The sequence below is a fragment of the Halomonas sp. NO4 genome (assembly GCF_010994375.1).
Lineage (GTDB): Bacteria > Pseudomonadota > Gammaproteobacteria > Pseudomonadales > Halomonadaceae > Halomonas.
The window spans coordinates 1-55441 of sequence record NZ_WHMA01000015.1; the positions used below are offsets into that span (position 1 = coordinate 1).

Sequence of the window (55441 nt, forward strand, 5' to 3'; positions counted from 1 at the left end):
AATCGATCAGTCAGACAGGACTGCCGCCTGACTTCCATCCACCAGATTTGACTATAACTCTGGCTGGCCACACGCCCCTCGAGCAGTACCACCTCTTTGCTTCCGTACAGACGCTCAATCGTCAGCGCCCTTGGGAGTCGCTAGGAGCGAAGCACTTTCACTATGTCGTTATCGATGAGGCCCATCATGGTGCTGCTAGCAGTTACCGAGGTCTGCTAGACGAACTAAGCCCTAGACTGCTGCTGGGGCTGACTGCCACGCCGGAACGTCAGGATGGCAGCAGCATCCTGCCGGACTTTGACGGTGAGTTCGCCGCGCAGATCCGCCTTCCCGAGGCGCTGGAAGAGAAGCTGCTGTGTCCCTTTCACTATTTCGGCGTCAGCGACAGCGTCGATCTCAGTGACGATCGCCTTTGGCAGAATGGCCACTATGACAGCCGCCAGCTGGAAAACCTGCTGACCGGCGATGACTTCCGAGCCTGGCAGCGAGTGGATACCGTCCGGCAGGCGCTGGCGCGCTATCAGCCCGACTTGCAAGGCGTGCGCGCGGTGGGGTTCTGCGCCGGTGTGCGTCACGCCGAGTACATGGCCGAGTGCTTTAATCAACTGGGCGAGGAGTACCGCGCCGCTGTCCTGCTGGGGCATACGCCGCCTGAGCGACGTGACGAGCGTTTGCGCGCCTTTCGCGAGGGCCGGCTGCCGTTCCTGTTTACTGTCGATGTCCTCAGCGAGGGCGTGGATGTGCCCGACATCAACCTGGTGATGTTCCTGCGTCCCACCGAGAGTCTCACGGTCTTCCTGCAGCAATTGGGGCGTGGGCTGCGTCATGCGCCCGGCAAGGAGTGCCTAACCGTGCTCGACTTCGTCGGGCAGACCCACCGGCGATATCGGCTGGATACCAAGTTTACTGCGCTGCTTTCCGGACAGCGTCAGCGGCTGGATCGTGAAGTGGAGGCCGACTTCCCGAGCCTGCCGCCCGGCTGCAGTATCCAGCTCGAGAGGGTGGCTCGCGAGCGGGTGCTGGGAAAAATTCGCTCAGTGCTCAATGATTTAAATCATTTTATTCCGGAGACCCTGCGAACCTGGTCTCAAGAGGTGGGCAAACCGCTCACCTTTGGCCGTTTCCTGGAGGTGACCGGCCTCTCTCCGGTTCAGGTGCTAGCCCCGCGAAGCTGGTCGGCGTGGAAAGCTAAGGCCGAATGTAGGCCGCCACCCAACGACCCCGATCTTGACCAGGCGCGCAAGGCCTTAGCACGTATCGCCCTGCGTAGCGACCCGGCACTCCTCAAGGCCATCGAAGATCTCGGTAAAACCGATGACCAGGTAGATGAGCCGACGGGACGCTACGACGCTGCCAAGAAGACCGCGCTCCATTATCTGCTCTGGGGCAGAAAGGGCGCGGCGGTTGGCGTTGACGACCTCGACCAGTCGCTGCAGAAGTGGCGAGCAAACCCCAGCGTGGCGGCGGATGCAGCTGAGATCGCCGCTTGGCGGCGCGAGCATCAGCATGTGCCGATGCACAGGCTCGACGAGCTTCCTTTCGAGTGTGACCTTCTGTTGCATGGCGCCTACGGGACCCCCGAGATAAAGTCCCTGCTGGGCTTGGCCAGCCTGGAAAAGCCAGGAGCCACCGGTGTAGGTGTCATCCATGCCAAGCAAATCCGCGCCTATATTCACCTAGTCACGTTCCGAAAGGATGAGCGCGATTTTTCGCCGACCACGCGCTATCGCGACTATCCCATCAGCCCTACGCTTCTGCACTGGGAAAGCCAGTCGAATACGACCCAGGCAAGCGGCGCCGGGCAGAATTATCTCCACTTCAAAGAGCGTGGCTATACCATCCTGTTCTTTGCCCGCTTGACCAAGCGCATCGAAGGTGAGACGGCTCCCTTTATCTTCCTGGGGCCGGCAAAGGCGCTGAAGAGCTACCAGGGCGATCGCCCGATCGCAATGACCTGGGAGCTGAAGTACCCGATGCCTGCGGAACTTTTCGAAGAGGCGAGGCCGGCATAGTGCCCGAGAGGCGAGGTGAAAGTCTGTGAGCTTCGACCTTTGCAGGTATGTTGACGTTAACGTTAACTGCTATCGTGGTGCCGTTGACAACAACCACAAGGCCAGGAGCCACCATGTCCAACGCCATCAGCCGCTTCCCCGTGCCCGAGGATATCCAGGACCTGCCCGCGGATATCCGCGACGCCATCCTCGCCGTCCAGGAGAAGGCGGGCTTCGTGCCCAATGTCTTCCTGATGCTGGCCCATCGGCCCGACGAGTTCCGCGCCTTCTTCGCCTACCACGACGCCCTGATGGAGCGCGAGTCCGACACCCTCTCCAAGGCGGAGAAGGAGATGATCGTGGTGGCCACCAGCGCCCGCAACCGCTGCCTCTACTGCGTGGTCGCGCACGGCGCGCTGGTGCGCATCTACAGCAAGAATCCGCTGCTCGCCGATCAAGTGGCCGTCAATCACCGCACCGCGCCGATCAGCGAGCGCCATCGGGTGATGCTCGACTTCGCCCTGTACTGCGGCCTGGAGTTGGGGGAGCTCACGGATGAGTGGGAGTCGCGCCTGATCGAGGTCGGCTTCACCTGCAACGACATCTGGGATATCGGCGCCATCGCCGCCTTCTTCGCCCTCTCCAACCGCCTGGTGACCCTAACCGGCACGCCGCCCAACCCGGAGTTCTACCTGATGGGGCGGGTGCCGCGGGAGAAGTGAGGCGGTCGTGTGTGGAGGATGCCCATCGTTGGCGCTCAGTACTGAGGTGCGACCTGGCACTCCTCCAGCAGCTGCAGCACCGGCGCCAGCTGGCTGATGTGCAGTACCAGTAGGCTGTCGCCGCTGGTCCCTTGGGTCGGGGCCACCACCGCGAACTCGCCTTCCTCGACATGGAACTCGTGCACCTCGCGCGGGCCGTCGGGCGTTTCGCAGTAAATGGAGCGGTAGGTGTCGTCCTCGCCGTAGGTGAGGCGGTGGTAGACCTTGAAGAAGGTGTAGAGGTAGAGCCCCTGCTCGAAGGCGGGCCAGCGGGCGGGGATGGTGCGCGTTTCCTCATCGAGGTGCTGACCCCGGGCCTCGGCGAGGGCGATCGCCTCGGCCAGCGGCTCGGCGAGCAGGGAGGTGGCGTCGTCCTGGGGCAGCGGCTGCTGGTCCTCGAGGGCTTGTTGGTAGCGCTGCGTCACCGCTGTGAAGTCGTCCAGCGAGGCGATGCGATGGTCGCTGTGCTTCAGCTCGGCTGGCTCGAACCCGCCGTTTTCCCAGCCATGGATGATGCGCACCCGGAGCCGCTCTTGCTTCATGGGCCGCTGGATCAAGGTATCGATGGCCACGCGCAGGTGCAGCAGCCGTTCGATGACCTCGTTGTCGAAGGCGGTGTAGGGCTCGGCAAAGATGGCGTGAAGGCGGCCGGGGGCGTGTTCCTTGGCTTCGGTGTAGGGCATGGGCGGGTCTCGGTGTCGCTGGCGTCCGACGGGTGGTGGTCGCCAGTATGACCATTGGCGGCTGCTGATGGAAGCTTGACTCGACTTTACAGGGGCCTCGCCACGGCCGAAGATGATCGGCTGGCCTGTTTAGGCCACAATCCATTCACTGTCGCCAGGGGAGTCCCGGTTCGTTCCGCGAGACGGGGCTGAGAGAGCGCGAGGCGCTGACCCTGGAACCTGATCCGGTTCATACCGGCGGAGGAAGTGCGACATGCCCTACCTGACGTCAGCCGTGCTCGGCGCGGCGCTCCTGTGCTTTGCGGTCCTGGGGCTGCGCGCCCGTCGAGCCGATGGCCCCCTCGACGACTACGTGACCGCGCGCAACTCCCAGGGCGCCCAGACGCTCGGACTCTCCTTCCTGGCCTCGGGGATGGGGGCCTGGATTCTCTTTGCCCCGCCGGAGATCGGCGCCTTTGTCGGGCCCCTGGCGCTGGCCGGCTACGCCATCGGCTCGGCGCTGCCGTTCATCGTGCTGGGGTTCTACGGCCCGGCGATCCGCCGCCGCCTGCCCGAGGGGCGCAGCATCGGCGAGTTCGCCGAGGCCTGTTACGGTGCCGGCGTGCGCCGCTGGGTGTCGCTGGTATCAGTCCTCTACATGGCCTGCTTCCTGGCCGCCGAGCTCACTGCCATCGGCTCGATCACCGCGCTGCTCTCCGACGTGCCGCCGGCGCTGGTGGTGATGGGCGTGGCGGTGTCCACGCTGCTCTACACCGCAGTGGGCGGCCTGCGCGCGAGTCTTGCCACCGATCGCTGGCAGGGGTGGCTGTTGATCGCCCTGCTGGCCCTGGTGGGCGGGGTGGCGCTCACGCGACTGCCCGCCATGCCGGCCGATGCCAGCCTGCCAGCGATACCGGCCGGGAGTGCGCTCGGCGTGGCGCTGACGCTGATTATCGCCGTGACCGCGGCCAACCTCTTTCACCAGGGCTACTGGCAGCGAGTGTGGGCGGCGCGGGATGCGCGTGCCCTGGGCCGCGGCGCCTGGCTGGGGGGTGGTATCACCGTGGTCGTCGTGGCGGTGGTGGGTGGCCTGGGCATGCTGGCGGCCATGGCCGGGGTGGCGCTGGGCGAGCCGCCGATTCCCTTCTTCGCGCTGCTCAGCGAGGCGCCGGGCTGGCTGGCCCTGCCGGCGCTGGTGCTGGCGGTGACGCTGGTGGCCTCCAGCGTGGATACCTTGCAGAACGGTATCGCCTCGCTGGTGGTGGCGGGCGGCGGCCGGCAGGGGTTGTCGATTCGCGCGGCGCGGCTGGTCACCGTGGGACTGATGGTGCCGGTGGTGGTCGTGGCGCTGCAGGGGCTCTCGGTGCTGCGCCTCTTCCTGATCGCCGACCTGCTGTGTGCAGCGATCGTGGTGCCGGTGCTGCTGGGGCTGTGGCGGCGCATGAGCCCGCTGGCGGCCGTGGCCGGTGGGGTGGCCGGGCTCGCCGGCGCCGTGCTGCCGGGCTGGGTGGCCCAAGGGAGCCTTTCGGCCGGCCTGCTGGCGGCGAGCTTTCCCGGCGGGGTGCCGACCCTGCCGCCCTTCCTGGGGGCGCTGCTTGCCTCTAGCCTGATCAGCCTGCTGATCGCCTGGGCACGTCCGGCTCGGCGTGGCGGCACGCCCTGAGGCGTGCCGCGGCGCGACTGGCGAGAGGCCGTTACTGCGAGAGCGCGGAGCCCATCATCTCCTCGAAGCTCTGAGCATCCTCGGGGAGTTCGAAGCGCGAGGCGTCCGGGCTTTCGTCGCTGAGTGAGGTGAGGCGGAAGCGGTCGCCGAAGCGCAGCAGCCCCAGTTCGCGCTCGGCCAGGGCGACGGCGATGGCGTCCGGTTCGTCGGTCATGGACTGCTGGTAGGCATCGAAGCCGGCCGAGAGCTCACGCACCCGGGTGTCGTCGCTGAGCACCAGCTCGTCCTCGTGCCGGTTGCCGGCCTTGTCCGTCCATGTCAGCTGGTAGACCTCCCCTTCGATGCCGGCCACGGTCTCCGTCTCGCCGCTGGCCTCGAGGGTGTTGACTTCGCTGGCCTGCTGACCGGCAATCGCCGCGTCGTTGCCGCCCAGTCCCTCGGCCATGGCCTTGAGCTTGGCCATCTCCATGATCACGGTCTGCCCCTGCATCTCGCTGACCATGTAGCCCTTGCCCTCCTTGAGCAGCATGAAGCCGGCCTGGGGCTGGCCGGGGAAGTCCATTCGCAGGTTGTCTCCGGCCCAGCTCACTTCCATGGTGGCGTGGTTCTGGCCACTGCCGCTTTCCATGGTGGCCTGGCCGTCGGCGAGGGCGGGCAGGGCGGTGGCCATCAGCAGGCCGGCGATGAGAGCACGCATGGTGTCGCTCCTTGTGGGTTGGGGTGTCGTTGCCGGCGCGCGGCCGGGTCTGCCGACTGCCTAGGGTAGCAGGGTGACGGCGGGGAAGGGGAATCGGCGAATCGCGCCGTGCTCCGTCAGCGTGCTGCGCACGGTTGCCAGGCGGCGCCGAGGCGGCCACCCTCTGTAGATCACCCCTGACACAACCGAGGAGGCCGCCCATGAGCGATACGCCCGAGGATTCACGCCGCCGCCACTCCGCCCCGGTGGTGGACGGCGTCGGCAAGTCGGCCAGCCGTGCCATGCTGCGTGCGGTGGGCTTCACCGACAGCGACTTCACCAAGCCCCAGGTGGGCATCGCCTCCACCTGGAGCAACGTCACGCCCTGCAACAGCCATATCGGCGAACTGGCCGAACACGCCTGCACCGGGGCCGACGCGGCCGGCGGCAAGGGGGTGGTCTTCAACACCATCACCATCTCCGACGGCATTGCCAACGGCACCGAGGGCATGAAGTACTCGCTGGTCTCGCGCGAGGTGATCGCCGACTCCATCGAGACGGTGGCCGGCTGCGAGGGCTTCGACGGCTTGGTGGCGATCGGCGGCTGTGACAAAAACATGCCGGGCTGCCTGATGGGGCTGGCGCGGCTCGACCGGCCGAGCGTGTTCGTCTACGGCGGCACCATCCTGCCGGGCAAGGGGCATACCGACATCGTCTCGGTGTTCGAGGCCATGGGGGCCCATTCGCGCGGCGATCTCGACCTCATCGAGCTCAAGCAGATCGAGGAGACGGCGATTCCCGGGCCCGGCTCCTGCGGTGGCATGTACACCGCCAACACCATGGCCTCGGCCATCGAGGCGCTGGGCATGAGCCTGCCGGGCAGTTCGGCGCAGAATGCGGTCTCCAGCGAGAAGCGTGCCGACTGCGAGGCGGCCGGTGCCGCCGTGCTCGAGCTGCTCGAGCGCGATCTCAAGCCCTCGGACATCATGACCCGCCAGGCCTTCGAGAACGCCATCACCGTGGTGATCGCACTCGGCGGTTCCACCAACGCCGTGCTGCACCTGATCGCCATGGCGCGCACCCTTGGCGTCAAGGTATCGCTTGCCGACTTCACCGCGATCGGTAAGCGCGTGCCGGTGCTTGCCGACCTGCGACCCAGCGGCCACTACATGATGAGCGAGCTGGTCGAGATCGGCGGCATCCAGCCGCTGATGAAGACGCTGCTCGATGCGGGCATGCTCCACGGCGACTGCCTGACGGTGACGGGCCAGACGCTTGCCGAGAACCTCGCCGACGTCGAACCCTACCCCGAGGACCAGCAGATCATTGCGCCCCTGGACAGGCCCGTGAAGGCCGAGAGCCACCTGCGCATCCTCTACGGCAACCTGGCCCCGGAGGGGGCGGTGGCCAAGATTACCGGCAAGGAGGGCACCCGCTTCTCCGGCACGGCACGCGTGTTCGGCTCCGAGGAGGAGGCCCAGGCGCGCATCAACGACGGCACCGTGGTGGCCGGCGACGTGGTAGTGATCCGCTACGAAGGACCCAAGGGCGGGCCGGGCATGCGCGAGATGCTCACTCCCACTTCGGCGATCATGGGCCGGGGCCTGGGCAGCGAGGTGGCCCTGATCACCGACGGGCGCTTCTCCGGGGGCAGCCACGGTTTCGTGGTGGGGCATGTGACGCCCGAGGCCTTCGACGGGGGCCCGCTGGCGCTGGTGGCGGATGGTGACACCATCACCATCGATGCCGAGGCCGACACCATCGAGGTGGCCCTCAGCGACGAGGAACTGATGCGCCGTCGCTCCGCCTGGCGCCAACCCGCACCGCGATACACCCGCGGTGTGCTGGCCAAGTATGCGCGGCAGGTCAGCTCGGCCAGCACCGGGGCGGTGACCGATCAAGAGGAGTGACGCGGGCCGACCTACCGTCGAGGGAGGTCGGGCGGTCCCCTGGTCGCGACGGTTGGCAAGCCGCTGGCACCTTGGCTAGGTTGAGGAGAAGAGGCCCAGCCAGTGTCACAGACCGGGAGGGAGAATGCCCAAGGCGAGCAACAAGCAAGCACGCATCGAGCCCGTCTACGATGTCGACGGTATCCATCACAATGTCATCGGGTGGAACGTGGTCGACGAGACGGAACCCGAGAACGAGGTCATCGTCTCCCAGCACGACAGCAAGAAGGACGCTGTCCAGGCGGCCGAAGCTTACGAGCAGCGCGAGAACTGATCCGGTGCCCGCTGCTCGGGTAGGCGTTTGCCGCGCCCGCAGCTGCGAGTTCCTTGCCGGAAACCAACGAAGCCGGAAACCCACGAACGCCTCGTCGGAGTGACGAAGCGTTTCAGCGTGGGAGCAATCTCGAGACGGCTGGCTAGTGCGGGGCGCCCTCCGGGTCGATGGTGCGATAGACCAGGCGCAGTTCATCCACCGAGAGGTGTTCCAGGCGGCCGGCGAGCAGGTCGCTGATCTTCTGCACCGGCAGGCCAGCGCGGCGGGCGATTTCGCGGCTCCCGAGGTCGGAGACGGCGATCAGCCGGGTGACGATACGCATGAGGCGTGTACGTTTTTCCAGATCCCTGACGTCGAGGTCAGGGCAGCTAGGCGGAGGTTCACTGCGTTCCGCGCTGGTAATCGGACGTGCCGTACTCATGTTGCTCCATCAAGAAAATGACGACCTCCACATCATGGAAGGAAAGCGCACGTTTTGCCACCCCCGATTCGTCGTGAATTGACCGCCCCGCGGGAGGGGCGGTCGGGAAGCGCTGGTTCGGAAGTGTCAGATCAGAAGCGCCCGCGCAGGGTGGCCACCGCGCCGAAGCCCGGGGCGAGGAGCTCCCCGCCCTTCGGCTGGTCGGTGAGGTGCTCGCGGTAGCCGCGGTCGAAGAGGTTGTTGAAATCCAGCCCCACCTCCAGCGACGACAGCCCGGCGGCCTCGCCGAAGCGCCAGCCCAGGCCGAGATCGGCGGTGGCGTAGCCCGGCGTGGCCTGCTCGTTACCGCCGGAGAAGATGTCCGCGGTGCGATCCTGGTCGTCCACGGCACGCACCTGGGCGTGCCAGTGGAAGCCGGTGGGCGGCTGCTGGCCGATGCCCAGCGTCGCCTCGGATGCCGGCATCTGGTGGAGCGGCTCGTCGTCCTGCTCGTTGGTGCCGCGCAGCCAGGTCAGGCTGCCGTCGAGCTCCCAGTGGCCCCCGGCCAGCTGACCCTTGAGGGGCAGGGTGAAGCCCGCCTCCACGCCCTGGATCTCTACCTGGTCGAGGTTTTCGGTGCGCTTGATCGGCAGTCCATTCTTGGGATGGGTCTGAGGCGTTACCCGGCCGGCGATGTAGTCGTCGATACGGGTGTGGAAGGCGGCCAGGCGGTACTCGCCGTGTTCGCTGCGTCCCTTGAGGCCGATCTCCAGGCTGGTGGACTGCTCGGGATCGAGCTGCGGGTTGCCGATGTGGAAGTAGCCGTCGCCGCGGGCGGCGTCCTCGAAGCGCTCGCGCATGTCCGGTGCGCGGTAGGCGGAGCCCAGACTGACATAGGGATTGACCAGCGGTGAGACGTTATAGATCGCACCCAGCGACCAGGAGAGGGTGTCGCTGGTGTTCTCCAAGCCCTCGGTGGTGGCGCTCGGGCCGCTGCCCTTGATGGCGGCATCGCCGGTCACGCTGTCGTAGCGGGCCCCCGCCATCAGCGTCCAGTCGTCGAAGAGTACCTCGTCCTGGACGAAGAAGGCGCGGCTTTCGAGCGTACCCTTGCGGAAAGGTGAGGTGGGCACGGCGTTGTCAGAGAGCGGCGAATTGAACTGGAAGCGCTGCGGGTCCCCGCTCATCTCCCAGGCCTCGACGCCAGCCGTCAGCAGGTGGCGCTCGCCCAGCGGCAGGCGGTACTGGGTGCGGGCACCGTCGGTGGTGAAGGTAACGTCGTTCCATACCTGGTTGCGCGCCTGGCCGCTCGACCAGGCGCGGATCTCGCGATACATCTCCTGACGGTAGAGGCTCGCCTCCAGGGTGCCCGGGCCCACCTCGCCCGTGTAGCCCAGCTCATAGAGCTCGCGCTGCTGGCGCGGCGAGTGGATGGTCAGGGTGCCCAGCGCCGGATGCGGGCCGGGCTTGGCCGAACCGGGGTACCAGACGTCGCGATCCTCCTGGCCCTGCACGTTGAGCGTCAGGCGGTGGTCGTCGGCCAGGCGGAAGGCGTACTTGAGCAGGAAGGCGCCGGACTCGAAGCCGCTGTTCTCGACCCGCCCCTCGGGGGTGTCGTAGTCGCCGACGTCGCGGCCGCTGGCGCCCAGCACCAGGGCGTGGTCGCGATCGGCGAGCTGCAGCACGGCACCGCCGCCGAGGCTCTCGTCGACACTGCCGGTGCTGGTGGCAAAGCGTCCGCGCACCGAGGGCGCATCGGTGAACTCGGCGTCCGGCGTGCGCAGGTTGACCGCGCCGCCCAGGGCACCGCTGCCATGCAGCACCGAGCCGGGGCCTTTCACCACCTCGACGCTGTCGAGCAGGCCGAGGCTGGCGAACGACGCCAGGGCGCCCGCCGGTTGGGCGGAGTTGACGCGTACGCCATCCACCTGCAGCACGATGCTCTCCTTCTTCAAGCCGCGCAGCACCGGGTTCTGGCCCCAGCTCCCGTCGCTGTGCACGACGGTGCCCGGCTCGCCGCGGAACAGGCTGCCGACGGTCTCGGTCACCGGCTCTGATCGCGGGTCGAGACGCAGCGTGGCCTTGGGCGTGTCGAGCTCGTCGGCGGCATAGCCCTTGGCGGTGACGGTAAGGCTCGGCAGGGCGTAATCCGGGGTGGGTTCCGCGGCGCCGGCCGGCAGGCTCAGGGCGCCGGCAATGGCCAGGGCAAGTGGGGTGAGAGTGGTCGATGGTCGCATGGAGGCCTCCGGGTAAAAAGATGCATGTAGAATACATTTAATAAGGATTCTCATTTTGACTTGCGTCAGTGAAGGCGTCTCACGGCCATTTCGGCGCGGTCCCTTTCGGTTGACCGGCATCAACGCAGCGGCGGGGCAAGTGGAGCAAAATCCAATCATTCTTGTTTGCTTTCTGGAGAAGGGCATGAGGCATTCGCTAGCGACGCGAGGCATCGAGACGCTCCTCGGCTGGGGCGGCAGCCTCACCGGCGTGCTGCTGTTCGTGGCGCTGTGGGAGTGGGGCAGCCAGGCCTACGGCAGCTTCCTGCTGCCGGGACCGCGGGATGCCCTGGCCGCACTGGTCCGCCTGACCCGTGAAGGGGAGGCGGCCAGCGCCGTGCTGGCCACCACCGGGCGCGCCATGGCGGGGTTTGCCCTGGCGGCGCTGGCGGGCACGGCGCTGGGCATCCTGGCGGGGCTCTCGCGCACCCTGGGGCGGGCACTGCAGCCGCTCTCCACGGTGCTGCTGGGTATCCCGCCGATCGCCTGGATCGTGCTGGCCATCCTGTGGTTCGGCAGCGGCTCGATGGCCACGGTCTATACCGTGATGGCCACCACCCTGCCGGTGGCCTTCGCCGGGGCGCAGATGGGCGCACTGACGCGGGATCGTCGCCTCCAGGAGATGGCCGACACCTTCCGCCTGCCACCACTGATGCGCCTGTTCGATGTCTACCTGCCACACATCGTCTCCTACGTCTTCCCGGCACTGGTCACCGCCCTGGGCGTGGCCTGGAAGGTGGCGGTGATGGCCGAGCTGTTCGCCACCGAGAACGGCATCGGCGCCGGCCTCGCGGTGGCCCGCGTCAATCTCGACACCGCCGCGGCCATGGCCTGGATTCTGCTGGTGGTGGCGCTGCTGATCGTCGCCGAGCACGGCCTGCTGCGGCCCCTGCAGCGGCGCATGGAGCCCTGGCGCCAGACCGGGCGGGGGGTGGCGTGATGCTCAAGTTCGATGCCGTCGGTCATGTCTTCGGCATGAGCCGCGTTCTCGACAGGGTGAGCCTGACGCTCGCGCCGGGTGAGTCGGTATGCCTGGTGGGGCCCTCGGGCTGCGGCAAGACCACCCTGCTGCGTATCGCCGCGGGCCTGGTCACGCCTACCGAGGGGGGCGTGAAAGACAGCTTCCACCGCAGCGCGGTGGTCTTCCAGGAGGGGCGCCTGCTGCCGTGGCGGCGCCTGCTCGATAACATCGCCCTGGGACTCAAGGCGGCGGGCGTGCCGCGCCGCGAGCGCCGGGCCCGGGCCCGGACGCTCGCCGCCGAGCTGGGCCTGGCCGATCGTCACGACCACTTTCCCCACGAGCTCTCCGGCGGCATGCAGCAGCGCGTCGCCCTGGCTCGCGCCCTGGCGGTGGAGGCCGACTGCCTGCTGCTCGACGAACCGTTCAGCGCCCTGGACGTGGGCCTGCGCAGCGAGGCGCAGATGCTACTGCTCGACCTGCTGGCGCGCCGCGGCATCGCCTCGCTGATGGTCACCCACGACCTGACCGAGGCGCTGCGCCTGGGACATCGTGTGGTGGTGCTGTCGCCGGCGCCGGGGCGCATCGTTCACGAGACCCGCGTCGAGCGCCCCTTTGCCGAGCGTGATACCGCCTTTCTCTACGAGGCCGCCGGTGCCCTGCTGCGCCATCCTGCGGTGGCCGAGAGCTTCCTGTTTCGACCCGACGAGGTGAGTGCATGATCGATAGCCGACGCCGCCAGCTGCTGCAGTTCGCCGCCGCTACCGCCACCCTGGCCGCGCTGCCGGGCCTGAGCCTGGCCGCCCAGCCCGGCCTGCGCGCCGCCACGCCGCTGGGTCTGCCCCAGGTGATCCTGGCCCGGGCGCTTGCTGACGCGCGGCTGGACGAGCTGGTCGGCGGCAGCGAGTTGCGCGCCTGGCGCGACCCCGACCAGCTGCGCGCCTGGATCGCCGGCAGCGAGGTGCAGCTTACCGCCACGCCCACCAATGTCGCCGCCAACCTTTACAACCGCGGCGTGCCGGTGGTGCTGATGAACGTCAACGTCTGGGGCACCTTGGGCTTGCTCGCCCTCGAGGGCCCGCTAGCGGGCCTCGCCGACCTGGCCGGCAAGCGTGTTGGCGTGCCGTGGCGTGGCGACATGCCCGACCTGGTGCTGCGCTACCTGCTCGCCCGCGAGGGGCTGGAAGTGGGGCGAGACCTGACCATCGTCTATCAGGGCAGCCCCTTCGAGACGGTGCAGCTGTTCCTGGCTCAGCGGCTGGACGCTGCCGTTTTGCCCGAGCCGATGCGTACCGCCACCCGTCGCCAGGCCGGCTCGCTCGGCATCAAGCCGCGGGAGCTCGATCTTCAGCAGGAGTGGGCGCGGCTCACCGGCGGGTCAGCGGCGCTGCCCCAGGCCGGGGTGATCTGCCGGCGCGAGCTGCTCGAGGCGCATCCCGACTGGATTGCCGCCATGCAGGGCGCGGTGGGCGAGGCGGTGGCCTGGGTCAACGCCCATCCCGAAGCGGCCGCGACGCTCGGCGCCGAACACGCGCCGCTGCCGGCACCGGTCTTCGAGGGGGCCATCGCCCGCACGCGCCTGGAGATGCGTACGGCCCAGGAGGCGCGTCCGGCACTGGAGAGCTTCTTCTCGGCGCTGGCCGAGCTCTCCAGCGGCTTCATCGGCGGCGGCCTGCCCGATGATGCCTTCTACCTGGCCGATACCTGATCCGCCCACCGGAGAAGACCCCAATGCCTGTCTCGTCGACTGCGATTCCCGGCCAACGTATTGCGCTGCTGGCCTACGGCTTTCGCCCTTTCTTTCTGCTCGCCGCGCTCTATGCGCCGCTGGCCTTGGTGCCCTGGGTGGGCGGCCTGCTGCAGCAGTTGACCCTGGAGACCGGCATGCCGCCGCTGCTGTGGCACGCCCACGAGATGCTGTTCGGTTTCGTGGCCGCGGCGCTGGCCGGTTTTCTGCTCACTGCCATCCCCTCCTGGGCCAAGGTGGCGCCGCTCACCGGTGCCTCCCTGGCGGCCCTGGTGCTGCTGTGGCTGGCCGGACGGGCCACGATGTGGCTGGCCGGCTGGTTTCCCCCGGCGCTGGTGGCCGCGGTCAACCTGGCCTTTCCGCTGACGCTGGTGGCGTGGGCGCTGCCGGCGCTGCTCTCCCCCGAAGGGCGGCGCCATCTCAGCCTGGGCATCCTGCTCATGCTCTTCGCGGTCACTCAGCTCGGCTTCCACCTGGCCTGGGTCGGCGTGTTGCCGGGGCGTTTCGTACCGCTGGATTGGCTGCACCTGGCGGCCAACCTGCTGCTGGTGATGATCGCCGTGACCGCCTCGCGCATCGTGCGCGTGGTGGCCATGGCGGCCGTGGCCGCCAGCGGCACCCCGAGCCCGGTGCGCTTCACCCCGGCACGCGAGCACCTGGCGGTGACGGCGCTGCTGCTCTTCGTGGTGGCCGACTTCGTGGCGCGCGGCCATCCGGTGGCCGGCTGGATCGCCCTGGCGGCAGCCGCCGCCCAGGCCGACCGCCTCGCCGAATGGCCCTGGGGGCGCGCCATGGGCCGGCTCTACTTGCTGCTGCTCACCCTGGCCTACGTCTGGTTGACCGTTGGGCTGGCGCTGGTGGGTCTAGCCGCGCTGCTGAATGGCTGGCCCGACTACGCCGGGCGCCATGCGCTCTTCCTGGGGGCTATCGGCACGGCGGTGCTGGCCGTGTTCTGCATCGCCGGCCTGCGCCATACCGGTCGCCCGCTCGAGCTGCCGCGGCCGATCTGGGCGGCGCTGGTCTGCCTGCTCGCCGCTACGGTGCTGCGCACCGGCGCGCCGCTGGCCTGGCCGCAGCATTACCTGGTACTCGGCGTGCTGGGGGCAAGCCTGCTGTGGCTGCTCGCCTACGCGCTCTATGCCCTGAGCTACGCTCGCCTGCTGTGCCAGGCAAGACCCGACGGCCTGCCGGGGTGAAGCCCGGTCGGCCTGGGTATTATTGCTGATACCTGGCTGAAACGTATGCAATCGTTGGAAACGTAGAAAGTGCGCGTTGGCCGTTTCCGAGCCGGGCGTGCTAGCTTTCTGATGTGCCTGACACGCTCGGGCAAGGTTCACAATCACAATACCAATCCGGTTTCAGGATGGAGGCATTCCATGCGAGCTCTCAAATACGTCGCGGCAGCGTCCCTGCTGGCGGTTGCCCCTTTGGCAGCGGCCCAGCAGCTGTCCATCGCCACCGGCGGTACCGGCGGGACCTACTACCCCTTGGGGGGTGGCATGGCCGAGATGATCGGCAAGCACATCGAAGGCTACGAGGCGGTGGCCGAGGTCACCGGGGCTTCGGTGGAGAACATGGGCCTGGTATGGCGCGGTGACTCCGACATGGCGTTGGCCCTGGCCGATACGGTCCACCAGGCCTACAACGGCACCGGTGACTTCGAGGGGCGCCAGCTCGAGAACATCCGCGCCCTGGCCTCCGTCTACCCTAACGCGGTGCAGATCGTCACCCTGGCCGACTCCGGCATCGAGTCGCTCTCCGACCTCGAGGGCAAGGTGATCTCCGTGGGCGCGCCGGGCAGCGGTACCGAGCTCAACGCCCGCGCCGTGCTGGAGTCCAACGGCATTACCTACGACGACATCGACCCGCGCCGCCTCAACTTCAACGAGACGGCCGATGCCATTCGCGACGGCGACATCGCCGCCGGCTTCTGGAGCGTGGGTCCGCCCACCAGTTCGATCATGAACCTGGCCACCACCCGCGACATCCGCCTGGTCGGCCTCACCGACGAGGAAGTGGCCAACGCCCGCGAGGAGTCGCCGGTGTTTGCCCGCTATACCCTGCGCGAGGGGCTCTACGAGGGCATGGACGAGGCCGTGCAGACCATCGGCATCCCCAACGTGCTGGCGGTGAGCAGCGAGATGGACGAGGAGCTCGCCTACCAGATCACCCAGATGCTCTTCGAGCGCACCGACGAGCTGATCGAGGTGCACCCGGCTGCCAACGACACCACCGTGGAGTTCAGCATCGAATCCACGCCGATCGCCTTTCACCCCGGCGCACTGCGCTACTACGAGGAGGTGGGCGCCGAGATCGCCGACCATCAGCGTCCCTGACCGGTGTCGGCGATGCGCGACCGACGCCTGACAGCAGGGCGGGCCCTGTTGCCCGCCCTGCTGTCGTGTCTGCCGCTGGTGGCCCTGGCCGACGCGCCGCCCGCCCGCCTGGAGGTCGTCGATGCCGTCGGCGAGTCCCTGCTGGTGGTGCCGATGCCGGAGGGGCAGGGGTGGTGCCTGGAGTGGAACCATTCCGTCGAGGGCTTTCCGGTCCTCGACTGCTATCGCCACCGCGACGGGCGCATGGTGCTCGAGCGCAGCCATCTGCCCGATTTCGCCGCCGGCCTCGACCACATTCCCGGCCGGGGCCGCCAGGTCTCCGATGGCGAGGGCGGCTACTGGATCGAGGCCATCGACGAACCGGTCCCGGGCAACGCCTATCGGCTGCGGGTCGGGTCGCTGCGCGTCGACCACCGGCTGGTCATCGACGACACGCGCATCAGCCTGAGCGCCCTGGCTGCCGGGGAGCGGGTCACCCTGCGCCTGGTCGGGGCGGCCGATGCCCGTGAGTGACCGACCATTCGAGCACGCACTCGAGCACGCACTTGAGCACGCACTTGAGAGAGAACCGAGATGAGCGAATCGGGATCCTCCCCCGTAATTCCCGGCAGCCAGGCGCCCCACTCCCGCCCGGTGCTATGGCTGATCACCTTGGTGGCGGTGGGGCTGTCGCTGTTCCAGCTTTACTCCGCCGGCATCCAGCCGCTGGGGCTTTTCTACCAGCGCAGCATCCACCTGATGCTGATCATGATGCTGGCCTTCCTGATGTTCCCGCTGCTCGGCGCCTCGCACCGGCGCGGGCCGATCAGCAGCGTCATCGATACGCTGTTCTTCGCCGGGGCGCTGCTCACCGGCGGCTACCTGGTGCTCTTTCTCGACGAGATCATCAACCGCGCCGGTTTCTGGAGCCAGACCGACATCGTGGTCGGCTGCATCGCCACCATCACCGTGCTCGAGGCGGCCCGCCGCGCGGTGGGGCTCGGCATGACCGTGATCGGGGTGCTGGCCATCCTCTACGCCTTCGCCGGCCCGCGCGGCGAGCTTCCCTGGCTGGGGCAGTTCCTGCCCGGCATCCTCGAGCATCGCGGCTACAACCTGGATCGTCTGGTGGGCCAGCTCTATCTGGGCCAGGAGGGCATCTTCGGCCTGCCCATGGGGGTGGCGGCCACCTACATCTTCATCTTCGTGCTGTTCGGCGCCTTTCTGGAGGTGACCGGCGCCGGCAAGTTCTTCATCGACCTGGCCTATGCCGCCACCGGCCGCCAGCGCGGCGGGCCGGCCAAGGCGGCGGTCATCGCCTCGGCGGGCATGGGCTCGATATCGGGCAGCGCCATCGCCAACGTGGTGACCACCGGCGCCTTTACCATCCCGCTGATGAAGCGCCTGGGCTACAAGCCGCACCAGGCTGGTGGCATCGAGGCGGCGGCCTCCACCGGCGGGCAGATCATGCCGCCGCTGATGGGCGCCGGGGCCTTCCTGATCGCCGAGTACACCCGGATGCCCTACCTGGAGGTGGTCAAGGTGAGCATCCTGCCGGCGATCATGTACTTCTCGACCGTCTACCTCTTCGTGCACATCATCGCCTTGAAGCAGGGCATGCAGGGAATGAGTCGCTCGGAGTTACCCCAGATGCGGGACGTGATGCGCTACGGCTGGCACTTTCTGCTGCCGCTGGCGGTGCTCATCTGGCTGCTGGTGATGAACCTGTCGCCGACGCGGGTGGGCTACTTCGCCATTCTCACCATCCTCGCCGTGGCGGTGCTGCGCTTTGCCGTCTGGTTCTTCTTCGTGGCGCCCAGGCAGGGCCAGCCGGTGAGCGCGGACGCCCTGCGTGAGGCCGTGCGCAGCGGCCTGGGCAAGCTGGTGGGCGGCCTGGAACTGGGCGCGCGCAATGCCGTGGCCGTCTCCATGGCCTGCGCCGTGGCCGGGATCATCGTCGGCGTGGTGGGGCTGACCGGCCTGGGGCTGAAGTTCTCCTCCATGATGCTGGCCTTCTCCGGCGGCAACCTGCTGCTGGCGCTGGTGATGGTGCTGCTGGCCAGCCTGGTGCTGGGCATGGGCCTGCCGGTGACCGCCAGCTACATCGTGCTGATCGTGTTGGTGGGGCCAGCGCTCACCGCCGAGTTCGGCGTGCCGCTGCTGATCGCCCACCTGGTGGTGTTCTGGTACTCCCAGGACTCAAACGTCACCCCGCCCATCGCCCTGGCCGGCTTCGCCGGGGCGGCCATCGCCGGGGCCAAGCCCATGGACACCGGCTTCCAGGCGTGGAAGTTCGCCAAGGGCCTCTACCTCATCCCGGTGTTCATGGTCTTCAACCCCGAGATCATCGTCGGCGGGCCGGTGCCGGTGGTGGTGTGGAACGCGGCGATCGCCTTCCTGGCGCTGGGTGCCTTCGCCGCGGCCCTGGAGGGCTATCTCTTCACGCGCATGTCCTGGCTCCTGCGTGCGGTACTGCTGCCGGCCATCGTGGCGGTGTTCTACCCCAACCTGCTGGTGGAGGCGAGTGGGGCGGCAGTGATGCTGCTGGTGCTGGCCGGCAACTGGCTGGTCAGCCGCCGCGAGGGGCGCGCCGCGCCCGGCTGAGCCGCATGCGAGGGGCTGCCCGACTGGTCAAGATGACGGCGCCGAGAGGCGCCGTTAGAATGTCTGCCCTTCGTTTTCTGCCGACACACTCCGGGAGCCGCAGATGTCGACCTCCAATCAGGCGCCGCGCGTTGGCGTGATCATGGGTTCCAAGTCCGACTGGCCGGTCATGGAGCACGCCGTGGCGATGCTCGAGCGCCTCGGCGTGCCCTGCGAGACCCGGGTGGTCTCCGCCCATCGCACCCCCGACCTGCTGTTCGACTATGCGAAAGGCGCCGCCGGGCGCGGCATCCAGGTGATCATCGCCGGTGCCGGCGGCGCGGCCCACCTGCCCGGCATGGTGGCCTCGCAGACCCCGCTGCCGGTGCTCGGCGTGCCGGTGGAGTCCAAGGCGCTCAAGGGGCTCGATTCGCTGCTCTCCATCGCCCAGATGCCCGGCGGTATCGCCGTGGGCACCCTGGCCATCGGCAAGGCCGGGGCCACCAACGCCGGGCTGCTGGCCGCGCAGATCGTCGGCCTGCAGGACGCCGAGGTGCGCGCCGCTGTGGAGGCCTTCCGCGCCGAGCAGACCCAGGCGGTGCTCGACGATCCCGATCCGCGCCCCGCGACCGACTGAGCCCGCGAGAGGAGACAAGCGACATGAACATCGGCGTTCTGGGAGCCGGCCAGCTGGGCCGCATGCTGGCGCTCGCCGGCTATCCACTGGCCAACCGCTTCACCTTCCTCGACACCACCGGCCACCCCAGCGCGGGCATCGGTGATGTCATCGTGTACACGGATCGGCACCATCTTCTCGATGACTTCCTGGCCAGGGTCGACCTGGTCACCTACGAGTTCGAGCACCTGCCGGTGTCGCTGGTCCAGGCCATCGAGGAGCACAAGCCGGTCTACCCGTCGAGCGAGGCGATCCGCGTCTGCCAGAACCGCGCCGAGGAGAAGGCGCTGTTCGATCGGCTGGGCATTCCCACGCCGGCCTATCGCCTGGTGGAGCATGCCGACGAGCTGGAGGCGGCGGCCCGCGAGCTGGGCTGCCCGGTGGTCGCCAAGTCGGTCACCGAGGGCTACGACGGCAAGGGGCAGGCGGTGATCCGCGACCCCGCCGAGGCCGCCGAGGCGTGGCGCGTGATCGGCCACCCGCAACTGATCGTCGAGGCCTTCGTCGACTTCGTGCGCGAGGTGTCGATCATCGCCGTGCGCGGCCGTGACGGCCAGGTGGTCTTCTATCCCATGGCCGAGAATGTCCACGTCGACGGCATCCTGCGCTACTCGCTCGCGCCGATGCCAGACCTGGACGACGCCGTGCAGCAGACCGCCGATGAGTACATCCGTGCGCTGCTCGACGCGCTGGACTACGTCGGCGTGCTGACCCTCGAGCTTTTCCAGACCCGCGACGGCGGCCTGCTGGCCAACGAGATGGCCCCCCGGGTGCACAACTCCGGTCATTGGTCGATCGATGGCGCGGTGACCAGCCAGTTCGAGAACCACCTGCGCGCCATCCAAGGCCTGCCGCTAGGCGATACCGCGGCGCGGATGCCCAGCTGCATGGTCAACGTGATCGGCCAGGAGGGCGATTCCGCCGCCATTCTCGGCATCGCGGACGCCCATCTGCACCGCTACGACAAGAGCGAGCGTCCGAGACGCAAGCTCGCCCACGTCAACCTGCTGGCACCGAGTCACGCCGCATTGCTGGAAAAGGTCCGTGCCTGCGCGGCGCTGCTGCCCGACGCCCCGCCGCCGCGCTTCAGCTTCGAATAGCGGTGCCTGCCACCCCTCTGGTTCGCGAAGGCCCCGCCATGCGGGGCCTTCGTGTAACCTGAAGTGGCGGGCCAGTAACGAGGAGACGAAAGGATGAGGATGGGGCTGCTGCAGTGCGATGACGTGGCGCCGGAATTGCGCGAGCGCCACGGCAACTATCCCGAGATGTTCGCGCGGCTTTTCGTCGCCGTGGACCCGTCGCTGACCTGGCGCGTGTGGCGTTGCCACGATGGCGAGATTCCCGATGACATCGAGGCGGTGGACGCCTGGATGACCACCGGCGCGAAGTTCGGGGTCAACGACGACCGGCCCTGGATCGCCGATCTCGAGCGCTTCGTGCGCGCCCTGTGGGACGCCGGCAAGCCGCTGGCGGGGATCTGCTTCGGCCACCAACTGATCGCCCGTGCCTTGGGTGGCACGGTGATCAAGAGCCCCAAGGGGTGGGGCGTCGGCGTCTCCTTCAACCAGGTGGGCGAGCGCGCCGAATGGATGGTGCCCTGGCAGTCCGGCCTCGACCTGGTGGTGAGTCATCAGGATCAGGTGGTAGAGCCGCCGCCCGGCGCCCGGGTACTGGGCGGCAGCGACTTCTGCCCTGCCTACCTCATGCAGCTCGGCGAGCACTTTCTGGGCGTGCAGGGCCACCCCGAGTTCACCAAGGCCTACTCCCGCGACCTGATGGCGCTGCGCGCCGACAGCGTGGGGTATGCCCGGGTGCGCGAAGGGGAGACCTCGCTGGCTGCGGCGGTGGACGATGCGCTGATGGCCCGCTGGATCCTGGCCTTTCTGCGCCAGGCCATGAGGAAGCGGGAGCAGGCTCGCTGACATGCCCTGGAGCGCCATCGACAGCTCGCCCGCCACGCTGGCCCTGATCTTCCTCGGGATCATCCTGTCACTGAGCATCTTCGCTGACAGCCTGGCCGCGCGAACGCGGCTGCCGCGCATCTCGCTATTGGTGGTCGTGGGTGTCGGCGTGGCGCTGGTCCAGCAACTGGTGCTCGATTCGCCCGGCGCGCGGCCGCTGGCCGACCTCGGCGAACCCTTGATCCAGGTGGCCCTGGTGATGGTGGCCTTCCTGCTGGGCGGCGAGCTGACCTGGGCGCGGCTGCGGAGCACCGGGCCGCTGATCCTGATCGTCTCGCTGTCGGTGATCGCGGTGGGGGCGCTGGTGGTCGGCGCGGGGCTGTGGCTGCTCGGCTTTCCCCTGGCGGTGGCGGTGAGCCTGGCCGCCATCTCCGTGGCCACCGACCCGGCGGCGGTCAGCGAGACGGTGCACGAGAGCGGCGATACGCGCCTGCGCGCGCGGCTGCTGATGGGCATCGTGGCCATCGACGACGGCTGGGGCGTGCTCGCCTTCGGCCTGGCCATGGCGCTGCTCAGCTGGTGGCTCTCCGGCGACGGCAGCACGGCGCTGCTGCTCGCCGGCTGGGAGCTGGGCGGGGCGGTGCTGCTCGGTGCGGCCGTGGGGCTGCCGGCCGCCTGGCTCACCGGCCGGCTACGCCCGGGCGAACCCACCCAGGTCGAGGCCATCGCGCTGATCCTGCTCCTCGCCGGCCTGGCCGACTGGCTCGGCGTCTCGGCCCTGCTCGCCGCCATGGTGGCCGGCACCCTGGTGGCCAACCTGTCGCGCCATCACTCCCGCTCGTTCAACGAGATCGAGCACATCGAGTGGCCCTTCCTGGTGTTCTTCTTCGTGCTCTCCGGGGCGAGCGTCGACCTGGCCCGGCTCGACGACGCCCTGGGCATGACGCTGGCCTACCTGGTGCTGCGCCTGGTCGGGCGCTACCTGGGCGGGGTGCTCGGCGTGCGCCTGGCCCGCGAGCGCCAGGCCGAGCTGCCTCGCGACATCGGCCTGGCGCTCACGCCCCAGGCGGGGGTGGCGATGGGCATGGCGCTGCTCGCCGCCGAGCGCTTTCCGGCGCACGGGCCCGCGCTGATCGCCACCGTGGTCGCCTCCACGGTGCTCTTCGAGGCGGTGGGGCCGTTGCTGGTGCGTCGCGTGCTGCGCTGAGAGGGGGGTGACGGGTATTCGGATCAAGGGTATGGAGGGGGGCCTCCGGTCGTGCTCTGCCGAAGTCGCGCAGCCTGAATATTTCATGATTGCATGAATTATTGAGTTCAACTACTTTTGAAATGAGGTGCCGGGTAGCGTCGCTATTGCTCTCGGAAAGTTGTCCGCCCTCGCTCGCTGACTCCCAGGGCACATCGGGGCGCTGCCCGATGCCCACAAACGCCAGGCGCATCAGGCGCCAGCCTGACGATTCTTACGTGGCACGAACCATGAATCAGGACAACGACGATATCGTCGCCAGAAAGCTGACCGCCCTCGCGCATCCCATCCGCCTGGCAGCGATTCGCCAGCTGGCGGCAGCGGGGCCCACCGGCCTGGCGGCAGGCCGGCTCAGCGAGCGCCTGGACGTGGCTCCCAATGCGCTGACCTTCCACCTGCAGAAGCTCGCTGCCGCGGGCCTTGTCGAGTCGCGCCGAGAGGGTCAGTTCGTCTATTACCGCGCCGTGTTCGATGCCCTGCTGGCGTTGACGGACCACCTGGTCGGTGCCTGCTGCAGCGAGGTCGAGGAAAACTGCGGGCCAAACTGCCCCACGAGCCACCGCCGGTAACGCTTCGCCTCTCCTGCAGGGTGCAGCCGTACCGTTCATGGCAAGAGGAGCGCAAGATGATCCAGACAGATTCCGCCAAACCTTCCTGGCCCCGGGCAATAGGCATCGGCATTGCGGTGTCGGTGCTCACTGCCATCGTGATGGTCGCCTTGTTGAAGGCCGGTATCTCGCCCTTTCCGAAGCCACCCTCCCTGGCCTTTGCCGAGACCCTGCTGGCGCGGCCGCTACCGATGCCGGTCGGCCTGCTGTTCCACACCGTCTACGTGACCTTCTGGTCGGTGGTGTTCGTTCGCTATTTCCCGCGCAAGACCCTGCCGACCGCGCTGGGCCTGGCCGCCGTGCTGTGGGGGGTGATCCTGGTGGTGTTCTTTCCGGTGGTGGGCTGGGGGCTCGCCGGCCTGGCGATCGGTCCCCAGCTGATCCCGGCGTCGGCCGTGCCGCACCTGCTGTTCGGCCTCCTGCTGTGGGGGCTGGACCGCTACCTTGCCAAGCCGTCTCACCCCTGAGCGCAGCGGTGTGCCATGCCAACGACCGCCACCGCCCGCATCGCCCCACGGCTCCCTGATGTCATCCCTTCTTAGCGCTCGGTGGTCGGTGTCATGGCGCCGGCCGGCCCGCTAGAGGTGGTCAGGTCGCGCGCTCGTGGCGGCCCGATACCGAGCAGCCGCAGCCCGTTGGCCACCACGATGAGGCTCGCGCCCATGTCGGCGAACACCGCCATCCACAGGGTGGCATGGCCGCTGAAGGCGAGCGCCAGGAACACCGCCTTGATGCCCAGCGCCAGGGCGATGTTCTGCACCAGCACCCGGCGCGTGGCGCGGGAGAGGTCGAGGAAATCGACCAGCCGGCGAGGGTCGTCGTCCATCAGCGCCACGTCGGCGGTTTCGATGGCGGCGTCGCTGCCGGCGGCGCCCATGGCGAAGCCAAGGTCAGCGCGCGCCAGCGCCGGGGCATCGTTGATGCCGTCGCCGACCATGCCCACCGGCCCCTGGGCGGCGCGGGCGTCGATCATCGCCAGCTTCTCCTCCGGCAGCAGGGCGCCGTGCGCCTCGTCGATGCCGGCGGCCTCGGCGATGCGGGCGACGCTCGCCGGGTTGTCACCGCTGAGCATCAGCGTCTTCACGCCGCGCTGGTGCAGGGCGTCGACGGCCGAGCGGCTGGTCTCGCGCAGCGGGTCGCTGACCGCGAAGAGCGCCAGCGGCCGGTCGGCCTCGCCGAGCAGCACCACCGTCTCGCCGCGCGCCTCGCGCTCGGCCAGCCGTGCGGCCAGGGCGTCGTCCAGCGTGGCATGCGCCTCCAGCAGACGGCGGTTGCCGAGCCAGACGCGATGCCCCTCCCAGGAGGCGACGATGCCCTGGCCGGGTTGCTCGTGGACGTCGCTCACCTCGAGCGGGGCGATGCCGTCCTCCTTGGCGGCCGCGGCGATGGCGGCGGAGACAGGATGGCCGGAGCGGGTGGCCAGGCCCGCTGCCAGGGCACGCAGTCGCTCCCGTTCCGCTTCATTCAGGGCGTCGTCGAGCGCGTCCCAGTGGCTCTGCGCGGGTTCGCCGCGGGTCAGGGTGCCGGTCTTGTCGAAGGCGAGCCAGGCCAGGCGGTGACCCTGCTCGAGGAAAGTGCCACCCTTGATCAGAATGCCGCGCCGCGCCCCGGCGGCCAGGCCGCTGACGATGGTCACCGGCGTGGCGATCACCAGGGCGCAGGGGCAGGCGATCACCAGCAGCACCAGGCCGAGATACACCCCCTCCAGCCAGGCGACGCCGACCAGCCAGGGCCAGGTCACCGCGGCGAGCAGGGCGAGAACGAACACCGCTGGCGTATAGACGGCGGCGAAGCGGTCGATGAAGCGCTGGGTGGGGGCGCGGCTCGCCTGGGCCTGCTCCACGGCGTGGATGATGCGCGCCAGCGTCGTGTCGCTGGCGGCGCGGGTGGTGTGGTAGGTGAACTCGCCGTTGCGGTTCACGCTGCCGGCAAACACGGCGTCACCGGGCGTCTTGTCCACCGGCAGGCTCTCGCCGGTGATGGGCGACTCGTCCAGTGTGGGGTGGCCCGCTGCCACCTCGCCGTCCAGCGCCAGGCGCTCGCCGGCGCGCACCCGCACCCGGCTGCCCACGCTGACCGTCTCGGCAGGCTGGCGCTCGAAGCGGCCGTCGGGCTGTTCGACGTTGGCCGTCTCCGGGGCCAGGTCGAGTAGCTCGCGGATGGCGCGTCGCGCGCGGCCCAGCGAGCGCGCCTCGATGCGCTCGGCGAGGGTGAAGAGCACGATCACCATGGCCGCCTCGGCCCAGTGACCGATGAGCAGGGCGCCGGCGACCGCCACGCTCATCAGGGCGTTGATGTTGAGCGTGCGGTGGCGCAGGGCGATGAAGCCCTTCTTCCAGGTGGGCAGGCCGACCAGGGCGATGGCGGCCAGCGCCAGGAGGGTGGGCAACCAGGGGGTGGCCAGCTCGAGCCATTCGCCCACCTCGGCGGCAAGGGCGATCAGCGCCGCCACGCCCAGCTTGGCCCAGGGCTCGCGCTCGCTGGGCGGCTCGGGGCGGCGGGTGCCGTCCAGGGTGACCGCGGTCATGCCGGTGGCGGCGATGCGCCGGCGGATCGCCTCCTCGTCGGCATCGCGGTGGTGCACGGTGAGCACGCGTCCCATGAGGTCGAACTCCAGCGCTTCGACGCCGGGGGCATCCTCGAGCGCGCGGCGCAGCAGCCCCTCTTCGGTGGGGCAGCACATGTCGGCGATGTGCAGGCGCAGGGAGCGGGTGTCGGTGGGTGCTGCGTCATGGGACGGGGCGGCGTTGGGGCTCTCGCCGCCGCAGCAGCCGTTGCAGGACGATCGTGTGGTCATGTCGGGCTCCTTGCCAAGATTGTCCCTATGACACACCCTGTAGCCACTACAGGGTCAAGCGCCATCGGCGAGGAGAATTCATGAAGATCGGTGAACTGGCCGCGGCCACCAGCTGCGCAGTGGAGACCATCCGCTACTACGAGCGCGAGGGGCTGTTGCCCGAGCCGACGCGCAGCCGCGCCAACTACCGGCTATACGGTGACTCCCACGCCCAGCGGCTGCGCTTCATTCGCCACTGCCGGGCGCTGGACATGACGCTTGAGGAGATTCGCACCCTGCTCGACTACCACGACCATCCGCGCCAGCCCTGCGATGCGGTCAACGGCCTGATCGATGACCACCTGGCCCACGTGGAGGCGCGCATCGCCCAGCTCCAGGCGCTGCGCGAGGCGCTGGTCGCCCTGCGCTCGCGCTGCGCGGGGGCGGCCGACTCGGCCCACTGCGGCATCCTGCAGGAGCTGTCGCAGCCGCTGGACGGCGAAGCGCTGGCCGTGCCCGAGACGGACAGCCATGTGCCGGGGCCGCATCGCGGCGGTGGCACGGGCTGAAACGCAATCGCCCCCGGCCGTGGCCGAGGGCGATGTGGGAGTAGAGGCTCGACGAGCGCGCTGGCGATCAACCGCCGTGGCACTCATTCCTCGCCAAAGTACTTGGCGTGAATCTCGTCGTAGGTGCCATTCTCCTGCAGGGTGTCGAGCGCCTCGTTGAAGGCCTGGGCAAGCTCTTGGTCGCGCTGGCGGAAGGCGATGCCGAAGCCCTCGCCGAAGTACTCCTTGGGCTCGGTGATCATCTCGCCCACCACCTTGTAGTTGCCGGCTTCGCTGTCGAGTAGGGTGGACTTGCCGATGGGGAAGTCGAGGAAGACGGCATCGAGACGCCCGGCATCCATGTCCAGCACCATGTCGTCGGCGGTGGCATAGCGGTTGACGTCGGCCACGTCGCCGTACATGTCGGTGACGTAGTTGTCCTGCAGGGTGCCGCGCTGCACGCCGATGGTCATGCCTTCCAGGGTCTCTTCGCTGGGCGTGCCGATCTCGACGTCGGCGGGCGCGAACCAGGCGGAGGGCGGGGTGATGTAGGGATCGGAGAAGAGCACCTGCTCGCGGCGCTGCTCGTTGATGGTCATGGAGGACATGATGGCGTCGTACTTGCGCGCCATCAGGCCGGGGATGATGCCGTCCCAACCCTGCACGACCCACTCGCACTCGATGCCGATCTCGGCACACAGGGCGTTGCCCAGCTCGATGTCGAAACCGGTCAGCTCGCCCTCGGGCGTGCGGTACTCCATGGGCTCGTAGGGCACGTCGACGCCGATGCGGATGTCACGGACCTCGGCGCTGGCGCTGCCGGCGATCAGGGCGGTGCCGAGCACGCCGAGGCTTAGGATCTTGTGGAGCTTCATGGGCTGTCCCCTGTTGTTGGTGATGTCGCCGGGTAGGCGATGACCCGTCCAAGATAGCGGATGGTCCGGCGGGCCGAAAGGGGGAACCGGCGGGTTTCGAACGCCAGTTCCCAACGCTCGTTTTACGCTGCTCGGTGCCGGCTCAGCCGCTGGCCGGCTTGAGGTGGGCGAGCAGGCGCCGCTCGAGCCAGCGGAAGAAGTAGAGGATGGCGAAGGTCAGGCACAGGTAGATGGCCGCCACGAACAGGAAGGCCTCGAAGGGCGCGTAGTAGCGCGCGTAGACGAAGCGGGCCGCGCCGGTGAGGTCCATGATGGTCACCACGCTGGCGATGGCGCTGGCGTGGAGCATGAAGATCACCTCGTTGCCGTAGGCGGGCAGGGCGCGGCGAAAGGCGCTGGGCAGCACGATGCGGCGCAGCATGAGCCTGCGCGACATGCCGTAGGCGCGCGCCGCCTCGATCTCGCCGCGCGGCGTGGCCTGAATGGCGCCGTGGAAGATCTCGGTGGTGTAGGCGGCGGTGTTGAGCGTGAAAGCGATCAGCGCCGGCACGAAGGGCTTCTCGAGAATCACCCACAGCCAGGTCTCCTGGATGCCCTCGACGAACACCACCCCGTAGTAGATCAGGTAGAGTTGCACCAGCAGCGGCGTGCCGCGAAACACGTAGGTGTAGGCGAAGATCGGCCACTTGACCCAGGGGCGCTTCGAGCCGCGGCCGATGGCCAGCGGCACGGCGGCCACCAGTCCGATCACCAGCGACAGGAACACCAGCTGCACGGTGGTGGTAAGCCCCTCGCCGTAGTAGCCGAAGGTCTGCAGGGTAAAGATGCTGTTGTCGGCCAGTTGGGCCTCTAGCCAGGTCATCAGGGCGTCCATCAGTCCGCCTCCCGGTAGCCGACGTTGTAGCGTTTCTGCAGTCGCGCGAAGCCCCATTCCGAGACGCTGGCGATCAGCAGGTAGATAACGGCCACGATGAGCATGAAGGTGAAGGGCTCGCGGGTAGCCTTGGAGGCCTCCGAGGCGACGCGCACCATGTCGGAGAGGCCGATCACCGAGACCAGCGCCGTGGTCTTGAGCAGCACCATCCAGTTGTTGGAGAGCCCGGGGATGGCGTGGCGCATCATCTGCGGAAAGCGGATGCGTCGGAACACCAACCACTGGCTCATGCCGTAGGCGCGTCCCGCCTCGATCTGGCCGCTGTCCACGGCGAGGAAGGCGCCGCGGAAGGTCTCGCCCATGTAGGCGCCGAAGATCAGGCCGATGGTGATCACGCCGGCGACGAACTCGTTGACGTTGATGAAGATGTCGATATCGAACTGGTAGTAGAGCCAGTCGGTGAACATGTTGATGCCGATCTGGCCGCCGAAGAACATCAGCATCATCAGCACCAGGTCGGGTACGCCGCGGATGATGGTGGTGTAGAGGGTGCCGATGCGATGAGCCAGCCAGCTGCGCGACATCTTGGCGCTGGCGGTGATGAGGCCCAGCACGATGGCCAGCGCCAGCGACAGCACCGCCAGCTCGATGGTGACCAGGGCGCCTTCGGCGAGGCGCGGGCCGTAGCCATGCAGGTCGATCATGGGTCTATCCTCATGGGGCCCCGCTCAGTGCTTGGGCGCCAGGAACTGCTTGAGCCGCTCGGATCGCGGGTTGCCCAGCACGTCCGCCGGCGCGCCGGCTTCCTCGATCACGCCCTGGTGCAGATAGATCACCTGGCTCGAGACGTCGCGGGCAAAGGCCATCTCGTGGGTCACCACGATCATGGTGCGCCCCTCCTTGGCCAGGTCGCGCATGACCTTGAGCACGTCGCCGACGAGCTCGGGGTCGAGGGCCGAAGTGGGCTCGTCGAAGAGCATCACCTCCGGGTCCATGGCGAGCGCCCGGGCGATGGCGCCGCGCTGCTGCTGGCCGCCGGACATCTGCGCCGGATAGGCGTCGGCGCGCTCGCTGAGCCCCACCCGGTCGAGCAGGGCGCGGGCCTGTTCGATGGCTTCCTTCTTCGGCTTGCCGAGCACGTGGACCGGGGCCTCGATGACGTTCTCGAGCAGCGTCATGTGCGCCCAGAGGTTGAAGCTCTGGAACACCATGGAGAGCTTGGCGCGCATGCGCACGACCTGCTTCCAGTCCGCCGGCTCGCGGCCGTGCTTGGTTTGTTTGAAGCGAACCGTCTCGCCGTGGACGATCAGCTCGCCCTCGTCGGGCTGCTCGAGAAGGTTCATGCAGCGCAGGAAGGTGCTCTTGCCGGAACCGGAGGCTCCGATCAGGGTGATCACATCTCCCTTGTGGGCCGCGAGCGACAGCCCCTTGAGGACTTCGGTGTCGCCGAAGCGCTTCTTGATGTTGCGCACCTCGAGGGGAATCGGGGTATCGGCCATGGGGCGGCTCCAGGTCGGACGAACGGGCTGGCACGAAAGAGGGCGATTTTAACAGGCCAGGGCGGTTTGGGCAGCGGCTCCTGGCCGGTTCAGCGCTCCGGGGGTGCCTCGGGACGCACCAGCAGCGCGGCCCGCGCGCCCAGCTCGACCTGGGCATTGGGGAAGACCACCCACAACGGCGCCTCGCCCACGATGAAGGGACCGGCCTCGCCATCCTCGGTGAGCCGGGTACCGGGGGCGAACTGGGTGAAGTTGGGCGTGTCGTCGGCAAAGCACAGCCGGAAGTCCTGGCTCTCGCGCCTGAGCTCGTGGACGACCCGGAAGTAGGTCATGCCCGCCGGTTCGGCGCTTGGCGGTGTCTCGCCGGCGATCAGCGCCTCGAGCAGCCGTGCCATGGGGGCGAGGGCGGCCAGGTCGTTGTCGCCGAAGGAGCGCACCCGACCCAGCTCCAGGGTGAAGACTTGGGCTGAGTGGTAGTGCTTGGAATAGTGCGAGAAGGTCCAGCTGTGCTGGTGCTGATGCAGCACGGCCTGGATATCGGCGGCGGCCAGCCAGCGCCACTGCTCGGGGCTGACCGGCGTGGCGGCGAAGGGGCTGACCGCAAAGCGCGGGTAGTGGCTGTCGCGGATCGCCGTGTGCAGATCGTAATGCAGACGTTCCTTCCCCGGTTGGCGGGCGAAGAAGGCGTCCACCGCGGCCATCAGCTCGCGGGCGCGATCGGGCTCCGGGCCGTGCTCCGCCAGGTCGCGGTGAAACAGCCGGTTGAGGTTGGTGTCCAGGTAGCGCACGCCCGCACGGATCGCCTCGAGGTTGCCAAGGATCACCAGCAGCGGCGCGCCGAGGCGCAGCAGGCCGGCCTCGAGGCGAGCCAGCGCCGCGCCGAGCAGCTCGATGGGGGCGGTCTCGTTGCCATGAATGCCGGCTGAGAGAACACCGACGCGAGCAGCGGGGCCCGGGCGGTCGGGGGTCAGCTCGAGCAGTCCGGGGGCGTGAATCGTGAAGCGACCGCCGGGCACGCGGCCCTCGCGCGGTGTGGCGGTAGCGTGCTCTTCCAGACTGGCGTCGAGCCATTCGGCCAGCATGACAGTCTCCCTGGGCGTGTCGATGAGGCCGCGGCAAGCGGCGCTGCAGCGCTGACAGTCTACCCTCGCCCATGACCATGGCCCAATGGGCGGCTCTCGCCGCGTGGCGTAGGCTCGACATCCTGCCCTCTTTACCTGCCTTCCGGGAGTGTGCCATGTCCGCCGAACCCTACGACCTGGGCCGCCATCTCAACGACCACTATGCCGGACCGGCCGGCCAGGGCGAAGGCCTGCTGGCGCGGCTTCATGAGGCCTTCCGCGCGGCCGGGCGCGAGCCCGATCGGCTGAGCCTGGATGACATCGCCGGCATCGACCAGCTGCACCTAGGCGGGCGCACGGCCAGCCGTTCCCTGGCGACGCTGGGCACGGTGGCGCCGGGCGAGCGCGTGCTCGACGTGGGGTGCGGCACTGGCGGGGCCAGCCGCCTGCTGGCCGACGAGTACGGCGCCGAGGTCACCGGTGTGGACATCACCCGCGACTTCGTGGCGGTGGCGAGCTGGCTGAGCGCGGCCACGGGGCTCGCCGAGCGCACCCGCTTCCTGTGCGCCGACGCCGCGGCCGTGCCCCTGGCGGCGGGCAGCGTCGAGGTGGTGTGGTGTCAGCACGCCCTGATGAACATGCCCGCGGTGCCTCGCGTGCTGGCCGAGTGGCATCGGCTGCTGGTGCCGGGCGGTCGGGTGCTGCTGCACGAGGTGGTGGCCGGCGACAACCGCGAACCGTTGGCCCTGCCGGTGCCCTGGGCCCGCAGCGCGGCGACTAGCCATCTGCGCTCGCGGGAGGCGCTCGAGCGCTGCCTGGCCCTGGCCGGCTTCGTGCCCGAGACGGTGCGCGATGTCACCCAAGCCGCGCTGGCCTGGCGACAGACCCGCAGCGAGCACGAGAGCATTGCCGCCGTGTCGGCGGCTGGGCAATCCATGCCCGGTCCCGCCCTGATCTTCGGCGATGACTTCCCGCTCATGGGGCGCAACCTGCGCGACAACCTGGCTGCCGACAAGGTGCGCATCCTCGAGGGGGTGTGGCGGCGCGGCAATCGATGAAATCGAACCTAGGCGACGAAAACCTTCGCTTTTTTGCACGCGGCCAGCCCGTATGCTGTGATCGTTCATCAGCCAACAGAGGAGCGTTGTCATGACCCAGGTTCTCGTGCTTTATCACTCCATGTACGGTCATATCGACACCCTGGCCGGCGCCGTCGCCGAGGGCGCGCGCCAGGTGGCGGGCGTCGAGGTCACCGTCAAGCGGGTACCCGAAACCATGGACCCGGAGACCTTCGCCAAGGCCGGCGGTCAGCAGTTCGATACCCCTGAGGCGACGCCTCAGGAGCTCGTCGACTACGATGCGGTGATCTTCGGCAGCCCCACGCGCTTCGGCAACATGAGCGGCCAGATGCGCAACTTCCTCGACCAGACCGGCGGCCTGTGGGCCAAGGGGGCGCTGCGCGGCAAGGTGGCGAGCGTCTTCACCTCCACCGGCACCGGCGGCGGCCAGGAGACCACCATCACCTCCTTCTGGCACACTCTGGCCCACCAGGGCATGGTCATCGTGCCGCTCGGCTATGGCATCGGCGAGCAGTACATCTTCGATCAGGCCGGTGGCGGCAACCCCTATGGCGCCTCGACCATCGCCGGCAGCGACGGCTCGCGCCAGCCCGACGAGCGCGAACTCAAGATCGCCCGCTTCCAGGGCGAGCACGTGGCCAGCATCGCCGCCAAGCTCGCCGCCTAAGCGCCGTCACGGCGACGCCGTGTCAGACACAGGCCCCGCCCGGGTACTCTCGGCGGGGCCTTGTGGTGTCAGGAAGCCGCCTCAGCCGGCGATGCGCGCGGCGATGGCGCGACCCAGGCTCTGGGTGTTGCCTTTGCCGCCGACGTCCGGCGTCAGCACGGCCGGGTCACCCTCGGCGAGCACCGCCTCGAAGGCGCCGACGATGGCCTCGCTGGCCTCCTTGTGGCCCAGGTGCTCGAGCAGCATGGCGCCGGACCAGACCTGGCCGATGGGGTTGGCGATGCCGCGCCCGGCGATGTCCGGGGCGCTGCCGTGCACCGGCTCGAAGAGGCTCGGGAAGGTGCCGTCGGGGTTGATGTTGGCCGAGGGCGCCACGCCGATGGTGCCGGTGCAGGCCGGGCCCAGGTCGGAGAGGATGTCGCCGAAGAGGTTGCTGGCCACCACCACGTCGAACCAGTCGGGGTGCATCACGAAGTTGGCGGTGAGAATGTCGATGTGGAATTGGTCGACGCTCACGTCGGGATAGTTCGCCCCCATGGCCTTCACGCGCTCGTCCCACCACGGCATGGTGATGGCGATGCCGTTGGACTTGGTGGCCGAGGTGAGCTTCTTCCGCGGCCGCGACTGGGCCAGCTCATAGGCGAACTTGAGCACCCGGTCGACGCCGGTGCGGGTCATCACGGTCTCCTGGATCACCACCTCGCGGTCGGTGCCCTCGAACATCTTGCCGCCGACGCTGGAGTATTCGCCCTCGGTGTTCTCGCGCACCACGTAGAAGTCGATGTCGCCCGGCTCGCGGCCGGCCAGCGGGCTTTTCACGCCGGGCAGCAGCTTGCAGGGGCGCAGGTTGACGTACTGGTCGAAGCGGCGGCGGAACTGCAGCAGCGACCCCCACAGCGAGATGTGGTCGGGCACCGTCTCCGGCCAGCCCACGGCGCCGTAGAAGATGGCGTCGAAGTCCTTCAACCGTTCGAACCAGTCGTCGGGCAGCATCTGGCCGTGCTCGGCGTAGTAGTCGCAGCTGGCGAAGTCGAAGTGCTCGAGCTCGAGATCGATGGCGAAGCGCTTGGCAACGGCCTCGAGGGCGCGCAGCCCTTCGGGCATCACTTCCTTGCCGATGCCGTCGCCGGGAATGACAGCGATGCGCTGGGTCATGGGGTGTCTCCTGAGTGGTCGTGGGGGAAGAAGTCGGTGATCTGTGCGAGCAGCGCCTCGGGGGCCTCCTCGGGCAGGTAGTGGCCGCAGGGCAGCGCCTCGCCCTCGACCCGCTCGGCCACGCGGCGCCACTCGGCGAGCGGGTCGAAGCAGCGCTCGATGACGCCGTGCTCGCCCCACAGCACGCGCAGCGGGCAGGCGATGCGCCGCCCCGCGTCGCGGTCGGCGCGGTCGTATTCCAGGTCGATGGTGGCGGCGGCGCGGTAGTCCTCGCACAGGGCGTGGGCGGCGCCGGGCTGGGCCAGGCAGCGCTGGTACTCGGCGATGGCCGCCGGGTCGAAGGCGTCGAGACTGGCGTGGCGGCCGCCCATCGTGCGGGTGATGTAGGCGTCGGGCGAGGCCTCGATCAGCGTCTCCGGCAGCGGCGCCGGCTGGATCAGAAAGAACCAGTGAAAATAGGCGGTGGCGAAGGTGCGGTCGGTCTGCTCGTACATGGCCAGCGTCGGGGCGATGTCGAGCAGCATCAGCCGATCGAGCGCCTCGGGGTGGTCCATGGCCAGGCGGTGCCCGACACGCCCGCCGCGGTCGTGGCCGCACAGCGAAAAGCGCGGGAAACCCAGCTCGCGCATCACGGCGACCTGGTCGGCGGCCATGGTGCGCTTGCTGTAGTTGGCATGATCCGAGTCGCCGGGTGGCTTCGACGCATCGCCGTAGCCGCGCAGGTCGGTGGCCACCACGGTGTAGTGGCGCGCCAGCGGCTCGGCCAGGCGGTGCCAGATCGCATGGGTCTGGGGGTGACCGTGGAGCAGCAGCAGTGGCGGCCCCGAGCCGCCGATGCGGCCGTGGATGCGCACGTCGCTGTCGGTGGCGATGTCGAAGGTGCGAAAGCCCGTAAACATCCTCTCTCTCCCTCGAGGGTGGCGATGACAGTCTAGCCCTTGTGGCCCTGAGGATAATCGGGCTGAATGGAAAGGCATTGTTGATTTCAGGTGGAGAATTGCGTGGCCCCGCTCGATGACCTGGCCTTCTTCCAGCAACTGGCGCGCGCCGGCAGCCTCACCGCCACGGCGCGCACGCTCGGGTTGTCGCTGTCGGCGGTGAGCAAGCGCTTGAAGCAGCTCGAGGCGCGCCTGGGGGTGACGCTTGCCAGCCGCACCACGCGCCGGCTGACGCTGACCGCCGAGGGCGAGCGTTACCTGACACGTGGCACGGCGATCCTCGAGGAGCTCACCGAGCTGGAAGAGACCCTGGGCGAGCAGCGCGCGGCGCTCTCCGGGCCGCTGACGGTCAACGCCACCTTCGGCTTCGGGCGGCGTCACGTGGCGCCGCTGCTCTCCGCGTTCTGCCGCCAGCACCCCGGTATCGAGGCGCAGCTCGAGCTCACCAACTTCCCCTTGAGCCTGGGGGAGCGCGAGGTGGACATCGGCATTCGCGTGGGCGAGCCGCCGGACTCGCGCCTGGTGGCGCGGCGCATCCTGGCCAACCGGCGCGTGCTCTGTGCCGCCCCCGCCTACGTGGCACAGATGGCACCGCTCGAGTCGCCGGCCGACCTCGCCGCCCACCCCTGCCTGGTGCTGCGCGAGAACGCCAGCGACTTCGCGGTGTGGCGCTTCCAGCGTCGCGACGCCAGCGGGGCGACCCAGGCGATCAAGGTGAGCGGCCCGCTCGCCAGCAACGACGGCGAGGTGATCGTCGGCCTGACGCTGGACGGCCACGGCATCGCCCTGCGCTCCTGGTGGGACGTGCACGCCCAGCTGGCAAGCGGCGCACTGGTCGAACTGCTCCCCGCCTGGCAGGGTGTGCGCGCGGATTTTCACGCCGTCTATGCCCAGCGGCGCCATGTGCCGCTGCGTATCCGCGCCTTCATCGCCTATCTTGAGCAGGAGATGGAGCGTCGTGTGCCGCCTTTGCCGTCAGGGGAACGCCAACACCAGGGAGAGTCGTCATCGTGAATGTGCTGATGTTCACCAATACCTATCTGCCGATCGTCGGCGGGGTCAGCGAATCGGTGCAGCGCCTCAAGGTGCAGCTGCAGGCCGCCGGCCACCGTGTGCTGGTGGTGGCGCCGCGCCTCGAGGGGCAGCCGCGTCACGAGGCCGACGTGGTGAGGGTGACCGCGGTGCAGCACTTCAACGGCAGCGACTTCTCGCTGCCGGTGCCCATTCCCGGGCAGCTCTTCGAGGCCATCGAGGCCTTCGAGCCCGATGTCGTCCATGCCCACCACCCCTTCCTGCTCGGCGACACGGCAGCCCGCGCCGCCGATACCTATGGCCTGCCCCTGGTGTTCACTCACCACACCCTCTACGAGCACTACACCCACTACGTGCCCGGCGACTCGACGCGCATGCAGCGCTTCGCCAAGGCGCTGGCCACCGAGTACACGCGCATGTGCGATGCGGTGATCGCCCCCAGCGAGAGCATTCGCGACCTGCTGCTCGCGCGCGACGCCAACCCCGCGATCGCGGTGGTGCCGAGCGGGGTGGACACGGCCCGCTTCGCCGGCGGCAGCGGCGCGGCATGGCGGCGTCGCCTGGGCATTCCCGCCGAGGCCTACGTGATCGGCCACCTAGGGCGCCTGGCCCGGGAGAAGAATCTCGCCTTGCTGGCCGCGGCGGTGGCCCGGGCGCTGGCGGCGCTGCCGGCGGCGCACTTCCTGGTGGTGGGCGAGGGCGAGGCGCGCCAGGCCCTGGTGGACGCCGCCGCGGCCGAGGGCGTGGCGGCACGCGTGCACTTCACCGGCTGCCTGCACGGTCAGGCGCTGATCGATGCCTACCACGCCATGGACGTGTTCGCCTTCGCCTCGCACAGCGAGACCCAGGGGATGGTGGTCGCCGAGGCGATGGCGGCGGGGCTGCCGGTGGTGGCCGTGGACGCCCCCGGGGTGCGCGAGGTGGTCGAGGAGGGCGTCAACGGGCGGCTGCTCGCCGAGGACGATGCCGAGGCTATGGCGGAAGCGCTGGTGGCACTGGCCGCGCCCGACGCCCGGGCGCCGCTCGCCGAGGGGGTGCGGGCCACGGCCGCTATCTACGACGAGGCGCGCTGCGCCGAGCGTTGCCTGGCCGTCTACCGGCAGGCCATTGCCCGGGGCGGGCCCTTCACCCACGCTGATGACGGCGGCTGGGAGCGGGTGCGCGCGCGGCTGGGCGCCGAGTGGCGCCTGCTGCGCCACCGCGGGCGGTTGCTCAAGCAGCTGGTGCAGGAGGAGTGGGAGCAGGAACGCCCCGACTGGTGGCCGCGGCGCGGCGAGAGCGAGTCGGAACTGCCGCCCAAGTAGCGCCTCACCCAAGTAGCGGTTACCCCTGCCGCCGGCTCCGACGCCGATCAGCCCAGCGTTTGAGCCCCGCCAGCAGGGCCACGCCGGCCAGCACCCCGCCGAGGGACCACAGGAGGTCGCCGCGGCTGTCGGCGGTGGCCAGCTCGCCGAGCTGGCTGCCCAGCAGGGTGACGCCGGCAAGGCCCGGCAGGATACCCAGCGCCGAGCCGATCATGTAGTCGCGAAAGCGCAGGCGGAAGGCGCCGGCCATCAGGTTGGTCAGGGTGAAAGGCGCCAGAGGCAGCAGGTTGACCAGCGTCATGGTGCGGATGCCGCGCCGCGTCAGGTAGCGCGACACGCCGCGCAGGTGCTTGCCGCCGTGGCGCACCAGTGCCTCGCGGCCGATCCGTCGCCCCACCCACCAGGTGAGCATGGAGGCGGCGAGGGTGCCGGCGAGCGCATAGGCGAAGCCCCACCAGGGGCCGAACAGCAGCCCCGTCAGCGCTACCAGCAGGCTGAGCGGGAACATCACCAGCGACGCGCCGGCGTAGACCGCGATCACCACCAGCACCGCCCAGCTGGCGTCGCGCCAGGCCACCGAGCCCTTGGCCAGGGCCAGCAGCGCCTCCAGGGTCAGCACCTTCTCCAGAGCCAGCCACTGCCAGCCGAGCCCCAGGGCCACCAGCACGGCCAGCGCGACGAACAGGAAAAGAACCGAACGGGGCATGGCGGGCGCCTGGACTGCGAAGGGGCCTACAGGATACGGGGGCGGCGCCCGCCTTCCAATGGCGCCCGCGGTGTGGGGATCAGAGCGAGAGCGCCTCGCGCACCGCCGGCCAGGCGGGCTCGCCGTCGCGGTCGCTGACCTCGGCGAGCATGGCCTCGACCCGTGCGGCGTTGTCGCGAATCCACTGTTCGGCCACAACCGCGACGTCGCGCTCCTCCTGGCCGTACTCGCGGATCATCCAGCTCTGCTCCTCGGCGCTGAAGGTGAACTGCGAGAAGAAGGTGGCCAAGTTGGGATGGGCCTCGGCGTAGTCGCCGCGCATCAGCGTCAGGACATCGCTCTCGCCGTTGTTCGCGCCGAACAGGTCCTGGGGATCGTCGAGGTAGCGCATGGGCAGCTCCAGGTTCATCCAGTGCGGCGTCCAGCCGACCCAGACGATGGGCGCCTCGCGCGAGATGGCGTCGCGCGCGGCGCTGAGCATGCCCACCGTGCTGGTGTCCACCACCTGCCAGTCGCCCAGCCCCCAGGCGTCGTCGTCGATGGCGCCATGCAGGATCTCGCTGGCCGCGGAGCCGGCGCCGAAGCCGTGGATCTGGCCCTCGAAGCGCTCGCGGTTCTCGTCGAGGTCGGCGAAGCTCTGGATGCCCGCCTCGTAGAGGTACTCCGGCACGGCCAGGGTCATCTGAGCGCCGTCGACGTTGTTGGCCAGGCTCTGGATGGCGCCGTTCGCCTCGAGGGGCTCGAACATCTCGCGCTGGGCGGGCATCCAGCCGCCCAGGAAGACGTCGATGTCGCCGCTCTCCAGGCCCTGGTAGATCACCTGCAGGCCGATGTCGTGGCGGCGGCTGTCGTAGCCCAGCGGTTCCAGCAACTGCTGGGCGATCTCGGTCTTGACGGTGATCCCCGGCCAGGCCGGCACGCCGAAGTCGAGGGTGGCGTCGTCGGCGGTGGCGTTGGCGGCCAGGCCGACGGCCAAGGCAGTGAGAGAAGCGGTCAGAGGCAGTTTCATGCGGGACTCCTTGTCGTAGTGGTGACCGGCGCCTTGTCGTCGGATTGTGGGTGGCGCCGGGCGACGGGAAGCGGCGGATGGGGTCAGGGCTGGCGGGCCAGCACCCGCAGGCGCGACTCGAGCATGTCACGGTCGAGGTAGGTGCCCTGGAGGTGGCGCCGGCCGGTATTGGGGTCGAAGGCAGCGCGCCCGTGCAGCACGCGCCGGTTGTCGAAGGCGATCATGTCACCGGGCCGCAGGCTCAGGTCAAGCTGGTGGCGCGGCTCGTGGAGCAGCGTCCAGAAGCGGTGATAGGCGCGGTACCAGGGCTCGATGACCTCGGCAGGCAGACGCAGGGTGTCGCGAATCCAGTTGTTGAAGCGGACTTCCACGACCCGGCCGTCGGCGTTGCAGGCGAGGATCGGCGCGCATATGGCGATATCCTGCTCCTCGTCCTGGAAGCGAAAATCAATGGGCGTCTCGCTCAGCAGGCGGAAGGCTTCGGGGTCCTCGCGGCGCAGGGTCTCGGCGACCTGGTAGCCATCGGCGAACAGCGACTCGCCGCCCTCGGCGTCGTTCTCCAGGCAGTAGAGCAGCTGGATGGCCGGCGGGTGTTGCCAGTTGGGCAGGTCGGTATGCAGCGCCAGGCCGATGGCAGTATAGGCGGCGTTGTTGGGGTTGGGCTTGGACTGCACGTCGAAGCGGGCGCCGAAGTTGGTGGCGCGCAGCGGGCCGATGCGCGTGGCGAGCCGGCTGACTTCCTCGTCGGCGAGCGGGCCCTCCTCGAGCAGCACCAGGCCGTCGCGAATCAGCGCCTCGAGCCAGGCGCGCTCGCCGGTCGCGCTGCCGGTGAAGTCGGCATGGCGGATCCGCTCGAGGCGATAGGCGTCGTCCCAGGGTCGCGGTGCGGGCAGTGGGGAGGCGGCGGCCTGGCCCGGACGGCGCTGGTGCAGCCAGCCGCCGTCGAAGCGGCTCTCGTGGCCATCGGGCCAGGTCAACTGCAGGTGGCCGTCGGTCAGGTGCATCTCGCTGGCGGGCGCCACGGTGGCGCGGGGCAGGACCAGGCGCTCGCGGGTCTGGGGATGACGGCACGCGGTGCAGGCGCAGTGGTCGCGCAGCCACAGCCAGGGGAGGCGGGCCTCGGTGCCGTCCTCCCAGGTCAGGACGACGCCATCGGCACCGGACCGGGCGTCGCGCAGCCGGGGGGCGTCGACGTAGGGCGCGAGCTCATGCATGTCTACCTGCTCGGCGCGGGTCTCAGGGGATGGGGTGGCGAGCATCTCGGCCTCCTCGGGTGGCGATCGGGATTGATGATGGTCAAGGCTCTCTAGGGTGGGGTGTGGTAGTGGCACTGACAAACGATTAATCTGGACCCTATGGCCAAGCTCAACTTATCGCTCGCTTACTCATGAGTCCCCTACCGCCGCTGCTGTGGCTGCAGGCCTTCGAGGCCGCCGCGCGCACCCTGAGCTTCACCGCCGCCGGGCGCGAGCTGGGCGTGACCCAGGCGGCGATCAGTCAGCGCATCCGCCTGCTCGAGGACCGCCTGGGGCAGAAGCTCTTCGTGCGCCACCCGCGCAGCCTGACCCTGACCCCGGCGGGCCAGGCCTGGCTGCCCAGCATCCACGATGCCTTCGCGCGGCTCGCCGAGGGCACCCAGGAGGTGTTCGGCGCCGCGCCGGCCCGGGCCGTGACCCTGCGCACCACGCCGGTGATCCAGCAGAGCTGGCTGGCGCCGCGCCTGCTGGCCTTCCATCGCGCTCACCCGGAGGTGGCCGTGCGCCTGGTCAGCGCCATCTGGCCCGACGACTTCGGTCCCCAGGGTGCCGACCTGGAGATCCGCTACGGCCTGGGCGACTGGACGGACATGGAGGCGGTGTCGCTGGGCGACGAGAGCCTGCTGCCGGTCTGCGCGCCGGCACTGGCGGAGCGGCTGGACGAGCCGGCCGACCTGGCCGGCCACACCCTGCTGCACGCCCTGGGATTCGCCACGGGATGGCCGAACTGGCTGGAGCAGGCCGGGGTGGCCGGGCTCGAGCGCCACTGCTCGGCGCTCAACTGCGACAACCAGGTGATGACCCTGGCGCTGGCGAGCCGGGGCGGGGGGGTGGCGCTCACCCATCGGCGCCTGCTCGAGAGTCGCGACGACCTGGTCGTCCCCTTCGCCCTGGCCGTACCCAGCGAGGAGCGCTTCTGGCTGGTGCGGCCGCTGCGGCGCAGCGACCATCCCGACGCGCTGCTATTGTGGGAGTGGTTGCAGCCGACGGCGGCATGACTGTCACCAAGGGGAGCCCGACCATGATTCGATACCTCAGCGCCTTGCTGCTGGCCGGCGCCTGGCTGGCGGCTTCGCCGGCGCAGGCCGAGGGGGTCGAGGGGCGCGACAAGCGAGAGGTGCGCGCCGTCGAACGCGGCGAGCGCTGGGAGGAGCGCGCGCCACGACAGCGGCGCGAGCGCTCCTTCCAGCACCGGGACGAGGCGCCCGAGCAGCGCCGGTCCGCGGCCGGCATCGAGCTGATCGTCGACGGCGAGTGGCTGCAGCGCTGGCGCAGCCTGGAGTATCCACAGGACCAGGGCGGGCCCGATCTGTGCCGCCAGCGCGGGCGCATCACCTGGTCGACGCGCCGGCTGGCCTGTCCGGACCGGCTGCCCATCGAGGGGCTGCGGCGCGACTCGACGCGCCCGGAGGAGTGAGCGCGGTGTTGCTCAGCGCGGTATTGCCGGCTCGCTCGGCAGCCGCGCCAGCGGCGCCTGGCGGAAGTAGCGGGCGAGCAGGGCGTAGAGCTCGGGGTAGGCGGCGTGGAGCACGTCCGGGGCGGTGAAGAAGTGCTCGCAGCACACCGCGAAGCATTCGCCGGGGTGAGTGGCGGCGTAGTCGTCGATGGGCGTCGCCTCGCCGCGGGCCAGGTGCGCCTGGAGGTCGTCCCACACGGCGGTGAAGACGCGGTGCCACTCCTTGGGATCGATATCGCCGGGCAGCGGGGGGAAGCCGTCGACGTCGAGCGAGTTGCCCAGGTCGAGCTTGTGGGCGAGTTCGTGGATCACCACGTTGAAGCCTTCCAGGCCGCCGCTCTCCATCAGGTCGGTGAAGGAGAGCACCACTGGCCCCTGGTGGGAGGTCTCGCCGGCGCGCTCGTCCTCGTAGGCGTGCATCACGCCGAACTCGTCCATCTCCTCCACTTGGCGGCGGAAGGCGTCGGGCAGGACCTGGATCTCGTGCACCCCGGCGAAGGCCTCGAGGTGCTCGGCGTCAGACCAGCCCAGGGTGAGCAGGCAGCCCTGGGCGGCCAGCGCCAGGCGCGCCGGCAGGTCGAAGGGCGTGCTCTCGGCCAGCTCGGGATGCAGGCTGATTCGTTTGCTGTGCAGAAAGCGCCAGGCGCGCCAGCCCAGCCGCTCGGCCTCGTCGTCGCCGAGTGCCGCCAGCAGCGGCAGGCGGGCGCGGGCCTCAGCCCAGTCGGCCTCGGGCAGGGGGTGGCGAGCGGCGAAGCGCTCGGCGCGCCAGCGGTGCAGACGCTCCAGCATCGGCTCTCCTCAGTTGTCGTCGAGATCCGCTCCCGACTTCCACGACCAGTCGCGCCAGCGCAGGTCGAAGAGGTCCTTGCGGCGATCCTTGAGGTTGGTCACCGAGCCCTCGGCGCGCACCACGGTGAGCCGCGTCAGGTCGAGGTCCGAGAACATCACCATCTCGGTGTTGGGGGTGGTCTCGGAGAGCACGGCGTCGTGGGGGAAGGCGAAGTCCGAGGGCGAGAACACCGACGACTGGGCGTACTGGATATCGAGGTTCTCGATGGAGGGCACGTTGCCCACGCTGCCGCACAGCACCACGTAGCATTCGTTCTCGATGGCGCGGGCCTGGGCGCAGTGGCGCACCCGCAGATAGCCGTTCTTGGTGTCGGTCCAGAAGGGCACGAAGAGGATGTCCATGTCCTGGTCGGCGAGCAGCCGCGAGAGCTCCGGGAACTCCACGTCGTAGCAGATCTGGATGCCCACCCGGCCGGCGTCGGTGTCGAAGACGCGCAGCTCGTCGCCGCCGTCGATCACCCAGTCGCGACGCTCCTGAGGGGTGATGTGCAGCTTGTCCTGATGCTCGATGGTGCCGTCGCGGTGGCACAGGTAGCTGACGTTGTAGAGGCGGTCGTCGTCGCGCAGCTCGATCATCGAGCCGGCGACGATATTGATGTTGTAGGCCACCGCCATGCGCGACAGCTCGGTGACGAACTGCTCGGTGAAGCCGGCCAGAAAGCGGATCGCCGCCTGCTGGTCCTGCTGGGCGGCGCGGTCCTGCAGGCCCATCAGCGGGGCATAGAAGAGCTCCGGGAAGACCGCGAAGTCGCTCTGGTAGTCGGAGAGCGCGTCGACGAAGTACTCCACCTGCTGCAGCACCGCCTCCACGGAGTCGAACTCGCGCATCTGCCACTGCACCGCGCCCACCCGCAGCTGGGTGGGGCGGTTCTCGAGAACCCGCTCGGCGGGCTCGAAGAGGATGTTGTTCCACTCCAGCAGGGTCGCGTAGCCCTGGGATTTCTCATCCTCGGGCAGGTACTTGCGCAGCAGCCGCTTGACCTGGAAGTCGTTGGCCAGCTGGAAGGAGAGGATGGGGTCGTGGATCTCCTTGCGCGCCACCTTCTCGATGTACTCGGTGGGCGAGAGCTCGTCGGCGTGCTGGTGGTACTCGGGGATGCGCCCGCCGGCCAGTATCGCCCGCAGGTTCATCGAGCGGCACAGCTCTTTGCGCGCCTCGTAGAGGCGCCGGCCCAGGCGGTAGCCGCGGTAGTCGGGGTGGATCAGCACGTCCAGCCCGTAGAGGGCGTCGCCTCCCGGGTCGTTGAGCAGTATCTCGCGATTGCCGATCAGGTCGTCGTAGCGGTGCGGGTTGGAGAACTCGTCGTAGTCGACCCGCACGGTCAGGGCTACGCCGACCAGCCGGCCGTCGTCCTCGATGGCGATCTGGCCGTCGGGGAACTCCTGGATCAGCCGGTCGATGCTGTGCCGGGGCCAGGCGCCGCCGATGTCGTCGTAGACGGCATCCATCAGCGCCTTGAGCTGGGGGTAATCCTCCTGCGTCAGGTTGCGCAGGTTCAGGTGCAGGTCGTCAAGGGACATGGAGAGTCTTCCTGAGCCTAGGGGGTGCGGCATTCTAGCATGCTCGCCCCGCTCTCCTGCGAGGTGTCACGGCGGCGTCATGCCCGTGTCATCGCGCGGTCATCACGGGGTCATGCCGCGCAGTCACCCTGCAGAGAGGACAAACCGGCACGAGCGACTACGCTTGAGGGGAGCACAGTGACCCAGCAGGTGAGACCCCTGCCAGTGACGGCATGGGGCAGCGATACCGGGCAAGGCATGAGCGACAACAACAACAAGCGCATCACACTCGACAACGTCAGCAAGCACTGGGCCGGGGACCCGGCGGTGGATCGCGTCTCCTTCACGGTGGCGTCGGGGGAGTTCGTGATCCTGCTCGGGCCCTCGGGCTGCGGCAAGTCCACCACGCTGCGCATGATCGCCGGCCTCGAACTGGCTTCCGGCGGGCGCATCCTCATCGGCGAGCGCGACGTGACGCCGCTGGCGCCGGGCGAGCGCGGCATCAGCATGGTGTTCCAGTCCTACGCGCTCTTTCCCCACCTGAACGTGGCCGACAACATCGTCTTCGGCCTGCGCAGCCGCAAGGTGCCCAAGGCCGAGCGGGGCGAGCGCCTCGCGCGGGTGGCCGAGCTGGTGGGACTTTCCGGCTACCTCGAACGCAAGCCGGCCCAGCTCTCCGGCGGCCAGCGCCAGCGCGTGGCCCTGGCGCGGGCGATCATCTCCGAGCATCCCATCTGCCTGATGGATGAGCCGCTCTCCAACCTCGATGCCCGCCTGCGCGGCGAGATGCGCCGCGAGATCAAGTCGCTGCAGCAGCGGCTGGGCATGACCGTGATCTACGTGACGCACGACCAGGTGGAGGCGATGAGCATGGGTGACCGAGTGATCCTGATCCAGGATGGGCGCATCGTTCAGGACGGCACCCCCGGCGAGCTCTACGACCGCCCGGCCACGGCCTTTGCGGCGAGCTTCATCGGCAGCCCGGCGATGAACCTGGTGGCGCTGGCCGCGGCGGCAGACGGCGCGGTGATCGACGGCGAGCCCCACTGCCACGTCGCCAGCCATGCCGCCAAGGGGCACTGGCTGGGGCTGCGCCCCGAGGCGATCCAACTGGCCCCGGCCGATACCCCCGGGGTGCCGGCCGAGGTGCTTGATGCCGAGTACCTGGGGGCGGACACCATCGTGCGCCTGCAGGTGGGCAGCCAGCAGCTGCGTGCCCGGGTGCCGGGGGTGCCCGACCGGCGGCCCGGCGAGGCCTGCCGGCTGCAGTGGGCGCCGGAATCCATGCACTTCTTCGATGGCGAGAGCGGTCAGCGTCTGGCTCTTGCCGGTTACGATGTCGCGGCCCCGCCGCACCCGCTGACGCCGCGCGAGGCACTGGGCGTCTCCTCCCCGCACGGCACCCATCCACAGGAGTGAACCCATGAGCGCTTTCCTTCCCCGTACCCTCGGCGGCCTGGCCGCTGCCGGCCTGCTGGTGGCCGGCCAGACCACTGCCCAGCAGGAGCCGGTCGAACTCACCATGTACTACCCGGTGGCGGTCGGTGGGGCCCTGACCGAGGTGATCGACGGCCTGGTCGCCGATTTCGAGGCCGATCACCCCGACATCGCGGTCGAGGCCATCTACGCCGGCAACTACGACGACACCCGGGTGCGCGCCATGTCGGCGGTGGAGGCGGGTGACGCCCCGCAGCTCTCGGTGATGTTCTCCATCGATCTCTACGAATTGCTCGAGCAGGACGTCATCGTCGCCTTCGACGAGGTGGTCGAGAGCGACGAGGAGCGCGAGTGGCTCGACAGCTTCTACCCGGCGCTGATGGAGAACGGCACGCTGGACGGCAAGACCTACGGCATTCCCTTCCAGCGCTCGACCATCGTCTTCTACTGGAACAAGGAGGCCTTCGCGGCGGCCGGGCTCGATCCCGACACCCCGCCCGAGACCTGGGAGGAGATGGCCGAGATGGGTGCGACCATCCGCGAGGCGGGCGAGGGCGACCGGTGGGGCGTGATGGTGCCCTCCACCGGCTACCCCTACTGGATGTTCCAGGCCTTCGCCTTCCAGAACGGCCATCGTCTGATGAGCGAGGACGGCACCGAGGTCTACTTCAATGACCCGGCGGCCGTGGAGGCGCTGGAGTACTGGGTGTCGCTGGCGGCGGAGCACGACGCCATGCCCGACGGCGCCATCGAGTGGGGCACCCTGCGCCAGAACTTCATCGAGGGCGCCACCGCCATGATGTGGCACAGCACCGGCAACCTCACCGCGGTGAAGAACGAGGCCGACTTCGACTTCGGCGTGGCCATGCTGCCCATGAAGACCCAGCGCGGCAGCCCCACCGGCGGCGGCAACTTCTACCTCTTCAAGGACGCCACGCCCGAGGAGCGACGCGCCGCCATGACCTTCATCCGCTGGATGACCGCGCCGGAGCGCGCCGCCACCTGGTCGATCGAGACCGGCTACATGGGCGTGAGCCCCGCCGCCTACGAGACCCAGGCGCTGCAGGAGTACGTCGAGGAGTTCCCGCCGGCCGCGGTGGCCCGCGACCAGCTCGAGCACGCCACGGCGGAGCTCGCCACCTACCAGGGCGGTCGGGTGCGCCGGGCGCTGGACAACGCCGTTCAGGCGGCGCTGACCGGCCAGATGTCCCCGCAGGAAGCGCTCGACCAGGCCCAGGCCGAGGCCGACGCGGCGCTGCGACGCTACGCACGCTGACGCCCTGATAGCTGATAACCGCGATCAAGGGGGTGCGGGGACAGGCCAATGAGGAGGTCATTTGCCAGGGATGGCAAATGTAGCGTCCACGGAGGGATTCACAGCGCCTCCTCAGTGGCCTTTGTCCCCGGGTAGCCCCCTCCTAGACGGGACGAACCATGGCGAACCCAACCACTGACCGCCGCATGCAGGTCTACGGCGCGCTGCTGCTGTTGCCGGCGGCGGTGCTGCTCGGCACCTTCGCCTACCTGCCCATCGTCGCCACGCTGATCAACAGCCTCTTCCTGCCCGGCTTTCGCGATGCCCCGACCGAGTTCGTGGGACTCGAGAACTATGCGCTGCTGCTCGAGGACAGCACCTTCTGGCAGGTGGCGCGCAACAATCTCTTCTACGCCCTGGGCACCATCCCCACCTCCATTGCCATTGCCTTGGGCATGGCGCTGTTCGTCAACGGCCGCCTGCCGGGGCGGGGCCTGGTGCGCATGGCCTACTTCACGCCCACCGTGCTGCCGATGATCGCCGCGGCCAATATCTGGATGTTCTTCTACGCGCCGCAGATCGGGCTGTTCAATCACCTGCTGGGTGCGATCGGCATCAGCGGGCCCAACTGGCTGGGCGACCCGACGGTGGCGCTCACCTCGGTGATCGTGATGACGGTGTGGAAGGAGGCGGGCTTCTTCATGATCTTCTATCTGGCGGCGCTGCAGAGCATCCCGCCCGAGCTCGAGGAGGCGGCCAGCCTGGAGGGCACCGGCCGCTGGAGTTACTTCTGGCGCGTCACCTTCCCGCTGCTGATGCCCACCACGCTCTTCGTGCTGATCAATGCGCTGATCAACGCCGTGCGCGTGGTGGATCATCTGTTCATTCTCACCAAGGGCGGGCCCAACAACGCCACCAACCTGCTGCTCTACTACGTCTACGAGAACGCCTTCTCGTTCTTCGACCGCACCTACGCCGCCACCATCACGGTGGTGATCCTGCTGGTGCTGGCCGTGGTGGCCACCATCAAGTTCCGCGTGCTCGATCCGCGCACGCACTACCAGTGACGGTCGAGAGGAGATGCCCATGACCGCCCCGACCGCCGCTGCCGCATCCCGCCGCTTCGCCGCGCGCCTGCCGCGGCTGGAGACCCTGGCCGCCTGGCTGCTGGCGATCGTGTGGATCTTCCCGCTGCTCTATGCCGTCTGGGCGGCGTTCCATCCGTCGGAATTCATGGTGCGCTTCGACCTGCTGGCGCCGCTGACCCTGGCCAACTTCCTGGATGCCTGGGAGCAAGCGCCCTTCGCGCGCTACTACCTCAACACCTTCCTGCTGGTCACCGGCATCGTGGCCGGCCAGTTCGTGGTGTGCACCCTGGCGGGCTTCGCCTTTGCGCGCTTCCCCATTCCCGGCAAGGACTTCCTGTTCATGCTGGTGCTGCTCCAGCTGTTCGTCTTTCCCGAGGTGCTGATCGTCGAGAACTACCGCATCGCCAGCGCCCTCGGCCTGGTCGATACCATCACCGGCATCGGGCTGCCCTACGTGGCCAGCGCCTTCGGCATCTTCCTGCTGCGCCAGACCTTCAAGACCATTCCCCGTGAACTGGAGGATGCCGCCCGCATCGAGGGCTGCGGCTGGATGGCCGTGCTGCTCAAGGTCTACGTGCCGCTGGCCAAGCCCACCTATCTCGCCTACGGCCTGGTCTCCATCAGCCACCACTGGAACAACTTCCTGTGGCCGCTGGTGGTCACCAACTCGGTGGAGAGCCGCCCGCTCACCGTGGGGTTGGGGATCTTCTCGGCGCCGGAGACCGGCGTCAACTGGGCCACCATCAGCGCCGCCACCCTGCTCAGCATCGCCCCGCTGCTGGTCGCCTTCCTGCTCTTCCAGCGCCAGTTCGTGCAGTCCTTCCTGCGCGCGGGAATTCGCTGATCCCCCCTCTGGGCTCAGCGGGCGAGCAGCGCCAGGATCACCACTGCGAGAATCGCCGAGAGCCCCTGCCAGAAGGCGACGGGGTGGCGCTCGATCAGCGGCGGGCGGGTGCGGTTGAGGTAGGTCGGGTTGGGGCGGCGCAGATCGTGGACGAATTCGGAAAGGGCCTGGTAGCGCTTCTCGGGGTGGGGGTGCAGGGCCCTGCTCAGCGTGGCATCGATCCAGGCGGGAATCGCCCGCTCCTCGTCGAGCACCGAGCGGTAGGTCAGGCGCCGCTGGTCGTCCCGGGTGCGGGTGCGGGCGACCCGGGTGCCGTAGGGGAAGCGACCCGCGAGCATCCGGTAGGTCAGCACGCCAAGGGAATAGAGGTCCGAGCGCGTGGTGCCCACCTCGCCCAGGAAGTATTCCGGCGCCATGTAGAGCGCGGTGCCCGGCAGGGGCGACGATTCCAGGGTGGTCGCCGACTCCACGATGCCGGCGATCCGCGCCGCGCCCAGGTCGATGAGGGTCACCGTGCCGGTGGCGTCGATCATGAGGTTCTCGGGGCGCAGGTCCTGGTGCAGCACCTCGCGACGATGCAGCGCCTGCAGTCCCCGGGCGACCTGCTCGACGATGCCGCGCACCGTCTCGAGGTCGGGAGCGGGGTTGTCGCGCAGCCACTGCGCCAGGGTCTGCCCCTCGAGGTACTCGGTGACGGTATAGAGGTAGTGGCGCCGGCGGTCCGGTAGTGCCGCCTTGAGCACGTGGCGACTGTTGATGCGCCGGGCGAGCCACTCCTCCATCAGCAGCCGCTCCAGGTAGCCCGGGTCGTCGCGCAGGTCGATGGAGGGCGTCTTGAGCACTACCCGGGTGCCGCTCGCCTCGTCCAGGGCGAGATAGACGTGGCTGCGGCTGCTGGCATGCAGCTCGCGCAGGATGCGGTAGCCGTCGAAGCGAGCGCGGGGCTCGAGCAGGGGCGGCAAGGGCAGCTCTTCGACCTCACGATGCAGGGGCGGGGCTGCCGTGTGCGGCAGTGCCTCGATGCGCACGAGCTGAACGCTGAGATTGTCCTCGCTGCCCTGCCGGTAGGCCTGGTCGACGATGTGCCGGGCGGCTTCGTCCAGATCGTCACGGTGCGCTGCCACGCTGTGCAGGATCGCCTCGGCGGAGAGGTGCTCGTAGACGCCGTCGGTGGCCAGCAGGAAGGTGTCGCCGATGGCGAGCGGCAGGGCGCGGTAGTCGATCTCCACCAGGGCGTCGGCCCCTAGCGCCCGGCTCAGCTGGCTCTCCGTCTGCGAGAGCCACAGCCGGTGGTCCTGAGTGAGCGGCTCGAGGCTGTCGGCGTGCAGCCGGTAGATGCGGGTGTCGCCGACGTGGAAGAGGTGGGCGGTGGTCGCCTTGATCACCAGGGCGCTGAGCGTGCACACGTAGCCCCGGTCGGGGGCGTAGCGGTGGGGACCCTGGCGGGACTGGGCGTGCAGCCAGGCGTTGGTGGCCGTCAGCACGCGCTCCACGGCGTGGCGGACCGACCAGGCCTCCGAGGTGGCGTAGTAGTCGTCGAGCAGGCTCTTGACGGCCGTCTCGCTGGCGACCTGGCTCACCGCGCTGCTGCTGATGCCGTCGGCCATGGCCAGAGCGATGCCCTGGAGGCTCAGCTGAGGCTCGCGCGGTACCCGGCAGCCGTGGAAATCCTGGTTGACGGCCTTGCGCCCCGGTGCGGAGTGCTGGCCCAGGGCGATGCGCAGTTGACTCATGGGGTGGGGCCCCGGCCGTGCCGGGGCGCTCTCCCGTGCCGGTTCAGGGGGTGACGGGGCGTACGGCGGTGCGCTTGGGCGCGGTACGCACGTGGGTGGTGTAAAGCGTCAGGCCGGTGAAGGCGATGCCGCCCACCAGGTTGCCCAGGGCGGTGGGAATCTCGTTCCAGAACAAGTAGTCCATCACCGAGAAGCCACCGCCCATCATCATCGCCGAGGGGAACAGGAACATGTTCACCACGGAGTGCTCGAAGCCCATGAAGAAGAACAGCATGATGGGCATCCACATGGCGATGACCTTGCCGCTGACGTTGGTGGAGATCATGGCGCCCACCACGCCCATGGAGACCATCCAGTTGCACAGCATGCCGCGCACGAAGATCGTCAGCCAGCCGGCCAGGCCGTAGTCGGCATAGCCCAGGGTGCGCGCCTCGCCGACGCCGGCGATCTGCTCTCCCACGGCCCCCGGCTCGGTGTTGAAGCCGTAGGTCAGGACGAAGGCCATCATCACCGCCACGGTCAGCGCCCCGGCGAAGTTGCCCACGAACACCAGGCCCCAGTTGCGCAGGATGCCGTGGACCGTCACCCCCGGGCGGCGGTCGAGCAGGGCCAGCGGGGTGAGCATGAATACCCCGGTCAGCAGGTCGAAGCCCATCAGGTAGAGCATGCAGAAGCCGACCGGGAAGAGCACGGCCCCCAGCAGGAAGGAGCCGGTCTCGACGGCCACGGTGACCGCGAAGACGGCGGCCAGGGCCAGGATGGCGCCCGCCATGAAGGCGCGGATCAGGGTGTCGCGGGTCGACATGTGCACCTTGGACTCGCCTGCGTCCACCATCTTGGTGACGAATTCCGATGGAACCAGATAAGACATGGTTGTCCTCATGCGTTGAGCCGGGTTTCGTGATGCCGGCGGGGCTCCCGGGGACGCTCCTCGACGCCCATGACACGCAAAGAAACGGCGCCCGCACGCACCTGTGGTCAGGTGAGTGAGGACGCCGTTGTCCAGCCAGGTTCGAGCGTGTCGGGGCGGCATTGCCCGGGTGACCGCCGGGGATCACCGTTGCTCCTGATTCTAGCAAGGGCCGTGCCCAACGCGGCTGTTAGCCTATAAATTCTTTTCTTTCAATTGGATAGAATTCCTAGAGACGAGGCGCCCGGTTCGTCGGTGCACGGGGCTGGTGCGCCACCGTGCTGCACGGTGAGGCACCCCGCGGCCCTCCCTGCCCCGCGGCTGTGCATCGCCGAGCGTCGATGGTCCCGAATGCGCGGCCGTGATGCCTCAACCCTCCTTGCGGGGGACGGGTCGGCGAGCGAGCGGCTGGGTCAGCGTCTGCGCCATGAGCACCCCGGCGAGTACCAGGGCACCGCCCAGGAGGTGGAAGGCGGCGAGGCGTTCACCCAGGGCGAGCATGGCGATGATGGCGCTGAACAGCGGCATCAGGTTGATGAAGATGCTGGCGCGGCTGGCGCCGATCTGGCGGATGGCGCGCATCCACAGGTAGGTGGTGACGATGGAGGCGGGAATCCCGGCGTAGAGGATCAGCCCCACGTTGCCGGCGTCCACCGGCGTCATGGGGCCGAGCAGGTAGCCGGGCAGCAGGAAGAGCACGGCGAAGCACACCTGGGCATAGAGCACCACCCAGGGCGGCAGGTCCAGCGGCCAGCGCTTGAGCATCACGCCGTAGAGCGCATAGCAGGTGGCGGCGACCACCATCAGGGCGTCGCCCCGAGCCACCGCCAGGTCAAGCAGTGAGGCCGGGTCGCCGCGCCCCAGCAGCACGGCCACGCCGGCCAGCGCCACCCCGGCGCCCAGGGTGCCCCCGAGCGTCGGTGCCTCGCGCAGGATCAGGGCGCTGAGCAGCACGGTGAGCAGCGGCACCATGGCCGCGAGAATGCCCATGTTGGTGGCCGTGGTGGTCTCGGCGGCCACGTAGGCGAGCCCCTGCCACAGGGCCATGCCCAGCAGCCCCAGCACGGCGAGCTTGGGCCATTCACGGCGGATCGTCATCCGGTGTTTCCAGGCGGCGGGCAGCAGGAAGGGCGTGAGCACGACCAGCGCCAGAAGCCAGCGCAGAAAGGCGATGCTGCTGGGGGCGATGGCCCCCACGGTAAGCTGATTGATGGTCATGTTGCCCGACCAGATCAGCACGGCGCCGAGCGGGGGCAGGAGGAAAAGCGGCGACATGGTGACCTCGAAGGTGACAGAACTCCGTGATGCTCGGGGCTCTCGAGCCTTGCCTATGACAGGGCAAATACTACGCGGCAACTGATGAGGACGCTAATGAGAGCCGCGCCGCTGGCTGTCCCTACAGGTTGTAGGCGGATGAGAAGACTCCCTACGCTGTTCTGTACCTTGTCGTGAAAGGATCTATCTCATGAGCACCCCCAACGGCCCGGCATCGCCCCCCGTGACGAGCGACATGCAGACGGATTACACCGTCGGTCAGGACAATATCGAAGGGCACCTGGGGCCCATCGGCTTCGATATCCACAACCGGGTCTTCATCATATCGGCGCTCGCGTCGGTCGTCTTCATCGTGCTCACCCTGCTGTTTCCGGAGAGGGCAGGGAGCATTTTCCAGTCCATCGTCGCCTTCTCCACCGGCACGCTGGACTGGTACTTCATGATCGTGGTGGACCTCTTCATCCTGTTCTGTGTGGCGCTCGTCGTCCTGCCCTACGGATCGGTCAGGCTGGGTGGGCCCGATGCCCGGCCGGAGCACGGCTATCTCTCCTGGTTTGCGATGCTGTTTGCTGCGGGTATCGGTATCGGCCTGCTGTTCTTCGGGGTGCTGGAGCCGGTCTACCATGCCAACGTCTCCTTGCCGCTGAGCATTGCTTCCCCTTTCGGGGAGGGCGGTGAGCTCAATCCTGCGGCCATTCCCGAGGCCAGCGCCCTAGGCATTGCCGGCACCTATCTGCACTGGGGCATCCACGGCTGGGCCGTCTATGTGGTGATGGCACTGGCGCTGTCCATTTTCACCTATAACAAGGGCCTGCCGTTCTCCATTCGGTCGGCGTTTTTCCCCATTCTGGGCGAGCGCGTCTGGGGCTGGTGGGGGCACGTGATCGACATCCTGGCGGTGTTCTCCACCCTGTTTGGACTCGCCACCACGCTTGGGCTGGGGGCCCAGCAGGCCACGGCGGGGATGAATTTCGTCTTTGGCCTGGATTTCAGCACCACCTCACAGGTCGTCATCATCCTGCTGGTGACGGCGGTGGCCCTGGTATCGGTGTGGCGCGGGCTCGAGGGCGGCGTGAAGAAGCTCTCCGAGATCAACATGGTCATGGCCGTGCTGTTCTTCTTCTTCGTGCTGTTCGCCGGTCCGACCCTGGTGGCCCTGAACGGGTTCTGGGCGGGGCTTACGACCTATGTGACGGACTTCGTCCCGTTGTCGGCCCCCTTCGGTCGTGACGACGATGCCTATCGTCAAGCCTGGACCATCTTCTACTGGGCCTGGTGGATCAGCTGGGCACCCTTCGTCGGCATGTTCATCGCCCGGGTGTCGCGGGGGCGCACCATCCGGGAATTCGTGATCTGTGTGCTGTTGATTCCCAGCCTGTTCATCTTCATCTGGATGGGCGTCTTTGGGGGTATCGCTCTGGATCAGCTCTATGCCGACCCTGCGGGCAGCCTGGTCAAGGAGTACGTGATCGACAATTACAGCCCCGAACTGTCGCTGTTCGGCATGCTGAACGAATTGCCCCTGACCGGCCTGATGTCGACCCTCGGCATCATCCTGGCGCTGATCTTCTTCGTCACCTCGTCGGATTCCGGCTCCCTGGTGATCGATACCATCACGGCCGGAGGCAAGATCGATGCGCCCCGGCCTCAGCGCATGTTCTGGGCCATGGTGGAGGGGTTGATTGCCATCGTGCTGCTGCTCGGCGGCGGGCTGTCGGCGCTTCAGGCCGGGGTGACGGCGACGGCGATTCCGTTTTCCGTGGTGATGCTGATGATGTGCTACAGCATCATCAAGGCGCTGAATGGCGAGCTGCGCCACAGGCCTGCTTGAAGCACATTCAATGAGGCGCTGTGGCGTCGAAGGGAATGTGGCGTCGAAGAGGAGAAGCGGAGCCGCCCGCGGCCCGGGGATGGGCCGGGGCGGAGAGCGGCAGGGCTCAGGCCACCGCGGCAATACCCGCCTTGGCGACCTGCACGTCCTGGTCGGGCTTCACGCCGGAGACGCCCACGGTGCCTGCCATCTGGCCCTTGACCAGCACCGGCACGCCGCCGGCGAGCAGGCCCTGCAGGGGGACGGAGAGGAAGGCGTCGCGGCCGCCATTGATCATCTCCTCGAACTGCTGGGTCTCGCGGGCGCCGAGGGCGGCGCTGCGCGCCTTCTCGCTGGCGATGCCGGGGGTCATGGCTGGGGCGCCGTCTAGGCGACGCAGGCCGAGCAGGTGGCCGCCGTCGTCGGCCACGGCAATGGTCACCTTCCAGCCGTTGGCCTCGGCTTCCTGCTGGGCGGCGTCGAGAATGGCGTTGACCTCGGCAAGGGTCAGGACGGGTTTGGTGTTCATCAGGGACTCCTGGTTGGATGATGCGATTGGCTATGAGCAGAGCCGTCGCAGAGGGTGGCGCCATCACCGGGGCTGTACCGGCGACAGGTCTGCGAGGAGGCGCTGTGACCCCTTCCCTGGGCGCTACCTTCGCCATCCCTGGCGAAGGACCTCCTCTTCGACCTGTCCCCGGCGCCCCTCAAGTTGGCAATAAAGCCTCGTCGACGATCTCGATCCAGTGCCGAACCGGGGTGCGGCCGGCGTTGGCCAGGTGGGGCTGGCAGCTGAATGCATGAGCGCGGTGACGATTCATGTCAGCGCCTCATCGACAATCTCGATCCAGTGGCGTACCGGGGTGCGGCCGGCGCTGGCTAGGTGGGTCTGGCAGCCGATGTTGGCGGTGACGATCACCTCGGGCTGGCCCGCCTCCAGGTTGTCGAGCTTGTTGTCGCGCAGTTGGGTGGCGAGCTCGGGCTGGGTGATGGAGTAGGTGCCAGCCGAACCGCAGCACAAGTGGGCATCGGCGACCGGCGTCAGCGTGAAGCCGAGCTTTCTCAGCACGCCGTCCACGGCGCCGCTGAGCTGCTGGGCGTGCTGCAGGGTGCAGGGGCAGTGGAAGGCGAGCTTGCGATCCGCCTTGACCTCGAGTGCCCCGAGTTCCTCGTCGCGCAGCACCTCGACCAGGTCCTTGGCCAGAGCGCTGACGCGTTCGGCCTTCTCGGCGTAGGCCGGGTCGTCGGCGAGGATGTCGCGGTACTCCTTGACGAAGGCGCCGCAGCCGCTCGCCGTCTGCACGATGGCTTCGGCCCCGACCTCGATGTGTGGCCACCAGGCGTCGATGTTGGCCCTGGCCCGTGCCCGGCCGTCCTCCTGGGCGTTCAAGTGGAAGTCGATGGCCCCGCAGCAACCCGCCTCTTTGACCGGCGTGAGGCCGATGCCCAGACGGTCGAGCACCCGCGCCGTGGCGGCGTTGGTGTTGGGCGAGAGCCCCGGCTGGACGCAGCCCTCGAGGATCAACATCTGCCGGGCGTGGCGCTGATGGTCGGGGCGGCTGCCGGCATCCACCGGGGCCGGCGGCAGCTTGTCCTTGAGCGGGCCCGGCACCAGCGGCTTGAAGGTCAGGCCCAGCTTGAGCAGCGCCTGGAAGCGCCGGGGCTCCACCAGCGCCTTGCGCAGCCCAAGGCGCAGCGCGCGTTCGCTGGCCTTCCTCGGCACGCGGCGTTCGATCTCGGCGCGGCCGATGTCGAGCAGCTTGTGATACTCCACGCCCGAGGGGCAGGTGGTCTCGCAGTTGCGGCAGGTGAGGCAGCG

Annotated in this window: 52 protein-coding genes and 1 riboswitch (1 of these 53 cut by a window edge); of the genes, 30 read left to right on the forward strand and 22 right to left on the reverse strand. The window is 68.7% G+C overall.

Annotated elements, in window-relative coordinates:
- Both FEF15_RS11715 and FEF15_RS11720 read left to right on the forward strand, forming a co-directional pair.
- Positions 1-2012 (forward strand): DUF3427 domain-containing protein (locus FEF15_RS11715; RefSeq protein WP_163559354.1); only part of this gene is annotated, 2012 nt, incomplete at its 5' end.
- Between the two features lie 113 nt (positions 2013-2125).
- Complete coding sequence (locus tag FEF15_RS11720) at positions 2126-2713, forward strand: peroxidase-related enzyme (RefSeq protein WP_163559355.1); 588 nt, start codon at positions 2126-2128, stop codon at positions 2711-2713.
- Positions 2714-2748: 35 nt separating this feature from the next.
- Here the strand turns inward: FEF15_RS11720 and FEF15_RS11725 are convergent, their stop codons facing one another.
- On the reverse strand, positions 2749-3435 hold the full coding sequence (locus FEF15_RS11725) for a hypothetical protein (protein ID WP_163559356.1): 687 nt from the start codon (positions 3433-3435) through the stop codon (positions 2749-2751).
- 146 nt (positions 3436-3581) lie between these two features.
- Positions 3582-3699: riboswitch (TPP riboswitch) on the forward strand.
- On the opposite strand from FEF15_RS11725, the gene FEF15_RS11730 reads away from it, so the two are divergent.
- Entirely contained in the window at positions 3689-5077 is a 1389-nt protein-coding gene (locus FEF15_RS11730; protein ID WP_163559357.1) for a sodium:solute symporter, read from the forward strand. Its footprint overlaps the riboswitch before it by 11 nt.
- A gap of 31 nt (positions 5078-5108) precedes the next feature.
- On the opposite strand, the gene FEF15_RS11735 is transcribed toward FEF15_RS11730, so the two are convergent.
- Complete coding sequence (locus tag FEF15_RS11735; RefSeq protein WP_163559358.1) at positions 5109-5774, reverse strand: hypothetical protein; 666 nt, start codon at positions 5772-5774, stop codon at positions 5109-5111.
- Between the two features lie 200 nt (positions 5775-5974).
- On the opposite strand from FEF15_RS11735, the gene ilvD reads away from it, so the two are divergent.
- Both ilvD and FEF15_RS11745 read left to right on the forward strand, forming a co-directional pair.
- Positions 5975-7663, forward strand: a complete 1689-nt coding sequence (ilvD, locus tag FEF15_RS11740; protein WP_163559359.1) for a dihydroxy-acid dehydratase — start codon at positions 5975-5977, stop codon at positions 7661-7663.
- Positions 7664-7787: 124 nt separating this feature from the next.
- A complete protein-coding gene (locus tag FEF15_RS11745) occupies positions 7788-7976 on the forward strand; it encodes a hypothetical protein (RefSeq protein WP_163559360.1) in 189 nt (62 codons plus the stop codon).
- Positions 7977-8118: 142 nt separating this feature from the next.
- On the opposite strand, the gene FEF15_RS19625 is transcribed toward FEF15_RS11745, so the two are convergent.
- Both FEF15_RS19625 and FEF15_RS11755 read right to left on the reverse strand, forming a co-directional pair.
- Positions 8119-8397 (reverse strand): XRE family transcriptional regulator, encoded by a 279-nt coding sequence (locus FEF15_RS19625; RefSeq protein ID WP_163559361.1) that lies wholly within the window; start codon positions 8395-8397, stop codon positions 8119-8121.
- Between the two features lie 131 nt (positions 8398-8528).
- Positions 8529-10613, reverse strand: a complete 2085-nt coding sequence (locus tag FEF15_RS11755) for a TonB-dependent receptor (protein ID WP_163559362.1) — start codon at positions 10611-10613, stop codon at positions 8529-8531.
- Between the two features lie 184 nt (positions 10614-10797).
- Here FEF15_RS11755 and FEF15_RS11760 point away from each other — a divergent pair, with 184 nt between their 5' ends.
- From FEF15_RS11760 to FEF15_RS11820, 13 genes are all read left to right on the forward strand, one after another.
- Positions 10798-11592, forward strand: a complete 795-nt coding sequence (locus tag FEF15_RS11760) for an ABC transporter permease subunit (RefSeq protein ID WP_163559363.1) — start codon at positions 10798-10800, stop codon at positions 11590-11592.
- Positions 11592-12332, forward strand: coding sequence for an ATP-binding cassette domain-containing protein (locus FEF15_RS11765; protein WP_163559364.1), 741 nt, complete (start codon positions 11592-11594; stop codon positions 12330-12332). Before FEF15_RS11760 ends, FEF15_RS11765 begins: the two co-directional genes overlap by 1 nt.
- Complete coding sequence (locus tag FEF15_RS11770) at positions 12329-13318, forward strand: MqnA/MqnD/SBP family protein (protein WP_163559365.1); 990 nt, start codon at positions 12329-12331, stop codon at positions 13316-13318. The genes FEF15_RS11765 and FEF15_RS11770 overlap by 4 nt, the downstream gene beginning before the upstream one ends.
- Positions 13319-13341: 23 nt before the next feature.
- On the forward strand, positions 13342-14553 hold the full coding sequence (locus FEF15_RS11775; protein ID WP_163559366.1) for an NnrS family protein: 1212 nt from the start codon (positions 13342-13344) through the stop codon (positions 14551-14553).
- A gap of 180 nt (positions 14554-14733) precedes the next feature.
- Positions 14734-15693: a TAXI family TRAP transporter solute-binding subunit gene (locus tag FEF15_RS11780; RefSeq protein ID WP_163559367.1), complete on the forward strand. Its 960-nt coding sequence runs from the start codon at positions 14734-14736 to the stop codon at positions 15691-15693.
- A gap of 12 nt (positions 15694-15705) precedes the next feature.
- Entirely contained in the window at positions 15706-16206 is a 501-nt protein-coding gene (locus tag FEF15_RS11785; protein WP_163559368.1) for a DUF1850 domain-containing protein, read from the forward strand.
- A 60-nt stretch (positions 16207-16266) separates the two neighbouring features.
- Positions 16267-18276, forward strand: a complete 2010-nt coding sequence (locus tag FEF15_RS11790) for a TRAP transporter permease (protein WP_163559369.1) — start codon at positions 16267-16269, stop codon at positions 18274-18276.
- Positions 18277-18379: 103 nt separating this feature from the next.
- The gene (purE, locus tag FEF15_RS11795; protein ID WP_163559370.1) at positions 18380-18892 is read left to right on the forward strand and encodes a 5-(carboxyamino)imidazole ribonucleotide mutase; all 513 of its coding nucleotides are present in this window, start codon (positions 18380-18382) and stop codon (positions 18890-18892) included.
- A 23-nt stretch (positions 18893-18915) separates the two neighbouring features.
- A complete protein-coding gene (locus tag FEF15_RS11800) occupies positions 18916-20031 on the forward strand; it encodes a 5-(carboxyamino)imidazole ribonucleotide synthase (RefSeq protein ID WP_163559371.1) in 1116 nt (371 codons plus the stop codon).
- 93 nt (positions 20032-20124) lie between these two features.
- On the forward strand, positions 20125-20853 hold the full coding sequence (locus FEF15_RS11805) for a GMP synthase (protein ID WP_163559372.1): 729 nt from the start codon (positions 20125-20127) through the stop codon (positions 20851-20853).
- A 1-nt stretch (position 20854) separates the two neighbouring features.
- Positions 20855-22039 (forward strand): cation:proton antiporter, encoded by a 1185-nt coding sequence (locus FEF15_RS11810; protein WP_163559373.1) that lies wholly within the window; start codon positions 20855-20857, stop codon positions 22037-22039.
- Positions 22040-22308: 269 nt separating this feature from the next.
- Complete coding sequence (locus tag FEF15_RS11815) at positions 22309-22647, forward strand: metalloregulator ArsR/SmtB family transcription factor (RefSeq protein ID WP_163559374.1); 339 nt, start codon at positions 22309-22311, stop codon at positions 22645-22647.
- A 56-nt stretch (positions 22648-22703) separates the two neighbouring features.
- Positions 22704-23153: a hypothetical protein gene (locus FEF15_RS11820; RefSeq protein WP_163559375.1), complete on the forward strand. Its 450-nt coding sequence runs from the start codon at positions 22704-22706 to the stop codon at positions 23151-23153.
- Positions 23154-23224: 71 nt separating this feature from the next.
- On the opposite strand, the gene FEF15_RS11825 is transcribed toward FEF15_RS11820, so the two are convergent.
- Entirely contained in the window at positions 23225-25483 is a 2259-nt protein-coding gene (locus FEF15_RS11825; protein ID WP_163559376.1) for a cation-translocating P-type ATPase, read from the reverse strand.
- A gap of 80 nt (positions 25484-25563) precedes the next feature.
- Here FEF15_RS11825 and cadR point away from each other — a divergent pair, with 80 nt between their 5' ends.
- Positions 25564-26031, forward strand: a complete 468-nt coding sequence (cadR, locus tag FEF15_RS11830; RefSeq protein ID WP_163559377.1) for a Cd(II)/Pb(II)-responsive transcriptional regulator — start codon at positions 25564-25566, stop codon at positions 26029-26031.
- A gap of 83 nt (positions 26032-26114) precedes the next feature.
- Here the strand turns inward: cadR and FEF15_RS11835 are convergent, their stop codons facing one another.
- From FEF15_RS11835 to FEF15_RS11855, 5 genes are all read right to left on the reverse strand, one after another.
- Positions 26115-26885, reverse strand: a complete 771-nt coding sequence (locus tag FEF15_RS11835; protein ID WP_163559378.1) for a transporter substrate-binding domain-containing protein — start codon at positions 26883-26885, stop codon at positions 26115-26117.
- Between the two features lie 142 nt (positions 26886-27027).
- Positions 27028-27759, reverse strand: coding sequence for an ABC transporter permease (locus FEF15_RS11840; protein ID WP_163559379.1), 732 nt, complete (start codon positions 27757-27759; stop codon positions 27028-27030).
- Positions 27759-28463, reverse strand: a complete 705-nt coding sequence (locus FEF15_RS11845; RefSeq protein ID WP_163559380.1) for an ABC transporter permease — start codon at positions 28461-28463, stop codon at positions 27759-27761. Before FEF15_RS11845 ends, FEF15_RS11840 begins: the two co-directional genes overlap by 1 nt.
- A gap of 24 nt (positions 28464-28487) precedes the next feature.
- Positions 28488-29258: an ATP-binding cassette domain-containing protein gene (locus FEF15_RS11850; RefSeq protein ID WP_163559381.1), complete on the reverse strand. Its 771-nt coding sequence runs from the start codon at positions 29256-29258 to the stop codon at positions 28488-28490.
- An 89-nt stretch (positions 29259-29347) separates the two neighbouring features.
- On the reverse strand, positions 29348-30340 hold the full coding sequence (locus FEF15_RS11855) for a succinylglutamate desuccinylase (protein WP_163559382.1): 993 nt from the start codon (positions 30338-30340) through the stop codon (positions 29348-29350).
- Between the two features lie 155 nt (positions 30341-30495).
- On the opposite strand from FEF15_RS11855, the gene FEF15_RS11860 reads away from it, so the two are divergent.
- Complete coding sequence (locus FEF15_RS11860; protein WP_163559383.1) at positions 30496-31377, forward strand: class I SAM-dependent methyltransferase; 882 nt, start codon at positions 30496-30498, stop codon at positions 31375-31377.
- Positions 31378-31468: 91 nt separating this feature from the next.
- Positions 31469-32065 (forward strand): NAD(P)H:quinone oxidoreductase, encoded by a 597-nt coding sequence (gene wrbA / locus FEF15_RS11865; protein ID WP_163559384.1) that lies wholly within the window; start codon positions 31469-31471, stop codon positions 32063-32065.
- A gap of 81 nt (positions 32066-32146) precedes the next feature.
- Here the strand turns inward: wrbA and FEF15_RS11870 are convergent, their stop codons facing one another.
- Together FEF15_RS11870 and FEF15_RS11875 are read right to left on the reverse strand one after the other, a co-directional pair.
- Positions 32147-33220, reverse strand: a complete 1074-nt coding sequence (locus FEF15_RS11870) for a tartrate dehydrogenase (RefSeq protein WP_163559385.1) — start codon at positions 33218-33220, stop codon at positions 32147-32149.
- Positions 33217-34119 (reverse strand): alpha/beta hydrolase, encoded by a 903-nt coding sequence (locus FEF15_RS11875; protein ID WP_163559386.1) that lies wholly within the window; start codon positions 34117-34119, stop codon positions 33217-33219. The genes FEF15_RS11870 and FEF15_RS11875 overlap by 4 nt, the downstream gene beginning before the upstream one ends.
- 102 nt (positions 34120-34221) lie before the next feature.
- Here FEF15_RS11875 and FEF15_RS11880 point away from each other — a divergent pair, with 102 nt between their 5' ends.
- Together FEF15_RS11880 and FEF15_RS11885 are read left to right on the forward strand one after the other, a co-directional pair.
- The gene (locus tag FEF15_RS11880; RefSeq protein ID WP_163559387.1) at positions 34222-35172 is read left to right on the forward strand and encodes a LysR family transcriptional regulator; all 951 of its coding nucleotides are present in this window, start codon (positions 34222-34224) and stop codon (positions 35170-35172) included.
- Complete coding sequence (locus FEF15_RS11885) at positions 35169-36494, forward strand: glycosyltransferase (RefSeq protein WP_163559388.1); 1326 nt, start codon at positions 35169-35171, stop codon at positions 36492-36494. The genes FEF15_RS11880 and FEF15_RS11885 overlap by 4 nt, the downstream gene beginning before the upstream one ends.
- Positions 36495-36513: 19 nt before the next feature.
- On the opposite strand, the gene FEF15_RS11890 is transcribed toward FEF15_RS11885, so the two are convergent.
- The 3 genes from FEF15_RS11890 to FEF15_RS11900 form a co-directional block, all read right to left on the reverse strand.
- On the reverse strand, positions 36514-37200 hold the full coding sequence (locus tag FEF15_RS11890) for a VTT domain-containing protein (protein ID WP_163559389.1): 687 nt from the start codon (positions 37198-37200) through the stop codon (positions 36514-36516).
- 79 nt (positions 37201-37279) lie between these two features.
- Positions 37280-38209, reverse strand: coding sequence for an ABC transporter substrate-binding protein (locus FEF15_RS11895; protein WP_163559390.1), 930 nt, complete (start codon positions 38207-38209; stop codon positions 37280-37282).
- Between the two features lie 83 nt (positions 38210-38292).
- Positions 38293-39468 (reverse strand): TauD/TfdA family dioxygenase, encoded by a 1176-nt coding sequence (locus FEF15_RS11900; protein WP_163559391.1) that lies wholly within the window; start codon positions 39466-39468, stop codon positions 38293-38295.
- Between the two features lie 128 nt (positions 39469-39596).
- Here FEF15_RS11900 and FEF15_RS11905 point away from each other — a divergent pair, with 128 nt between their 5' ends.
- Both FEF15_RS11905 and FEF15_RS11910 read left to right on the forward strand, forming a co-directional pair.
- Positions 39597-40463, forward strand: coding sequence for a LysR substrate-binding domain-containing protein (locus FEF15_RS11905; RefSeq protein ID WP_163559392.1), 867 nt, complete (start codon positions 39597-39599; stop codon positions 40461-40463).
- A 23-nt stretch (positions 40464-40486) separates the two neighbouring features.
- Entirely contained in the window at positions 40487-40882 is a 396-nt protein-coding gene (locus tag FEF15_RS11910) for a hypothetical protein (RefSeq protein ID WP_163559393.1), read from the forward strand.
- Between the two features lie 12 nt (positions 40883-40894).
- Here FEF15_RS11910 and FEF15_RS11915 read toward each other — a convergent pair whose 3' ends face one another.
- Together FEF15_RS11915 and FEF15_RS11920 are read right to left on the reverse strand one after the other, a co-directional pair.
- A complete protein-coding gene (locus FEF15_RS11915) occupies positions 40895-41710 on the reverse strand; it encodes a M90 family metallopeptidase (RefSeq protein WP_163559394.1) in 816 nt (271 codons plus the stop codon).
- A 9-nt stretch (positions 41711-41719) separates the two neighbouring features.
- A complete protein-coding gene (locus FEF15_RS11920; RefSeq protein ID WP_163559395.1) occupies positions 41720-43291 on the reverse strand; it encodes a bifunctional GNAT family N-acetyltransferase/carbon-nitrogen hydrolase family protein in 1572 nt (523 codons plus the stop codon).
- A gap of 237 nt (positions 43292-43528) precedes the next feature.
- Here FEF15_RS11920 and FEF15_RS11925 point away from each other — a divergent pair, with 237 nt between their 5' ends.
- The 4 genes from FEF15_RS11925 (at position 43529) to FEF15_RS11940 (ending at position 47894) form a co-directional block, all read left to right on the forward strand.
- Positions 43529-44689 (forward strand): ABC transporter ATP-binding protein, encoded by a 1161-nt coding sequence (locus tag FEF15_RS11925; RefSeq protein WP_163559396.1) that lies wholly within the window; start codon positions 43529-43531, stop codon positions 44687-44689.
- 4 nt (positions 44690-44693) lie between these two features.
- Positions 44694-45983 carry an ABC transporter substrate-binding protein gene (locus FEF15_RS11930; protein ID WP_163559397.1) on the forward strand — a complete coding sequence of 430 codons (1290 nt, stop codon included), beginning with the start codon at positions 44694-44696 and terminating at the stop codon, positions 45981-45983.
- A gap of 158 nt (positions 45984-46141) precedes the next feature.
- Positions 46142-47029, forward strand: a complete 888-nt coding sequence (locus FEF15_RS11935) for a sugar ABC transporter permease (RefSeq protein WP_163559398.1) — start codon at positions 46142-46144, stop codon at positions 47027-47029.
- 19 nt (positions 47030-47048) lie between these two features.
- On the forward strand, positions 47049-47894 hold the full coding sequence (locus FEF15_RS11940; RefSeq protein WP_163559399.1) for a carbohydrate ABC transporter permease: 846 nt from the start codon (positions 47049-47051) through the stop codon (positions 47892-47894).
- Between the two features lie 14 nt (positions 47895-47908).
- On the opposite strand, the gene FEF15_RS11945 is transcribed toward FEF15_RS11940, so the two are convergent.
- The 3 genes from FEF15_RS11945 to FEF15_RS11955 all read right to left on the reverse strand — a co-directional run bounded on the left by FEF15_RS11945 (position 47909) and on the right by FEF15_RS11955 (position 51812).
- On the reverse strand, positions 47909-49627 hold the full coding sequence (locus FEF15_RS11945; RefSeq protein WP_163559400.1) for a bifunctional protein-serine/threonine kinase/phosphatase: 1719 nt from the start codon (positions 49625-49627) through the stop codon (positions 47909-47911).
- Positions 49628-49670: 43 nt separating this feature from the next.
- Positions 49671-50498, reverse strand: a complete 828-nt coding sequence (locus FEF15_RS11950) for a formate/nitrite transporter family protein (protein WP_163559401.1) — start codon at positions 50496-50498, stop codon at positions 49671-49673.
- Positions 50499-50906: 408 nt separating this feature from the next.
- Entirely contained in the window at positions 50907-51812 is a 906-nt protein-coding gene (locus FEF15_RS11955; protein ID WP_163559402.1) for a DMT family transporter, read from the reverse strand.
- Between the two features lie 190 nt (positions 51813-52002).
- Here FEF15_RS11955 and FEF15_RS11960 point away from each other — a divergent pair, with 190 nt between their 5' ends.
- Entirely contained in the window at positions 52003-53643 is a 1641-nt protein-coding gene (locus tag FEF15_RS11960) for a BCCT family transporter (protein ID WP_163559403.1), read from the forward strand.
- Between the two features lie 106 nt (positions 53644-53749).
- On the opposite strand, the gene FEF15_RS11965 is transcribed toward FEF15_RS11960, so the two are convergent.
- Positions 53750-54151 carry a heme-binding protein gene (locus FEF15_RS11965; RefSeq protein WP_163559404.1) on the reverse strand — a complete coding sequence of 134 codons (402 nt, stop codon included), beginning with the start codon at positions 54149-54151 and terminating at the stop codon, positions 53750-53752.
- Between the two features lie 288 nt (positions 54152-54439).
- Positions 54440-55441, reverse strand: partial view of a glycolate oxidase subunit GlcF gene (gene glcF, locus FEF15_RS11970; protein WP_163559405.1) — the 3' portion only. It continues 231 nt past the right edge of the window; only the last 1002 of its 1233 coding nucleotides appear in the window; the start codon falls outside the window, past its right edge; the stop codon is at positions 54440-54442.

What these genes read in the sequence shown, in the direction of transcription:
- FEF15_RS11720 (WP_163559355.1), top strand. Translation starts at nt 2,126, where the DNA reads ATGTCCAACGCCATCAGCCGCTTCCCCGTGCCCGAGGATATCCAGGAC.
- FEF15_RS11725 (WP_163559356.1), bottom strand. Translation starts at nt 3,435, where the DNA reads ATGCCCTACACCGAAGCCAAGGAACACGCCCCCGGCCGCCTTCACGCC.
- FEF15_RS11730 (WP_163559357.1), top strand. Translation starts at nt 3,689, where the DNA reads ATGCCCTACCTGACGTCAGCCGTGCTCGGCGCGGCGCTCCTGTGCTTT.
- FEF15_RS11735 (WP_163559358.1), bottom strand. Translation starts at nt 5,774, where the DNA reads ATGCGTGCTCTCATCGCCGGCCTGCTGATGGCCACCGCCCTGCCCGCC.
- ilvD (WP_163559359.1), top strand. Translation starts at nt 5,975, where the DNA reads ATGAGCGATACGCCCGAGGATTCACGCCGCCGCCACTCCGCCCCGGTG.
- FEF15_RS11745 (WP_163559360.1), top strand. Translation starts at nt 7,788, where the DNA reads ATGCCCAAGGCGAGCAACAAGCAAGCACGCATCGAGCCCGTCTACGAT.
- FEF15_RS19625 (WP_163559361.1), bottom strand. Translation starts at nt 8,397, where the DNA reads ATGAGTACGGCACGTCCGATTACCAGCGCGGAACGCAGTGAACCTCCG.
- FEF15_RS11755 (WP_163559362.1), bottom strand. Translation starts at nt 10,613, where the DNA reads ATGCGACCATCGACCACTCTCACCCCACTTGCCCTGGCCATTGCCGGC.
- FEF15_RS11760 (WP_163559363.1), top strand. Translation starts at nt 10,798, where the DNA reads ATGAGGCATTCGCTAGCGACGCGAGGCATCGAGACGCTCCTCGGCTGG.
- FEF15_RS11765 (WP_163559364.1), top strand. Translation starts at nt 11,592, where the DNA reads ATGCTCAAGTTCGATGCCGTCGGTCATGTCTTCGGCATGAGCCGCGTT.
- FEF15_RS11770 (WP_163559365.1), top strand. Translation starts at nt 12,329, where the DNA reads ATGATCGATAGCCGACGCCGCCAGCTGCTGCAGTTCGCCGCCGCTACC.
- FEF15_RS11775 (WP_163559366.1), top strand. Translation starts at nt 13,342, where the DNA reads ATGCCTGTCTCGTCGACTGCGATTCCCGGCCAACGTATTGCGCTGCTG.
- FEF15_RS11780 (WP_163559367.1), top strand. Translation starts at nt 14,734, where the DNA reads ATGCGAGCTCTCAAATACGTCGCGGCAGCGTCCCTGCTGGCGGTTGCC.
- FEF15_RS11785 (WP_163559368.1), top strand. Translation starts at nt 15,706, where the DNA reads ATGCGCGACCGACGCCTGACAGCAGGGCGGGCCCTGTTGCCCGCCCTG.
- FEF15_RS11790 (WP_163559369.1), top strand. Translation starts at nt 16,267, where the DNA reads ATGAGCGAATCGGGATCCTCCCCCGTAATTCCCGGCAGCCAGGCGCCC.
- purE (WP_163559370.1), top strand. Translation starts at nt 18,380, where the DNA reads ATGTCGACCTCCAATCAGGCGCCGCGCGTTGGCGTGATCATGGGTTCC.
- FEF15_RS11800 (WP_163559371.1), top strand. Translation starts at nt 18,916, where the DNA reads ATGAACATCGGCGTTCTGGGAGCCGGCCAGCTGGGCCGCATGCTGGCG.
- FEF15_RS11805 (WP_163559372.1), top strand. Translation starts at nt 20,125, where the DNA reads ATGAGGATGGGGCTGCTGCAGTGCGATGACGTGGCGCCGGAATTGCGC.
- FEF15_RS11810 (WP_163559373.1), top strand. Translation starts at nt 20,855, where the DNA reads ATGCCCTGGAGCGCCATCGACAGCTCGCCCGCCACGCTGGCCCTGATC.
- FEF15_RS11815 (WP_163559374.1), top strand. Translation starts at nt 22,309, where the DNA reads ATGAATCAGGACAACGACGATATCGTCGCCAGAAAGCTGACCGCCCTC.
- FEF15_RS11820 (WP_163559375.1), top strand. Translation starts at nt 22,704, where the DNA reads ATGATCCAGACAGATTCCGCCAAACCTTCCTGGCCCCGGGCAATAGGC.
- FEF15_RS11825 (WP_163559376.1), bottom strand. Translation starts at nt 25,483, where the DNA reads ATGACCACACGATCGTCCTGCAACGGCTGCTGCGGCGGCGAGAGCCCC.
- cadR (WP_163559377.1), top strand. Translation starts at nt 25,564, where the DNA reads ATGAAGATCGGTGAACTGGCCGCGGCCACCAGCTGCGCAGTGGAGACC.
- FEF15_RS11835 (WP_163559378.1), bottom strand. Translation starts at nt 26,885, where the DNA reads ATGAAGCTCCACAAGATCCTAAGCCTCGGCGTGCTCGGCACCGCCCTG.
- FEF15_RS11840 (WP_163559379.1), bottom strand. Translation starts at nt 27,759, where the DNA reads ATGGACGCCCTGATGACCTGGCTAGAGGCCCAACTGGCCGACAACAGC.
- FEF15_RS11845 (WP_163559380.1), bottom strand. Translation starts at nt 28,463, where the DNA reads ATGATCGACCTGCATGGCTACGGCCCGCGCCTCGCCGAAGGCGCCCTG.
- FEF15_RS11850 (WP_163559381.1), bottom strand. Translation starts at nt 29,258, where the DNA reads ATGGCCGATACCCCGATTCCCCTCGAGGTGCGCAACATCAAGAAGCGC.
- FEF15_RS11855 (WP_163559382.1), bottom strand. Translation starts at nt 30,340, where the DNA reads ATGCTGGCCGAATGGCTCGACGCCAGTCTGGAAGAGCACGCTACCGCC.
- FEF15_RS11860 (WP_163559383.1), top strand. Translation starts at nt 30,496, where the DNA reads ATGTCCGCCGAACCCTACGACCTGGGCCGCCATCTCAACGACCACTAT.
- wrbA (WP_163559384.1), top strand. Translation starts at nt 31,469, where the DNA reads ATGACCCAGGTTCTCGTGCTTTATCACTCCATGTACGGTCATATCGAC.
- FEF15_RS11870 (WP_163559385.1), bottom strand. Translation starts at nt 33,220, where the DNA reads ATGACCCAGCGCATCGCTGTCATTCCCGGCGACGGCATCGGCAAGGAA.
- FEF15_RS11875 (WP_163559386.1), bottom strand. Translation starts at nt 34,119, where the DNA reads ATGTTTACGGGCTTTCGCACCTTCGACATCGCCACCGACAGCGACGTG.
- FEF15_RS11890 (WP_163559389.1), bottom strand. Translation starts at nt 37,200, where the DNA reads ATGCCCCGTTCGGTTCTTTTCCTGTTCGTCGCGCTGGCCGTGCTGGTG.
- FEF15_RS11895 (WP_163559390.1), bottom strand. Translation starts at nt 38,209, where the DNA reads ATGAAACTGCCTCTGACCGCTTCTCTCACTGCCTTGGCCGTCGGCCTG.
- FEF15_RS11900 (WP_163559391.1), bottom strand. Translation starts at nt 39,468, where the DNA reads ATGCTCGCCACCCCATCCCCTGAGACCCGCGCCGAGCAGGTAGACATG.
- FEF15_RS11905 (WP_163559392.1), top strand. Translation starts at nt 39,597, where the DNA reads ATGAGTCCCCTACCGCCGCTGCTGTGGCTGCAGGCCTTCGAGGCCGCC.
- FEF15_RS11910 (WP_163559393.1), top strand. Translation starts at nt 40,487, where the DNA reads ATGATTCGATACCTCAGCGCCTTGCTGCTGGCCGGCGCCTGGCTGGCG.
- FEF15_RS11915 (WP_163559394.1), bottom strand. Translation starts at nt 41,710, where the DNA reads ATGCTGGAGCGTCTGCACCGCTGGCGCGCCGAGCGCTTCGCCGCTCGC.
- FEF15_RS11920 (WP_163559395.1), bottom strand. Translation starts at nt 43,291, where the DNA reads ATGTCCCTTGACGACCTGCACCTGAACCTGCGCAACCTGACGCAGGAG.
- FEF15_RS11925 (WP_163559396.1), top strand. Translation starts at nt 43,529, where the DNA reads ATGAGCGACAACAACAACAAGCGCATCACACTCGACAACGTCAGCAAG.
- FEF15_RS11930 (WP_163559397.1), top strand. Translation starts at nt 44,694, where the DNA reads ATGAGCGCTTTCCTTCCCCGTACCCTCGGCGGCCTGGCCGCTGCCGGC.
- FEF15_RS11935 (WP_163559398.1), top strand. Translation starts at nt 46,142, where the DNA reads ATGGCGAACCCAACCACTGACCGCCGCATGCAGGTCTACGGCGCGCTG.
- FEF15_RS11940 (WP_163559399.1), top strand. Translation starts at nt 47,049, where the DNA reads ATGACCGCCCCGACCGCCGCTGCCGCATCCCGCCGCTTCGCCGCGCGC.
- FEF15_RS11945 (WP_163559400.1), bottom strand. Translation starts at nt 49,627, where the DNA reads ATGAGTCAACTGCGCATCGCCCTGGGCCAGCACTCCGCACCGGGGCGC.
- FEF15_RS11950 (WP_163559401.1), bottom strand. Translation starts at nt 50,498, where the DNA reads ATGTCTTATCTGGTTCCATCGGAATTCGTCACCAAGATGGTGGACGCA.
- FEF15_RS11955 (WP_163559402.1), bottom strand. Translation starts at nt 51,812, where the DNA reads ATGTCGCCGCTTTTCCTCCTGCCCCCGCTCGGCGCCGTGCTGATCTGG.
- FEF15_RS11960 (WP_163559403.1), top strand. Translation starts at nt 52,003, where the DNA reads ATGAGCACCCCCAACGGCCCGGCATCGCCCCCCGTGACGAGCGACATG.
- FEF15_RS11965 (WP_163559404.1), bottom strand. Translation starts at nt 54,151, where the DNA reads ATGAACACCAAACCCGTCCTGACCCTTGCCGAGGTCAACGCCATTCTC.